Below are 57,671 nucleotides of genomic sequence, written 5' to 3'. Positions count from 1 at the left end.
GCTTGCCTGCGAGCACTTTGGATAGCTTGTTTGGCTTGTGTGAGCGCCAGGCAGATATTCAGATTGAAGTTGACTTAGCAGAGCAGCAACTGCGCAGTGAATACTTTGCCCCGATTGCATTTGATGTTCGCTCGGACATTAAAGCGCGACTTCTCAGTGGACTGGACTTTATCGGTGAGACCGAGCAATTAAACGTCCAAATAGATGCGTTTGAACAACAGCTTCAGGTTGCACGTCCGTGGCAGTAGCTGTTTGATCACCGCATTTAATTGGCAAAGGCCGCTAAGTGGATTACGCTGCGGCCTTTATTATTTTTTAGGAACATTGATATGAAACTTGTTTATGCAGCTGCTTTGCTGGTCAGTGGCACAGTCATGGCACGTCCGGCGCCTTTAGTCTCTATCCCAACGCATGATGCGTTCTTTGCTCAAATCAAACAACATTGTGGTAAAGCGTATGAAGGTAAGGTGACAGTTGACAATCAAGGGCCCAGTGCGTTCAGTGATGCTCGCCTGATCATGCATGTGCGTCGTTGTAACGATCAAGAGCTGCAAATTCCGTTTCATGTAGGACAAAATGCTTCGCGCACCTGGATCATTACCAAGACAGGTAGTGGTCTGAGCCTGAAGCACGACCACCGTCATAAGGATGGCAGTGATGATGAGTCGACTATGTACGGCGGCCATACAGTCGACGCGGGCTACAACAATGTGCAATCTTTTCCTGCGGATCAGTACTCCAAAGAGTTATTTGTAAAGCGTGGTATTCCACAGTCAGTGGGTAACACCTGGCAAATGTACATTTACGATGAGCGCTTTACCTATCGTCTGGTCAGAGAGGGGCGTGAATTTAGAGTTGATTTCGATTTGACTAAACCTGTTCAGGCACCGAAAGCGCCTTGGGGTTATCAGGATTAACATAGGTACCTTGCTGGCTCAGTGCAAGGCACTGAGCTGAGCGAGTGGCATCACAACGGGTTTTTCACACAGCGCACTTCGACTTGCAAGTCAGGCTCATATGGCCTGGGATTAGTGGGCAGTCGCTCAAAGCTCTGAACGCCCGCAATCAGCACTAATTGTGGTACCTGACCCTGACACAAACGTTGGCTGTGCCTCAGTAAAAACACACTTTGTTGCAAAAAGTGCTGATAGCTATCTGATTTTATCTGTAAATAGTAATGGTCGTCATTATACTTAATTTGTTCGTAGTGCACTTTGTGATCGAAGTCGTAAAGCTTTTCGACTACGCCATTGGGCGGAGGTGTGTAGCTACTACAGGCACTGACAAGTAAAGAGAGTACGGCCAGAAGGGGTAACCGCCATTGTTGTTTGATTGCCTGAAAAAAGAAATGTGGCATACAAAAACCTGCTAATCCATTATCGTCTTGCTAGAAGTGTAACATATTTAGGAGGTGCACTTGTTTGCGCAACTGAGAAAGTTCATAAATACCCTGGCTGAGCAACCCGATTCAGATCAGGCGCCTGATTTTACCACCGCATTGGCGGCGCTGATGGTTGAGATTATGCGTGCAGACGGTGAAGTACATGCTGATGAGTGCCATATGATAGCTCGGCTGCTGACTCAGCACAGTGGGATTTCAACACAGGCCAGTGAGCTGATCCGCGATCAGGCGATTGACATGGTCAATGAAGCCATAGATTTACATCGCTTTGTACGGGTCGTAAATGACCATACCGGTGAACTTGAGCGCATAGAAGTGATAGAGCTGCTGTGGCTGGTTGCTTTTGCCGATGGCCGCCTGGACCCGCATGAAGAGCATATGGTCAGGAAGATAGCAGGTCTACTCTATGTAGCACATGCTGATTTTATCTCGGCAAAACTCACCGCTCGTCAGCAGCTCAAACTTGTTGATTAGTGGGTAAGCTGCGCCGTCCCCAACTCGGTTTTGCAAGACTGAATAGCCTCTTTAATCAGAAAGTTAACTAGGGTTGGGGAAATACAATACATTTGAGCAATTTCTTTTTGTTTTAATCGGCCATCTCGATAAAAGCTCACCACATTTTGGTGACGTGTTGAGAGCTTAGCAATCGTGTGGTTTACCTTCTCTGACATTTGCTCATCAATGAAGCGTGTTTCAATGTTGGAATCTTCATCATCAAAGTGCTCGCCATGCACGGACTCCATATCAACCAGACTTTCCCGACTCTGCTTACGCAGCATATCGATAGCAATGTTGCGGGCAACCTGATAGCAAAAACTCTTGGAGTTTTTAACCTGGCAGTTTTGACAGGCTGACATGCCAGACAGGCGAATAAAGGTATCTTGTAACGCATCCTCAGCGAGATAGGGGCAACGCAGAATATTATTCAGATAAGCAAGTAGCTTGGCTTCGTTTTCTGCAATGACATTTGACCACTTTTCTTGCGACTGCGGCACGGTAATTTCTCCTGATGTATTTGATTTAGATCCGTTATAACGAATGATAATAGTTATCAGTTGCGCATTATTTATATTTTGTATTCACAAGTCAAGTGTGTTTCTGGTTGTTGTAGCAAATATTGCGAAAGTGTGTTCGGCAGGGGGCTGGCGGGTTGGGTGCTCAGTGGATTGATTAGGAGATAGTGAGTTCGTTTGTGTTTGAATTTTAAATAATTGCCATGGCAATGAGCATTGGGTCTAACACTATTTGGTTGCCAGCCCTGTTTTTTTTAATCTTTTATGACGTCTACAAGGAGGGCCTGCGACGAGATTTATCGTCATAGGCTGCTGTGTAATTTGTAACCAAAAGGATTAATATGAACTTTTTTAAGTTGAGTATGGCTGGTTTATCAATCTGCATGGGGAGCGCGGTTGCTGCTCAACAAGCAGCCTCCACACCAGCACATTTTAACGCCCAGGAATCTGTTAGGATCACTCGCACGCATCTGGGTATTGCACACGTAAAAGCAGATACTTTGTACGGACTTGGATATGGTAATGCCTTTGCGCAGGCGCAGGATCATGCCTGCATACTGGCCGACGGTTATCTGCGTCAGCGAGGGGAGCGCGCCAAATACCTGGGGGCGCACCGCCGGGGCCAGGATAATTACTATTTATACTCAGATATTGGGTATCGGATCCTGGATTTGCCTGGGCGCGTCGCACAGCATTACGATCAGATGTCGGACAACAGTAAAGCGCTGGCGGAAGGGTTTGCGGCTGGGTATAACCACTTTCTGAGCGAAGTCGCAGCAGGTCGAGAAACACTGGATCAGGCATGTCGAGACCAGTCCTGGGTTAAGCCCATCACCGCACATGATGTTGTCTCTAGTCTAATGCTGATGAGCGTACAAGGCAGCTTAGGGCGCATGTTGCCTATGCTGATCCAGGCTGCGCCACCTCAGTCTGATAGTCTGAGCGGAGTCGATGTGGTGTCAGAGTCTGTTGGTGATATCACTCAAGGTTCCAATGGATGGGCACTGGGTCAGTCGGTCACAGCCAACGGACGAGGTATGGTGCTGGCCAACCCGCATTTCCCGTTTAATGGTAACTCTCGTTTTTGGACGCATCATGCAACGATCCCGGGAGAGTTGGATGTTATGGGCGCGTCCGTTGTTGGTGTGCCCGGCGTCGTGAATATTGGCTTCAATCGCAATTTAGCCTGGACGCACACTTTTTCCAGTGCTTTGCACCATGTGTTTTACCGCCTGACGATGGACCCGAATAACCCGCTTCGTTATCGGTACGAAGGACAGTGGCGCGATCTACAAACCCGTCAAATCCAAATCCCGGTTAAAACTGCTGGCGGGATCGAGACACATGAGCACACCGCTTACACAACCCATTTTGGTTTTCTACTGGAAGATGCACAAAACTTTCCCTGGCAAGGGAGCGTTGCTTTTGCCGTTCGTGATGTCAACCTGGAGAACTTTGAGGCCATAGATCATTGGCTCGCTTACAATAAGGCTGCTTCAATAGATGAATTAGCAGCAGCATCAGCACGTTATAATGGATTATCCTTTAACAATACACTCGCCGCTGACAGGCTGGGAGAGACGTTTTATACCGATGACTCTAACGTGCCAGACTTGTCACCTGTGGCATTAGAGTGGCTGCGCACCGATCCATTTACAGCCGCAGTGTTTGCGTCGACGGGCCAGGTTGTATTGCCTGGTGATCGCAGTGATATGATATTTAATGGCGCCATCGATTTAGATAAGTCTCCCTCTCTCAGGCGCCGTGATTATGTGCAAAACTCCAATGACTCATTCTGGTTAACCAATCCGGAGCAACCCATCCGGGAGGTGTCTCCCTTATTTGGCAAGGTAGATGCAAAACAATCGGAGCGCAGCCGGTACGCACATGAGTTGCTTAATACGCAGCGTGGCCGGGATGGCCGTTTCGACTTGTCTGAGTTAGAAAAAGTCATACTGGGCAATGGCAGTTATTATGCCGATCAACGAGCGGTGGTTGCAGGCCTGTGTCAACACTATGGCGGTCAGACCCTGGTGTTAAGCGAGCAAGTCAGCGCTCAGGTGGACCCTATCTGTGCGGCATTTGCACAATGGGATGGCCAATTTAACCTGGATTCTAAAGCCGCCCACCTTGCCCGAGAGTTTTTTAGAGCGCTGGATACGAGCCAGGATTTCGTTGTACCGTTTGACGCAACTCAGCCAACCACCACGCCACACACCCTGAAAAGTGAGCGCACTATTCTTGAGAAGCTGCTGAGTGCTGGTGTCAATTTACAACATTATGGATTCGCACTGGATGCACCTTACGGCGAGATCCAATACCTGCGTAAAGGAAGCGAGCGTATGGCTTGGCCTGGTCCGGATCACAGCAGCGGTGGATTTAACATGTTTGCCCCGGCCAATGGCATGGATCTCACCAGCTTTGCCAAGCCCGCTCCCACGCCACTGACCAGCATAGTTGACGGTCAGCCGTTGTGGTCTGAATTAACCCGTGACGGTTATGAGGTTAACTATGGCTCCAGCTGGATGATGGTGGTGGGCTTTGATTACTGGGGACCTGTGGCCAAAGGCTTGTTACTTCATTCTCAAAGCGCTAACCGTAACTCAGTGCACTTCAGTGACAGTAGCCGGCGCTATGCCCAGCAAGGCGGTCTGATCACCTTGCCATTTTACCCCTGGCAAATTGCGCTCAGTGCCATCAGCAGTACCAAACTGATTGTGAAAAAAGACTAAAAAACCCAGGCTGTCGCGCGTCACTATGCCGACAGTCTGATTTTTGGAGAATATGATGAGCTTTGACAATGAAAATGGCACCTTCAAGGTATTGGTCAACCACGAAGAGCAATATTCACTCTGGCCCAGCTATAAAAGCGTTCCGGGTGGCTGGAAAGACGTGGGTGTGGAAGGTGATAAAGAGACCTGTCTGGCCTACATCAATGAACACTGGACCGATATGCGTCCACTCAGCCTTCGCCAGGCAATGGAACAGTAACTCTTCTTTCGCGTATTGTGATGGGTATTGAGGTACTCATAGTGATGCGCACCTGGCTAATACAGGGGATTGTATGCCCCTGCCTCCCTGTCTGTATGTTTTACGGAGTATCCCATGACCGCCACGACGATAATGGATCAGCTTGCCCGCCATGCTGAGCAAAAACCTCAGCAAACAGCATTAGTTTGTGTGGATAAAAAAGCCCATACCCGCTGGAGCTATCTGGCTCTTTATGAGCAGAGTGTATGGCTTGCGGGCCACCTTCAGGCGCATGTAAATGCAGGTGACAGAGCACTGATCTTAATGGACACAGGTATCGAGTATGTCACCAGTTTTCTTGCCTGCCAGTATCTGGGTGTGACTGCCATTCCGAGTTTTCCACCCGAGTCGACCAAAGCACAGCATATTGCCCGGACAGTGGGTATTGCAGAAGATGCCAGTGCAACACTGGTCCTGACGACCAGCCGTTTCGCTGACACGGTTTCGGCTATGTGTGAGTCCCTGAGTGAAGTGGTGGTCCAGGTGGTTGATGAGTTGACGGGGGATACGCCACCAGCGCCGCGCCACCCGGCATCTAGCGATGAAATTGCGTTTTTACAATACACCTCAGGCTCAACAGCTAAGCCCAAAGGGGTAATGGTCAGTCATGGCAACTTGTTAGCCAATGAAATTGCCATTGCCGAACGCATGCAAACCAGCGAGCAAGATGTTTTGGTGAGCTGGCTTCCGCTCTTTCATGACATGGGGCTAATCGGTGGGTTATTACAACCTATCTATACCGGTTACCTCCTTGTGTTGTGCTCGCCACGCTATTTTATGGAACGCCCGGCCCGTTGGTTGCAGCTGATCAGCGAGTATGGAGGTACTATCTCCGGGGGGCCAGACTTCTCATATCGTCTTTGTCTTGAGCGTGTGCGTGAAAAACAGCTGGAAGGGCTCGACTTAAGCAGCTGGCGTGTCGCTTTCTCCGGCGCTGAGCCGATCCGCCATGATACCTTACTGGATTTTGCTGAGCGCTTTGCACCTCAGGGCGTGAAAGCGTCAGCCATTTACCCGTGTTATGGGTTGGCTGAGGGCACCTTGATGGTAACCGGTACAGAGGCCGGCGGCGGTGCGGTTATCCGTGCTTTCGATAATCAGGGGCTGGCAGAGGGGCAAGCTAACCAGGTTGAGGCCAAAGACCTCCGCGATACCGACGCATATAGTCATCAGGTGGGCTGTGGTAAGCCCGCCAGAGAACATACTGTGCGGATCACTTGCCCGCAATCGCAGCGTGCACTGGCAGACGGAGAAATTGGTGAAATTTGGGCCGCGGGGCCGAGCATTGCCTTGGGGTACTGGCAAAATGAGCAAGCGACGCAGGAAACGTTTGTTGAGTGCGAAGGTAAGCGCTGGTTGAGAACCGGTGATGTCGGCTATGTTTTTGACGGTCAGCTTTATATTTCTGGCCGACAAAAAGATTTGATCATCATGAATGGTCATAACGTCTATCCTCAGGATATCGAACGGGCCATCGAAGCCGAGCTAAGCTTTGTTCGCAAGGGGCGTGTTTCAGCCTTCCCGGTGCCCAGCAAAGAAAGTGGCGAAGGGATTGGCCTGGCGATTGAAACCAGTAATAGCTATCGCAATGACACACCAGCTGAGCAAACGGCATTGATTGTTCGCGACTTTATTACCGAGCAGTTCGGTGCCTGTCCGGAGCTGATCTTGTTGTTAGATCAGGGCGGCTTGCCTAAAACGTCCAGTGGCAAGCTGCAGCGTAGCGCCTGCCTGAAATTGCGCAATGCAGGTGAACTGGCCAGTTATGGTGATTTTACTCTCACTCAGTTGCAATCACTCAACACCGCCTCGTCAGGTGCGGATATGTCGCACTGGGATGCGCTAACGCAGCAATTGGCTCAGCACTGGCAAAGTGTATTACGTTATCCGGTAAATCATGATGATGCCGATTTCTTCGCGCTTGGTGGCAGTTCAATTAAAGCCGCTCAACTACTGGCCTTGATCCAAAATGAACTGGACTGTCAGCTTGAACCCACTAGCCTGTTCGCAGCGCACCGTTTTGCAGATTTCTGTCAGCTGGTCAGAGAAGCTAAAGCGTCACCAGGTATTCAGCTTGTGGCATCACAGTTGGCTGATTATCCGCTGAGTACCCAGCAACAAAGGCAGTTGTTCTTATGGCAACTGGAACCGCAAAGCAGTGCCTATCATATTGGTGCTACTTTGGCGTTGCAGGGGAGTATTGAGCCTGAGCTGCTTAAACAGGCCTGTGCCAAAGTGCTTGAATCACAACCGGCTCTGCGTCAGGCGTACTTCAAAAATGCAACGGGTCAGTGGCGCCAGCGCACCACTGCGCAGCCATTGCAGTGGCAAGAGCACGATGTTAGCGATGCCGCCAATCCCACTGCGCAAGCTCAGACAATACAACAACAAATTTCGCAGCAACCTTTCGCACTGGACAAGGGGGAAAACTTCCGCGCAGCTTTGATCTCGCACTCTGAGCAGCATCATAGGTTTGTGCTGGTTATGCACCATATTGCCAGCGATGCCTGGAGCTTTGATTTGATCCTGGCGGAGGTCACGCGGCAGTACAATGCATTGTGTGCCAACACACCGAATGCGTCGACTCACAATGATGCCATTCACTATGGTGATTTTGCCCTGTGGCAAGGTGAATGGCTGGGATCTGAGCAGGCTGCTGCGCAGCTGGCTTATTGGCAGCAAAGGTTGGATGGTCAGGGAGATGAAGAGTTGTTCGCGCCAGAGCGAGCGCGAGGCGCAGATCTGACTGCGCCACTGGGTGTAATGCAATTTACATTGGATCACAAACACACCGATAAGCTGCAACAACTGGCACATGGCAACAATGCCAGCCTGTTTATGCTATTGCTGAGCAGCTTGCAGGTACTGTTTTACCGTGTCAGTGGCAAACGCCAGCCGCAGATCGGCGTTGCCGTGGCAAACCGAAATCTGGCTCAGCTACATAATTTGGTTGGCTTTTTTATCAATACCCAGGTGATCCGTGGCGCAGTAGCGCCGGAGCAAAGTTTTGTTCAGCTGCTCACAGAGTGCAAGACTGCGGCACTTGAGGCGCAGCGTCATCAGGACTACCCGTTTGAAAAGCTGGTGGAAATACTCAATCCGCACAGAGCTTTAGGGCAGACGCCTTTATTCCAGGTAATGTATAACCACCTGGAGCAGGACGTGACAGATGCGTTGACCTTAGCGGGCACGACAACGAGTAGCGCGCAGTCTTTACAGCAGCAGACCCAGTTTGACCTCAGCATTGATTCCCGACTGGATGGTCAGGGACAGCTGACTATTGAACTACAATATAATCAGGCATTGTATCAGACATCGACCATTGCCCGATTGTGTGATGCATATCAGCAGTTACTCAACCAGTTGCCACAGCAGGCAGAGCAGGCCATCGGAAACTGGTCATTGCAGGCCGAGTCGATGACACTGTCGGATGCCGCAGTGGGGCCACAGGTGGTTGCACAGGCCGGAAACTGGCTGAGTGCAATCAGTGAATATGCCAAGCAAAACCCCGATGACACCGCGGTGATCTTTGAAGATCAGCACTACAGTTATACATGGCTGGAGCAGACCGCGAACCGACTGGCCCATGGTCTTGTTGGCAAAGGCCTTTCAGGTGAAGTGGTTGGTATCATGCAGGCACGTAAGCCGCTGATGCTGGCCTCGGTGCTGGCCTGCCTCAAAGCCAACGCCGCTTACTTACCACTCGACCCGAATTTCCCGCAAGCCAAACTCACCCATATGATAGACGACAGTGGCTGTGCTGCTGTACTGGGTGACAGCACGCCCTTTGCGCTATCTGTACCGGTGATTTCACCGGTTACTTTATTGAGCGAATACCACGAGCACAATCAGTCGCCAGAGTGGTCTCATCATTCACATTCACTGGCGTATTTAAATTACACTTCAGGCTCGACCGGCCAGGCCAAAGGCGTGGCGATTGAGCATCAGGCGCTGGCGAGCTATATCGGCTCGGCGATTGATTTTATCAATTTAGCGTCTGATGACGTTGTGTTGCAGTTTGCCACCATTAATTTTGATGCCTTTGTAGAGCAAGTGTTCCCAAGCTGGACGGTGGGTGCAACTGTGGTGCTGCGAGGTGATAGTTTGTGGGATGCAGAGACTTTGTATCAGCAAGCTCAGCGTCACGGTATCTCGGTCATGGACTTGAGTGCGGCCTATTGGCGCAGCATTGCCGCCAGTTGGGCGCGTATTGCTGCAACAACCCCATTGTCACTGCCGCGGCTGCGACAGGTTCACTCCGGTGGCGAGGCCATGTCTGAACAGGGGATATCGGACTGGCGACAAGCCGGTCTGGGTGGCGTCCGCTTACTCAATACCTATGGGCCCACAGAAATTGTTGTTGAAGCGGCGATTTATGACTGCCGGCCACTGACTCCCGGAGAGTCGGTACCACTGGGGCATGCACTGGGCGGACGCCGTTTGTACGTACTGGATCATAACCTGCAGCCCGTAGCGAACGGGCAAGTCGGCGAACTGTATATAGGCGGCGAGATGTTGGCGCGTGGATATTGGCAACGTGCCGCTCAGACCGCGACGCGCTTTATTGCCGATCCGTTTACCAATGACGGAGGGCGCATGTATGCAAGTGGCGATCTGGTTAGCTGGCAAGCAGGTGCACTGCACTACCATGGGCGTAGCGACCATCAAGTAAAAATCCGGGGTTTCAGAGTTGAATTAGGTGAGATTGAAACGCGTCTGACGCAGTTACCCGATGTAAGTGCCGCCGTTGTGATCACTCAGCAGCAAACGCAGGCGCTGAGCCTGATCGCCTATGTGCAAAGTGAACGTCACAATGACGCAGAGTACGCGGCTAAACTGAAGCGTGCTTTAGCTGAGCAATTGCCAGAATACATGGTGCCTTCACATATTGTGGTACTGCCACAGCTGCCTATTAATGCCAGCGGTAAACTAGAGCGACAACAGCTGCCTAAGGTTCAGGCTTCCCCCATTATTGTCTCGAATACGGCCAGTAGTGACATTGAGCAGGCACTGGAAACGGTGTGGCGCAAACATCTGGCAACGGAACAGCTTGATCTGAATGCCAATTTCTTCGACCTGGGTGGCCACTCGCTATTACTGATGGCTGTGTATGATGACTTAAAACCTCAGTTTAGCCAGCTGCAGCTGACCGATTTATTCGCCTATCCCAGTATTGCCAGCCTGGCAGCCTACCTGGAACAGTCCGGGACGGTTGCGTCACAAACAAGCAGCACCCAAAGTGGTGCCAAACAGCGTCGCGGCATGGGTGCCGTCGCCGCTCGCAAACGAAAAGCAAGAGAATCATAAACATGTCAGAACATGAGTATAGTGAACTGGATATTGCCATCGTCGGGATGGCGGGACGTTTCCCCGATGCGGATAACGTCGATGCCTTATGGCACAACATTCGCGCCGGGCAGTGCGCGGTACAAAATTATGACGACGAGGCATTGCGTCGTGCCGGGGTGAGCGAATCCGACCTTACGGACCCGGATTATGTCAAGCGTGGTGTCCCGTTTGAGCGACTCGCGCAGTTCGATGCCGAATTCTTTGGATATACACCGAAAGAGGCTGAGCAACTGGATCCACAACAACGCCACTTTCTGCAAACTTGCTGGCATGCAATGGCTCATGCCGGGTTGCCACTGGGAGAACAAACGGGTGTATATGCCGGGTGTGGTGTGCCTGCCTATCTGATGCAAAATTTATTACAGGGTCAGTCACGTGATATCACCAGTTTACTGGCGCTGACCAATGGTAACGACAAAGACTCACTAGCCACCCGGGTCAGTTATGAACTGGATCTGAAAGGGCCAGCTGTCACAGTGCAAACAGCTTGCTCTACGTCTTTGGTTGCTGTTCATATGGCTTGCCGTGCCCTGCAGAATTTTGAGTGTGACTCTGCCCTGGCCGGGGGAGTATGGCTGAATTTGGCGCAGGATCAGGGTTATCATGCGCCAGCGGGTGGCAGCTTGTCACCGTCGGGTCAGTTGAGTGCGTTTGGCGAGCAGGCTGACGGTATTCTGATAGGCAGCGGCAGCGCGGCCGTGGTCCTCAAGCGTTTGGCGGAAGCTCAGCAAGAGGGCGATCACATTCTGGCTGTGATCAAAGGCTCAGCAATCAACAACGACGGTCGTGATAAAGTGGGTTACACCGCCCCCAGTGTGACTGGGCAGGCCAACGCCATCATGGCGGCCTTGGAGTTTGCAGGCATTGAACCGCACAGCGTTGGTTATATCGAAGCACATGGCACGGGCACTGAGTTGGGCGACCCGATTGAAATCGCTGCACTGAGCCAGGCATACGCCAGCGATACAAAACAGCACTGCGCCATTGGCTCTGTCAAAACCAATCTGGGCCATCTTGATGCGGCGGCAGGTATCACAGGCCTTATCAAAGCAGTTCAGGCCCTGCGTCATCAGGAGTTGCCGCCAAGTTTGCACAGTCAGCCGCTGAACAGCAAAATTGACTTTGCGAACAGTCCATTTTACGTCAACGATACACTCAAGCCCTGGCCAAGTAATGGACCACGGCGTGCAGCGGTCAGCTCATTGGGCATGGGTGGCACCAATGCCCATGTGATTTTGCAGGAGTATACGCACCAGCAGACAAGTGAAGTAAGCGCATCAATGCCGTGGCAAGTGTTACCGCTGAGTGCCAGCAGTCAGGCCGCCTTGATGCGTCAGACGCAAGCGCTGGCCGATGCGCTGCAGCGTACCCCAGAGCAATTTGCCCAGCTTGCGGCTCAGCTGCAACACAAGCGCAGTGCTCTGGCTGTACGCTATGCATGTGTGGCTGACAGTGCTGAGCAGGCAATTGCTCAGTTACTACGTGAACCGCAAGGTGACAAAGCGACGGCGCCGCGAGTGGCTCTCATGTTTTCAGGGCAGGGGTCTCAGTATGTCACTATGGCTCAGCCTTTGTTGCGTGATGTGCCTGCATTTAAGGCGGCATTTGACGAGGTGATTACATACTTCCCGGACGCGCTGAGCGCCGAGCTGAACAGTGTATTTAGCCCAGCAGACAACGAGATCCTGACGGCCAATCAACTGCTCAATCAAACTCGGATCACTCAGCCTGCTTTGTTTGTGGTGGCTTATGCGACTGCGAAAGCTTATCAAGCACACGGTGTTCGCATCACGGCGATGCTGGGACACAGCATTGGGGAATATGCTGCGGCCTGCCTGGCGGGTGTGATGACCCTGGAGGTGGCAACGCACCTGGTGGCTGCGCGTGGAGAGGTATTGCAGAACATGGTTCCTGGCAGCATGTTGTCGGTCATGGCTGATGGCAAGGCGGTTGCGCCTTACCTGAATGAGGAGCTGGATATTGCGGCGCTGAATAGCCCGACCAATACGGTTGTCGCTGGTACCCGCGAGGCAATAAAATCACTCCAGGGCGAGCTCAAAGCGGCGGATATTGCGACCACCCGCCTTCACGTCTCTCATGCCTTCCACAGCCATCTGACTGAAGCTGTATTGCCTGAGTTTGCGGATACATTAGAACAGGTGTTGAGCACCTCATCACTTCAGGCGCCACACACGCCGTTTGTGTCGAATGTGACTGGCACCTGGATCACAGCAGAGCAGGCTTGCTCGGCTCAGTACTGGTTAGATCATATCCGCCAGCCCGTTAATTTTGTGAGCGGTGTCAGTGCGCTGGCTGAGCGATGTGATGTGCTCATCGAAGCCGGACCTGGCGATACCTTGCAAAAGCTTGCCAGACAAACTTTGGGCGACAGTGTGGTTGCACTGCATTCGGTGTCTCATGCGCGCGACCTCAAAGCGCCGTTACCACCATTTGCTAAAACCCTTGGTAAGCTTTGGCAGTTGGGGTGTGCCATCGACTGGTCACAGGTAACAGCGCGTCCGCACGGTCAGGCGAATATTTTGCCTGAATATGTGTTTGCAGATAGCGAATTTTGGGTTGAGTCTAAGCCATTCGAAACAGTCGCATTCTCAGCAGACAATGCACTGAATACCGAGCCTCAGCTGTATGTACCACAATGGCAACAAGCGGTTGAGTTTGCACAAACCAACCGTGCTTTGCAGGATAAACATCTGCTGCTGATCGCGGCGGACACGCCACTGGTCAGTCAGCTGAGTGAAGCTTTGCATCAGGCTGGGGTAAAGGTCACTCAGGTTTGGCCGGGGGAGACCTTTAGCCGCATTAACGAACAAGCTTACCGACTTGATTTGGGGTCGACCGAGCAGTTGGCGCAACTTGGTGAGGCCATTGGGTCGTTCGAACAGGTAATTGATACACGTCTGACTTCAGCACTTTCGCCAGATACACTGGGATACAACTTACTTCTGCCTGTGTTGCAGTGGCTGCTGTCTCTGGGCGGACGTCCACTCAGTGTCTTGGCAAGCGATCTTTTTAACGTGTTAGGTGATGATACCGTCAATCCGGCCAAGGCCTCAGTACTTGGGTTAACACGTGTGGCACCGCTGGAAGAGGCACAGCAAGGTTGTCAGGTGTTGGCACTCACCGAGGCGATGGTGGCCAGTCCGACTCCTGCACTGATAGCCGCAATCCAGGAAGATTTAGTCCATGCCCGTGGTGAAATCGCTTATCGTGGCACACAACGATTTACCCAGTCTCAGTGCGCTGTGCGTAACCAAACAGGCACAGTGAAAGAGACGACAAAGCCGCAACGTACCTTAATCACCGGTGGGTTAGGTGGCGTAGGTCTGGCACTGGCAAAACATCTGGCGCAACAGGGCCATAGTTTAGTCTTACAGACTCGTCAGTCCTTAGCTGATAGTGCACAGTGGGCGCAGTTGGCGGAAGATGAGCAGCAAACCCCACAGCAACGTGCGCGTTTTCAGCAACTACTCGATATTCAAGCCCGATGCCCACAGCTGCAAGTACTCAGTGCCGATGTGACTGATTTAGCGGCTATGCGTGCGGCGCTCGACGCGGCATCAATGCCACTTTCTTCTATATCTCAGGTGGTACATGCTGCTGGTCTGCCAGGCGGTGGGCTGGTTACTCAGCTAAGCGCAGAGCAAGTCCTGCAGAGTACGGCGGCGAAAGTACAGGGAACGCAAAACCTGCTGACCTTGTTCGCAGAGTCTGAGCTGGACACTATGGTGTTGTGCTCTTCTTTGGCTTCCGTACTCGGTGCCATGGCTCAGAGTGATTATTGTGCAGCAAACAGTTATTTGGACGCCGTCGCGCAGCAGTCACATCCTTTTGCAGTGAAAGTACTGAACTGGGATGCGTGGCAAAGTACCGGTATGGCTGCCAATATTGAGTTGGCGGACGGGCTGGGTCTGACGCCAGATGCAGCTTGTCAGTTGTTCGATAAAGCCATCGGTGTTGCACAGCCGCAGGTGTACTGCGCCAGCACTGAGTGGACACAACTTGTCAGTGCAACACGCGCCACCGAGCAGGCTATTCTCACGCGCTTAAACAAGCCAAAAGGTCATGCTCGCCCGGAGCTGGCGGTCGAATTCGAAGCACCGGAAAGTGAACTGGAACATAAACTGGCTGCGTTGTGGGCTGAGTATCTGGGTTTTGACGAAATCGGTATTTTTGACAGCCTGCTGGAGTTGGGGGGAGATTCTCTGGTGGCCATTCAGATGCTGGCGAAGGCTAAGCAAATGTTCAGTGTTGAACTGGAACCTGCCGCCTTTTTTGAAGATCCGACCATAGATAACCTGGCATATATGATTGAAGAACAGCTGGTGGCTCAGCTACAGCAATAATTCAGTTTAGTCAGATCTCAGATAACGGTCTCCTGGTGAGGCCGTTTTTGCGTTAAAAAAACACCGATAGCGAGCGTCTTACAAGTGCACTGTGCAGCAGATGTACAGCGCGAAGATAAATAATAATCTGGATAAATGATGAAAACATTGAACTTGATATATATCTGCTCGCTACGCAATGCGGCGGCCGATCAGGCTGGACGTATGGTTGAGTACAAAGGGGAGCAGCGCTACATGATGTCTCCGCTTGAGCATCTGGTGGAGCAACTTAATACAACCTCTTTGGGTAAGCAGTACGCTCTGAAAGCTGTAATTTTCGATGATGATCTGAGTCATGGACCTGATCAGCGCAAGCTGCAAGACTATGGCCTGGAGCGAGGAACCTCCAAAGGTCCCTGGATCTACCCGGAGTCACTTAACATTCAGGGGCAGCCAGTGGATGAGCTACTGCAGAATATTCCATCGAGCTATCGCAAAACACCGCTGAATTCACCTGAGCGGGTGGCTGGCAAAAAAGAGTTTGAGGCACAACTGGAAGCGCAGCTGGATGCACTTGAGGCCGATGTTGTTTTGCTGGATGGGCTCATCCTTATCCTGGACGACTTAGCCAGTGCGCACAGCAAATACCACAATAAAATAGTGAATATTCATCCAGGGATCACGCGAGCAGATTCACCTTATCAGCGCCGCGGTGCGACCGCGACTTTGGATGCGCTTTACGGGGCACGTGGCCAGAAAGTCACTAATTGGGCGACGAGAGAAACCGTAAGCGTTCCGGTGATAGATAAGACAGGCGCTTCCTTTCACTACATTGATCAGGGAATAGATTCAGGGCCGGTGATCACCGATGTGATGAATACCCACATTAATCCGGACGACACTATTATCGAGATGCGCTGGAACAACTTCCAGCAGAGCCTATTCCCCGCCATGATCAACGGCCTGAAGTTGCTGGCAGAACAACGCTTACCCAAGCCTGTAGCAGTTGACGCCGAGCCTGCATGATAATAATACCAATTTCACTTAATACCTGTTCAATTTGAAGGAGCAAATATGACGCTAACGGTGTTAAAAATTTCTCATTTAGAACAACTGAATAGCAAAATTTTTGCCTCGTTATCGACCCTATTTTCTCGCCTCAAAATAGAACACTTAATTAAACAAATTGGTATAACAAGGTAGTGGGGTATTGCCCGTTACCTTTCCTCTCCCTGAAATTTGTCTGAAAAACACACTTTACAGAGTTCGGCTCTTGCGTTTGGTTTTGTGATATTATAACATCCCCGTATTGTTACAGTATAACGTATTAACCATAGAGTAGTATTGATGATTTTCAGAGCAAAAGTATTGGCTGCAGCCGTATCTGCAATCTTGTTGTCGGCATGTGGTGGTACAGACCATCAGGTATCTAAAACGCAACAGGCAGTGTCTTCTGATGAATCGGTAACGGAAGGCGAAAATAAAGCGGGTGAGGAGACGCACGACCATGACGAAGAAATCAAAGATGTCGCGGGTCGCTTGCTGGTCACCAGTAGCGAGAGCAACGTTGTCAATATTTACTCAGCAGCAGAGCAAAGCCTGATCGGATCTGTGGGCCTGACGTATGCGCCACAATATGCCTATGGGTCTGAAAATCATCGCTATGCTATTTTGGTCCAGCGTGAACAGGGCATAGTGGAGTTTGTTGACAGCGGCCTCTACAAAGAAGCCCATGGTGACCATTTTCACAATCATGAAGACGCTCCTGGTAATGTGTCTTTGCAGCTGACATCAACTAAGCCGACTCATGTTACTGTGAATGAAGGCGGGATTGCCGTCTTCTCTGATGGCGATGCAGACACTCAGAAAACAGCATCTGTCGCTATGTTTGGCGAAGCGCAGATCAGCGGTGAGCGCAGCCAAGTTGTTAAGCTGAATTACAGCACGCACATGCATGGTGCAGCTCAGGCAAGAGGCGAGTATCTGATCAGCACGTTACGTGATAGCGAGAGCGATTCGACCTTGCCGTCACAAATTGCTTTATACCATGCACATGATGACCATTTCGATCAGGATAAGGTGTTTGATGTGACTTGTCCTGCGCTGCACGGCAGTGCGCAAAACGACACCACCATTGCATTTGGGTGTGGTGATGGTGTTGCCATTATCACGCAACAGGGTGAGTCGTTTAGTGCTGCTAAAGTGGCTAATCCAGGCAGCTTCACAGAGGGTATGCGTGTTGGCGCATTAAAAGGACATCACGCGCAGGAGCAGTTCATCGCAAGCGCGAGCAATCAGTTGTTTATGGTGCACCCCGAAGATGGGGAGCTGGAAGCGCTGGAGTGGCAGGTCACTGATAATCATCGCCTGAGCTATTTTGGCTTTAGCCATGATGGTGAGCATATAGTGACACTCGACAGTGCGGGTAAGCTGAGCATTCTGTCAGGGCACGAGCATGAAGCAGAACAAAGCAGTGAACACCAGGGTGAACATCATTGGGAAGTGGCGCATGAAGTGGTGGTAACGGCTGCCGATTTAAAAGATATGCCTAAAGATCATAGCTTTTCACTGGCGCTCTCCTATGCCGAAGAGGCTGTGTTTGTAACTGACCCGATAGCGAAACAAATTAAAAAGTACGATCTGGAGACAGGTGAACTGGTACAGACCATCGAACTGGATGTGATACCGAATAAACTTGTGTGGCTTGGCATCGCCAAGAGTGAAGAGGGGCACAATCACGACCACTAAGCGAAGTACAGATCGAGCCTAACCATTTTTGTAGTGTTAGTAAGCCATCTCGGGTAAAACCAGGTGGCTTTTTTCTTATTCAGATTCGGTCTCGCTGTGCCGCACCTTTGCATCCTGTTCCCTGATTGTGAGACAGTAGAGCGTCATTTTTAATTAACACCAACAGGTACTTTGATGCAGATACGAGTTGCTACTCCCGAAGATATTCCACGCCTTGAACAACTGGAACAAGCCGTCATTGAGGCTGAGCGTCCTTTCAACGCTGCCATTAAAGCAGACAATGCACACTACTATGATTTACCAGCCCTACTGAATGATGAGCATAGTTACCTTATTGTTGGCACAATTGATGGAAGCATCATCGCAACAGGCTATGCCCAAATCCGCCAGTCCAAGGCGCAACTTGACCATGCACAACATGGCTATCTGGGCTTTATGTACGTGCACCCCCAGCATCGTGGCAAAGGGCTCAATCAGCAGATCATGACAAAGCTGATGGATTGGTGTAATCAGCAGTCAGTATGTGATTTTTATTTAGACGTATATAGCGACAATGTAGCCGCTATTCGTGCTTATGAAAAAGCGGGATTCACACCTTGTTTACTGGAGATGAAATTGCACCAACCCGTGCCTCAAAAGTAAACAGTTGAGTAGCAAATTTACCAACAAATACAGCTTAAGTTATCTTTTTGATAATTATTATAATTCGTACTAAATTTGTGCGGGGGGAGTTCGTCTGGGTGTCATAAATACAACTAGGATGAAACAATGAACCCACTCAAATACAGCTTACTACCGCTCGCACTCGCCGTTTCCAATGCCGTTATGGCAGACGATAGTAAAGAAGACCTGAAGTCGATTGAACAGATAGTCGTGTATGGTGAAAACACCCAACGTTCACTAAAAGACACCACGTCATCCATTGCCGTTATTGATCAAGAGCAACTGAAAAGTGGTCAGGTTAACTCCTTGCTGGATGCCTTATCAGGTATTGCAAACGTTGTATTTACGGATAGCTTGCCGACGATCCGTGGCTTGCAAGGTGAAGGTGTATCGCAAGGCTTTAGTTCTTTTTCATCAGGCGCTAAGCCACGTGTATCTGTTATGCGTGACGGTGTTTCAGACCCGTTTGTTGCCAAGCTAAGCGGTGATTTTGGCCTGTGGGACGTTGAGCAAATCGAAGTACTGCGTGGTCCACAATCGTCAAACAGTGGCCGCAACAGCATCGGTGGTATTGTTTACATCAAGACCAAAGAGCCCTCACTGACTGACTTTGAAGCCGCAACCCGTATTGGCTATTCAGACCTGAACGAAAACACGGAACTGTCGGGTATGGTCTCTGTGCCACTGCTGGAAGATCAGCTTGCACTGCGCGCCACCGTTCAGCGTAACGAAGGTGAGTCGTACATGGATTATAAAGGCACCTCTCCTCTGGTGGTGTATCCATTTAATCCAAAAGAGCTTGAAGATACCCGCATGGACATCAAGCTAAAATGGCAACCCGCTGCACTCAGTGGTCTGGATATGCTGCTGCATTATTCGCGCAGTGAAGAAACCGGTGAGCGTCATTGGGGCTTCCAGGGACCGGTATTAAATGGCAATGATCCGGAAAATACCAAAATTGGTCCGCAGTTATCAGACCGTGTTGTGTCTTATCAGGTGGTACCAACACCCGCGGGTCCAGTCGCAGGCTCGTATGCGCGTGATAAAGACACAGAATATGACCGTTGGTCGTTACGCACCCGCTATGAGATAAATGATGCGATTAACCTTGAAATCATGTTGTCAGATACCGACTACCGTTATGAGTTCAGACAGTATCCTGAGCCCTGGTATGTCATCATGAATGACAGTGGCAAAACCTATGATGCGAAGGTGAGCTTTGCGGGTAATGAGACTGTCAGTGGTTATCTGGGTTTGTACATGAATGATCGCGACCAGACTTTCTTCCGTGAAGGTTACTACAAAGGGACTGATGACAGTGAAAACCAGGCAATCTATGGTGAGGCAACCATCAAGGTGAGCAATCAGGGCCGTGTGGTCCTTGGTGGTCGAATCGAGGATGAAGAGCAGTATCGATTCTTCGATGGCGCTGAAATGGCGAAGCGATTTGGTATGCCTAATATTGAATTTGTCACCGATGTTGATAATCGCATTTACCTGCCAAAACTGGCCTATCTGCACGATTTAAACGATAACATCACAGTCAACGCCAGCTTCCGCAAAGGGTACAGCTCGGGCGGCGGTGACTTCCACTGGTTTAGCATGAGCAATTACACTTTTGAGCCAGAGTATGTCGATACTTTCGAAGTCGGCTTGCGCTCTACGCTTATGGACGGTGATTTAAACTTCGCGGTAAACGTGTTTTACAATGACTTCGAGGATTACCAGTATTACGGTACCGGCCCAACGGGTAACCCGAATGACTTTAGCATTATTAACCTGGCGAAAGTAAAAAGCGCCGGCTTTGAAACTGAAGCACGCTATGCCATCAACCCAGATCTGACCTTGTCAGCAAGCTTTGGCTGGATGGACAGCACGGTTGACGAAGCGAATGCTGAAAACCCAACAGTACGTGACAAAGCGCTGCCAATGGCGGCCGATATCACGGCTGGATTAGGGCTGGAATTCTGGGCCACAGATAAGTTCCAACTAACGGCGCGTAGCAACTATGTGGGTGAGTATTACAGCAAGCTGGGTGAAAAAGCTGAGCACCTGGCAGGCGACTACGCCGAGTTTCATTTCTCTGCCGCCTATGTTGAGGAAAACTGGCGTATCGATGCTTATGTAAATAATGCCTTCGATCATGACAGCTTGATCAGTGCAGGTCGGGTAACCGGCTCAGACGTATTTATCTACGGTGACTACACGGACCCAAGAAGCATGGGTATCTCGTTCAGCTATACCTTTTAATTCGTAAACCTATCATGCCCGCGTAAGCGGGCATTTTTCTCTCCCTGTACAGCCCACTCAGGTACCTAGCTCAAAGTCACATTTTTTACCCGCTAAGCTGGATTTTTGCCGTGTTCATTCGTCTAGCAGTCATATTTTGAAATCAGAATCAAACTGACTGCAGTGGAGCCAGAATGTCACAGCAAAGACGTACCAGAAGAAATCGCGCTATCTCCTCCCTATCAACCGAAGACCAACAACGCTTAAAAGCACGTATTGACCAGGCCCAGAGCAATGCCGGCCAGCTCCAGGTTGAGTTGACAGCAGGTGAGCGAGTGCCGCTGACACCCGCACAAAAGATCCTCTGGTATGCCTGGAAGCTGGACCCGCAGGATGTCTCCTACAATTTGGCCGGGGCACTGCATTTTCAGGGTGAATTAAACACCGCTCAGGTCAGGCAGGCATTTGAGACCTTGCTGGCAAAACACTCCGGGTTGCGGATCCAGTTCGTTGAGGAACAAGAGCAGGTCTGGCAGTGCGATGGCGGATATCAGTCTTTGCCAGTTCATGAGCTGGAACTTGCGCATCTTAGCGATCAGGCAAGTATTCGTCGTTTCGTTGAGCAACCATTTGCGCTGTGCAGTGAGCCCTTATTGCGTATTGCCATTGCCCGCTGCGAGGGGCGAACCAGCCTGATCATGACCTTGCATCATATCATCACCGACGGCACGTCAATGCAACAGTTGTTAGATGAGTTTATTGCACTTTATGCTGGCAAAGAGATTGCCTCGCCAGCGTCGGGCTATCTGGAGTTTGCGAAATGGGACAATGAGCAGGACCATCAGCCACACTATGATACCCAGTTGACGGTATGGCGGCAGCAGCTGACAGACTGTGAAGAGACCTTGCGTTTGCCGGCCAAAAATCAGCACAGACACGACCTCAATTATCAGGTTGCAACGCAGACACAGACATTGCCAGCGGCGCTGTGGCAGCGCATTGGCGCGCTTGCCAGTCAGTATCAGGTTACGCCCTATTTAGTCTTATTAACGGCCTGGCAGGCTCTGCTGGCGCGCCTCAGTGACAGCCAGAATATTCGTGTCGGGGTGCCGATTGCCAATCGTCATCGCAGCGAAACTCAGAATCTTGTCGGCTTTTTCGTTAACACTCAGGTGATGCCGCTGCAGCTTGAAGATACCGACAGTTTTGTACAGTTATTAGAAAAAAACACGGCAATGAGCCGACTGGCACAGAACAATCAGGATTTACCATTTGAGCAGCTGGTGAACGCACTCAAGCCGGCGCGCCAAAGCGGCGTTCACCCTATCTTTCAGGTGATGTTTAACTACCTGCGTCGAGATAAGCGCAACCTAAGCCAGCTGGAGTCAGTTTCGTTGTTGGACACCGAAATGTACCGTTTCGGTATGCCGTTTGATCTGCAGCTGGATGTGATTGAAGACCTCAGTGAAGGAACGAGTCTAAACCTTATCTATGCCCGTGAGCTGTATGATGCTGAGTTTGCTCAGGCTTGTCTGGCGCAATTGCAGATGATGCTGGATAGCTGTCTGAGTGACCCAGGTGCTGAGGTCAATAATGTTCCTCTGCTAAGTGCTCAACAGGTATCCGACCTGATCACCACAGGGACCGGTGCTGAGGTGTTTGACTATTCACAGCCCGTTACAACCCTGATCAGCCAGCAAAGTGCCAGCACACCAGATGCGATTGCAGTGCGTTTTGCGTCGCACAGCCTCACTTATCGGGAGCTGGAGCAGCGTACAAACCAACTGGCGCATTATCTGAACGCGCAAGGTATTGGCGCGGAAGACAAGGTGGCGCTGGTGTTCGAGCGCAGCATCGAGATGGTGGTCAGTATTCTGGCGGTGGTGAAGGCGGGGGCAGCCTATGTGCCACTGGAGCCTTCTTTACCGGCGGATCGCATTGCTTACATCGCCAATAGCAGTGGCCTGAGCCTGTTCTTGGGTGACCATTCACTGACACGCTTGGACAGCCTGGCAGATCTGGCGCCCCGTGTTGAACTTTCGACACTGGCACTTGAGCACTATCCGCATAGTTTGCCGACGCATGAGATCCCGGCAACCCAACTGGCTTATGTGATTTACACGTCAGGGTCCACCGGCAAGCCCAAAGGCGTCGGTAACCAGCACAGTGCTATATACAACCGCATTGCCTGGCAACAGTCGGCTTATCCCATTGATGCCGGTGACAAAGTATTGCAAAAAACCCCGTTTGGCTTTGATGTTTCGGTGTGGGAATTCTTCTGGCCACTAATGTATGGTGCTGAGCTGATAGTGGCCCCGCCTGGTGCACACAAAGACAGTGCGCAACTGATCGACACGATCAATCACTTTGGCGTGACAACACTGCACTTTGTACCGTCAATGTTACAGGCGTTTTTAGGTCATGAAGCCGTTGCTACGGCCACCAGCATTCGACAGATCTTATGTAGTGGTGAAGCGTTGCCTAGCGAAGTACAGGCGCAGGCAATGCGTAAGTTACCAGGCATTGCAATTTACAATCTGTATGGCCCGACAGAAGCGGCTGTGGATGTCAGTCACTTCACCTGCCATGGTCGTGCTGATCTGCCAGTGCCAATTGGTGCACCGATTGCGGGGATCCGGTTATATGTGTTGGATCGCGCTTTGAACCTCTGTCCGCAAGGCATTGCCGGAGAACTCTATATTGCGGGTGCAGGTCTGGCACGCGGTTATGTGAGTCGCCCTGATTTGAGCGCCGAGCGGTTTGTTGCCGACCCCATTGCGGCGGATGGCAGCCGCATGTATCGCAGTGGTGATTTGGTAAGCTGGAATGCTCAGGGTCAGCTGGATTATCTCGGTCGTATCGACCATCAGGTTAAGATCCGTGGCTTCCGGATAGAATTAGGTGAAATTGAAGCTGCGTTGTATGCAGCATCTGGGGTACGCGAAGCGGTTGTTGTGGCCGACGACAGCGGCGCTTCGACACGCCTGGTTGCGTATGTTTCAGCCGTCGCTGAGCAGACTCTGGATAGCGAACAACTAAAAGCATCACTGGCTGAAGCCCTGCCTGAATATATGGTGCCAGCGGTGATAGTGGTGCTGGAAACGCTGCCGTTAAGCAGTAACGGTAAAATTGACCGTAAAGCCCTGCCAAAGGTAAGCAACATTTCTTCGGTGCCATTTGAAGCGCCACAAGGTGCGCGGGAAGAGGCGCTGGCAAGTGTCTGGCAACACGTGTTGGGCCAGCCGAAAATTGGCCGACTGGATAACTTCTTCGAACTCGGTGGCGATTCTATCCTGAGTTTGCAGATTGTTACCGGATTGCGTAAACACGGCTATGTGGTGACACCAAAACAGATTTTTGAACTGCATAGCATTGCCCGTTTGGCGCCTCAGTTAAGCGAACTGAGCCAGGCTGAGGCGATAGCTCAGCAGGTGGAAGGTGAGGTGGATCTGTTACCGATTCAAAAACAGTTCCTGACCACCAAGCTGGACAACAAAAACCATTACAATCAGGCGCTGTTACTGACACTGGACACTCCGCTGGACGAGGCTCTGATCCAGCAGGCCTGGTCTGCATTAATCGCACACCATGATGCATTGCGTCTGCGCTTTGTTAAAGATGCGTCGCAGCAGTGGCAGCAGCACTATACGGAATTTGATGCCACGCAGGCTGCTGCCAGCTGTTGGTCGCGTCGTATTGAGGCGACTCAAATAACGGCGCTTGCCGAAGAAGCACAGCGTAGCCTGAATATTACCGAAGCTGAGGTGACCCGGCTGGTGCATATGACGCTGGACGATGGCAGTGCCCGTTTGCTGCTGGTGATCCATCACCTGGTGGTGGATGGCGTGTCATGGCGTATTTTGCTCGACGACTTAGCGCGGGTTTATGGCCAGTTACAACAGCAAGTTAGCCCGTCGCTTGCCAGCAAGAGCCACAGCTATCAGTACTGGGCACAACAGCTCAGTGGTTATGCACATACTCACAGTGATGAACTGAGCTACTGGCAACAGCAGCAGGCTCCCGAGTTGACTTTGCCTGACTTCAACCATGAGGGCAGCCGGAAGCTTGCCCACAGTGCCAGTGTGCAGGTCACACTGGATACACAGCAAACTCAGACCTTGCTGCACGACGCTGGTAAAAGCTACCGGACTCAGGTCAATGAGTTATTACTGAGCGCGCTGAGCGAAGCCTTGTATCAATGGAGCGGACAGGCTGAGTGTTTGATCAACCTGGAAGGACATGGCCGTGAACCCTGGGATCTGGACACAGATTTAAGTCGCACGGTAGGCTGGTTCACCAGCTTGTATCCGGTTCAGCTGACCCGCCACGCCACCCTGAGCGACACCCTGAAACATAACAAGGAGCAGCTCAGAACCGTGCCAAACAAAGGCATTGGCTATGGGGCACTGAAATACTATGGTGATGAGCAAGCCCAGTCCTGTCTGGCAGCCCAACCTCTGGGACAAATTGAGTTTAACTATCTTGGTCAGCTGGATAATACACTGACTCAGTCAGAGGCCCCTGGCGTCTGGCCAGTGAGCACAGCGGTGCCGCTTTCAGCCCGGACTTTGAGCCACACAGTGAGATCAGTATCAATGGTCAGGTGAGTGATGGCCGCCTGCAACTGGTGATTAGCTATGGTGCACAGCGACTCAGCGACGTGACAATGACGGCCTTTGCCAGGCATCTGGAGGCGGCCTTAATTGCTGTGATCGGCCATTGTACAGAGGTGGCGGGCTGCCTCACCCCAGTGATGTGCCACTGGCCGCACTGAGCCAGTCGCAACTGGATACCTTAGCGATTAACGGTGCTGAGTTGCAGGACCTGTATCCGCTGTCGCCGATGCAGCAGGGCATGCTGTTTCACAGTCTTTACGAGCCGGGCGAAGCCTATATCAACCAGACCAGTCTGGACATCACCGGGCTCGATGCTACGCGCTTCAAAGCCGCATGGCAGACGGTGATAGATCGTCATGATGTACTGCGCAGTGGCTTCTTAAGTCTGGATCCACAACCGCTGCAGTTTGTTGTTAAAACCCTGGCTGCTCAGTGGCAGACACTGGACTGGCAGCACCTGAGTGCAGATGAGCAACAGCTGAAATTGCATGAGCTGGCTCAGCAACAGCGTAGCCAGGGCTTTGAGCTCGATGGCACGCCAGGCTTACAACGTTTTGTATTAGTACAGCTGGCACCTGAACGTCATGTCTTCATCTGGACCATACATCATATTCTGACCGATGGCTGGAGCTGCTCGGCGCTGATGGGAGAAGTGTTGCGCCTGTATGAAGGTCACAATTTGCCTCCGGCAGAGGCCCAATATCGTGACTATATCGCCTATCTGGCGCAACAAGATCAGTCCGCTAATCTGGCTTACTGGCAGGCGCAAACCGATTTATTGTTGGAGCCGTGCTATCTGAGTTCGGCCTTTACCACGCCTTCGCAGGGCAGTTACAGCGCGTTCGATTTACTGCTAACGGAGCAAGAAGATGCCGCGCTGGGCGAGTTTGTCAAAGCCCAGCACCTGACGCCAAACACCCTGATGCAGGGAGTATGGGCACTCTTGCTGAGTCGCCATCTTGGTCGTGAAGCAGTGTGCTTTGGTGCCACGACATCAGGGCGTCCGAGCGATTTGGCAGGGGCAGAGCGGATCCAGGGGATGTTCATCAACACTATGCCGGTCATGGTTGAAGTGCGCCCTGAGTTGTCTTTGAGTCACTGGCTGCAGGCGCTGCAATCGGCCAACCTGGCCGGTCGGGAACACGAATTTACGCCTTTATACGATATTCAAAAGCAGGCGACACATCTGGCAATGGACAAGCACGGCTTGTTCGATACCCTACTGGTGTTTGAAAACTATCCGCTTGCGGAAGCACTTGAAACCCGTGCTGAACAACAGACCAAATTTACTGTCGGTGAGGCCAAAGAAGAAACCAACTTCCCGCTTACGGTGAGCTTTATTCAGGAAGAGACGCTGCGGTTACATTTCAGTTATCAGGGCAGTGAGCTTGCCGGCGCCGATGTTCAGGCACTGGCAGAGCAATTCAGACGCCTGCTGCTGAATATCATAGCGTCACCGCAAAGCCGTTTGTCGGCGCTTACGCTGATCAATGAATCACAGCAGCGGACACTGCAAAAGCTGGGCTTTGGTGAATCCATCACGCCACTGCACTCGGGTGCAGTGGAGCCCATCTATATCCCGGGGGGTCAACTGCCGCAGTTGGCGGCCACGCAATATCAGGATGTGGTGTCGACGCTGAACCAGCTGGCCGAGCAAACACCGGATGCACAGGCCCTGACATGCGAGGGTCACAGCTATACATTCAAAGAATTGTTCGAGAAATCAAACCAGCTGGCCTTCTACCTGCGTGAGCAAGGGGTTGTGCCCGAGCAGCGCGTTGGGGTAGCGCTGCAACGGGGGATCGATTTGCCACTGGCTTTCCTGGCGGTACTTAAGGCTGGTGCGGTTTATGTGCCAATGGACTTGAGCTATCCGCAGGAACGTCTGGCGTATATGATCAACGACAGTCAGATGGCGCATATTCTGGTCAGTGACAACAGTCTGGATGAGATTGCCGGTGAGGCAACTTTGCATTGTCTGGCGGATATTGTACTAACCGAGCAGTGGCAGCAGCCTCAGGTATACCCAATGCAGGGGGCGTATGTCATTTATACTTCGGGTTCGACAGGTAACCCCAAAGGCGTCCTGGTCAGCCGTGGCTCAATTGCAGCGCACTGCCGGGGCATTGGGCGTCGGTATGAGCTGAGCGCCGCGGATCGCGAAATGATCTTCATGTCTTTTTGTTTCGATGGTGCCCATGAGCGCTGGCTGTCAGCAGTAACCCATGGCGGCACGGTGGTGATCCGTCCTGAGCGTCAATGGGATCTGCAGGAAACCTATCAAAACCTGCATAAGCAAGGCGTAACCACAGTGGTATTTCCACCGGTATTTTTGCGTGAACTGTCGGCATATGTGGAGCAGGTAGGTAATCCGCCGCCGGTGCGGGTTTACTGCTTTGGTGGTGACGCGATGCCTCAGGCATCCTTTGAGCTGGCGCAGCGCGTGCTCAAACCCAGTTTCTTCATCAACGGTTATGGTCCGACAGAAACTGTGGTCACGCCACTGACCTGGAAGGCCATGCCTGGCAGTTCATTTGAGGCGGTTTACGCGCCCATTGGTGAAGTGTTGGGGCAGCGTCAGGCCTGGGTGTTGGATAGCCAACTTAACCTGGTGTTACCTGGACAGATCGGTGAGCTATATATGGCACAAGAGATAGGTCTTGCACGGGGCTACCTGAACCGGCCTGATCTCACTGCCGAGCGCTTTGTGGCTAACCCGTTCGCCAATGATGGCAGCCGCTTATATCGCACCGGTGATTTGGTGCGCTGGAATGAACAAGGCCTGATGGAATATCTGGGCCGGACTGACCACCAGGTTAAGATCCGTGGTTTCCGCATCGAACTGGGTGAAATTGAAACCTTATTGCGTAAACAAGACACAGTGCGTCAGGCGGTGGTTGTTGCCGACGATACACCAGCAGGAAAACGTCTGGTGGCGTATGTCAGCGGACATGATGATGCATTGCCTGACGAAGCAGAATTAAAGGCCATGCTGGCGGCGAACCTGCCGGATTATATGGTACCTGCAGTGATCATGGCGTTGCCGGATCTGCCGGTGAACAGCAATGGTAAAATAGACCGCAAAGCCTTACCCAAAGCTGAGCTGCAAAGCGATGTCAGCTATGTGGCGCCAGAGGGTGACATTGAGCAAACGATGGCTGCCATCTGGCAGGATGTGCTGGGTGTTGAGCGGGTTGGTCGTTTGGACAACTTCTTCGCACTGGGGGGGATTCTATCAGCAGCCTGCGTGTGATTGCCCAAGCCAAACACAAGGAGATTGCCCTCGACATTCAGACACTCTTTGGTGCCGAGACACTTCAGGCGTTGGTTGCCAGCCTCAATACGGGCAGTGCGATAGCAGAGATCCCGCGTCAGCAAAGCGAGTATCGTGGCCTGTCTTATGCGCAGGAGCGCCAATGGTTCCTGTGGAAGCTTGACCCGCAGAGCATCGCTTATCACTTACCCAGCGCATTGCACTTAACCGGCGAGCTGGACCGCAGCGCATTGCAGTCGGCTTTTGATCACCTGGTGAACAAGCATGCTGCGCTGCGCACGGTATTTGTTGAAGATCAGCAAGGCACCGTCTCGACACAGACGCTGCAAGCCAGCCCTTGTCAGATCGCTTACCTGGAGCTTGGTGCAACACAGGCACAACGCAGTGACTTTAAACAGACACTGATCACCACACCATTTGATTTAACCCAGGGACCGTTGGTCCGGGTCGGTGTGATCTGTGATGCACCACAGCAGCATGAGCTGGTGGTGGTCATGCATCATATTGTCTCCGATGGATGGTCATTGAAGCTGATTGTTGCGGACTTTGTGCGTGGTTATGAAGCGGCCCGCAACGGTGAAACACTGGATGTGGCAGCAGACGCCTTACGGTATAGTGATTTTGCTAAGTGGCAGCGTGATTACCTGGCCGATGGTGCAGAGCAGCAGCAACTGGCCTACTGGCAGGCCCAGTTGGGGGATGAGCATCCAACGCTTGCTTTGCCCAGCGATCTGGAGGGGGATGATATTCAGCTTCACAGCAACACCCTCACTCATGACTTGAGCCAGGAGCAGACCAAAACATTGCAGGCGTTGGCATCGACACAAGGTGTCACACTGTTTAGCCTGCTCATGAGCGCATGGCAGATCTTATTACACAAGTACAGTGGCCAGCGCGAGATCAGGGTAGGCATGCCGGTGGCCAACCGTCATCATAGCGGCACTCAGGCCATGGTCGGTTTCTTTGTTAATACTCAGGTGATCAACAGTCAGATCCAAGGCAGTGATTCACTGGAGCGTGTCTTGCTTCGCATAAATCAGGCGCTGCGTGGTGCTCAGGCCAACCAGGATCTGCCGTTCGAAAAGTTGCTGGATAGCTTGGATCTGGAACGCAACCTGGCAGCATCCCCGTTGTTCCAGGTGTTGTATAACCATCAACGCGTGGAAGAAAACGCCCTGACTGAGTTCGGCGGTCTGCAAGCTCAGGAGGGCCAGGCTGATACCCAGGTTGCGCAGTTTGATCTGGTATTGAACTCTTTGGAGCGCGAAGACGGCTCACTGACCTTGTCACTGGACTATGTCAGCGCGAAATTCAGCGCTCAGCGTGCTGAGGCATTGTTTTATGGCCTGACAACTATCCTGACTGCGATGCAGCGCGATCTGACTCAGCCTGTAGGCACCCTCAACGTGCTGCCACATTCTGAGCAACAAAGGTTGCTGCCTGAGCATACTCCTTATCTGGCCGGTGCCGATCAAGCTGACAATCTGGTTACCCAACTGCAGCGCCAGGCGACATTAACGCCGGATGCCGTGGCACTGAGCCTGGCTGACCAGACGCTGAGCTATGCACAGCTGGAGGCACGTGCCCAGCAGTTCGCACACTACCTCATCGAGCAGGGCGTTCGCAGCGAAGACAAAGTAGCGGTGGTGTTCAGACGTGATATTGATACCGTGGTGAGTTTCCTGGCTATTTTGCAAAGTGGCGCCTGTTATGTGCCCGTTGATGCCGAGCTACCTGCTGCCCGTGTCGCGACTATTACAGCGCAGTGTCAGTGGGTGGTCACTGTGAATACTGACTATCAGAGCGAAGCGCAAACGCTGATCCGGTATCGCCCTGAGTTGTGTGCCAATGACGAGCTCAAGCGAGCAGCGCCGCTTATCCACCCTCAACAACTGGCTTATGTGATTTATACGTCTGGCTCCACCGGGACTCCTAAGGGAGTGGCAGTTAGTCATCAGGCCTTGCAGGGTCACTGCAACGCCGTACAGTCGCTTTATCAATATCAGGCACAGGACCGCTGTGCGATATCTGTTTCCTTTGGCTTCGATGCCTCAATTGAGCAGTTATGGGGGCCGTTGCTGGCTGGGGCATGTGTGGTGCTGGATGAGTTCAAGCTGCTGTCTCAACCCGAGCTTGAGCAGTTTGCAAGGGACAAGCAACTTTCCGTTATGGGCTTTACACCGGCGTATTTGCAGCAATTTAAGTCTCTGCCTGCACCGCTTCGCTTATGTATTGTCGGCGGGGAAGCCTGGTCTGCACAGCACTGTGCCAGCCTCTTAGAGCATGCGCCAGACACTCGCTTTATCAATGCCTATGGTCCATCGGAGACGGTGATCACACCGCTGGCCTGGACGCAGCAACAAGGTGCTGCACTTGGCAGTAACTATGTGCCCATTGGTCAGCCAATCGGTGGTCGCGCACTTTATATTCTTGATGAAAGCCTGCAATTACTGCCGTATGGCATGACGGGTGAACTTTATATCAGCGGTGCTGAAATGGCGCGGGGCTATCTTGAACAACCTGGACTCACAGCAGAGCGTTTTATCGCGAATCCGTTCGACAACGATGGCAGTCGTCTGTACCGCACGGGAGATCTGGTACGCTGGGATCAGCAGGGTCAGCTGGAATATGTCGGGCGTTGTGATCAGCAGCTTAAAATCCGCGGTTATCGGGTTGAAGCCGGCGAAATTGAAGCAAAACTACTGGCCTTCCCCGGAGTAGAGCACGCCGTGGTCGTGGCTGACCAGGGAACTGGCTCAACCCGCCTGATCGCGTATGTCAGCGCGGCTGCGGGCATTGAACTGGACAGTCAGCAAGTGAACGCGTCACTGGCGGCTCAGCTGCCGGATTACATGGTACCCAGCCTGCTCATGGTACTGCCACAGATGCCATTGACCCATAATGGCAAGGTCGACCGCAAAGCACTGCCTGCGCCACAGGCTGAGGCTGATAAAGTCTATCAGGCACCACAAGGGGCGCAGGAAATGCTGCTTGCTGAGATATGGCAGCAGTTACTGCGACTTGAGCAGGTGGGCAGGGACGATAACTTCTTTACACTCGGTGGCGACTCGATCCTGAGCCTGCAGATCATCGCTAAACTGCGTCAGGCAGGGTTTGTTCTGAGCGCCAAGCAGATCTTTGAACACCAAACGGTTGCCAATCTGGCCCCTCTGATGACCCCGTTAAGCGAAGATGCCATACCGCAACAAGAGGTGACTGGCGCGGTGAGTTTGCTGCCAATACAGCATGCCTTCTTCGAGCGTGATATGGTCAATCGTACTCACTGGAACCAGGCGGTCATGCTGCACCTGGCTGAGCCAATGGCGGCGCAGCTGTTGACGCAACTTATTTCTGCCCTGCTCGAACGCCATGATGCATTGCGACTGCGTTATCTGCAAAATGAGACGGGACAGTGGCAGCAGGCCTATGCGGCGTTTGACGCACACATGGCCGAGCAAAGCATCTGGTATCGGGATACTCATTCTACGCAAATCACAGCGCTGGCGGAGCAGGCTCAGCAAAGTCTGAGCCTGAGCGAAGGTCCATTGTTACGCGCCGTACACATGACGGTGGAAGACGGCAATGCACGACTATTACTGGTGGTGCACCACCTCGCGGTCGATGGCGTGTCATGGCGGATTTTGTTGGAAGATTTAACGCGGTTGTGGCAACAACCTGATGCCGAGCTGGGCACTAAGAGCCACAGCTATCAGTTCTGGGCACAACAAATTCAGCAATACCCGGTACAGCATGAAAACGAATTTACCTACTGGCAGAGTATGGCCGGAGTCAACAGTGTCTTGCCTGAGCTAAACGATACAGGCAGCCGCTACTATCGAGACTCAGAGGTGGCTGAGGTGACGCTGGATGCGATTCAAACTGAGGCCTTGCTGACGCGTGCGGGTCAGGCCTATCGCACTCAGGTTAACGACTTATTGCTCAGTGCCCTGAGTGATGCACTGTACCGCTGGACCGGACAGGCGAGCCATAAGATTAACCTTGAAGGACATGGCCGGGAGGCCTGGACAGACACGGTTGACCTGAGCCGCACGGTTGGCTGGTTTACTAGCCTCTTCCCGGTGGTACTGACGCGCCATGAGCAACTTGCTCAGACCATCAAGTTCAACAAAGAACAGCTGCGCGACATACCCAATAAAGGGATAGGGTATGGGGCATTCCGCTATTATGGCAGTGAAGCACAGCAGGCTGAGCTGGCCGCTCAGGGTGGCGCTGCCATTGAATTTAACTATCTGGGTCAGCTGGATAACAGCACAGCGGATACACAAAACTGGCGCCCGGCGGACGAACACACAGGCACGGCATTGGATCCGCAGTTTGCCATGGACAGTGAGCTGACGATCACCGGCCAGGTTATCTCGGGTCAGTTACAGTTGAGTATTCGTTATGGCAAAGAGAGACTGGCGCGCCAGAGCGTGGCTGCATTGGCTGCACATTTAGAGGATGCACTGGCTGAGTTGATTGCGCACTGTGAGCAGGCTCCGGCGACCTTTACTCCCTCGGATCTGCCGCTGGCTGATTTGTCTCAGGCGCAAATCGATGCCCTGTCGCTGCCGCTGGATCAGATCAGTACCATTTATCCATTGTCACCCATGCAAGAAGGCATGCTGTTCCACAGCCTGTTTGAGCAAAGCGAAGCCTACATCAGCCAGAGCTGCTTTATGATCACCCGCCTGGACAGTGCGCGATTTAAAGACGCCTGGACACAGGTGGTGCAGCGTCACGATGCGCTGCGTACCGGGTTTATTACTCAGGACGGCCTGTCCTTGCAGTATGTGAATCGCGATGCTGTACTGGACTGGCAGGAGCTGGACTGGCAAACGCTGACGCCAGAGCAGCAGCAAACACGATTACGTGAGCTGGCACATCATGAATCTCGTCGCGGTTTCGACCTGACCACTGAGCCCGGATTAAACCGCGTTATTCTGATCACACTGGGCGAGCAGCAACATGCGCTGATCTGGACCATGCATCACATTCTGACCGACGGCTGGAGTCGCTCAGCGATGATGGGCGAAGTATTGACAGCATATGAAGGTCAGTCACTTGCTCCGGTACGTGGCCAATATGGTGACTACATTGCGTATCTGGCAGCGCAGGACGAAGCACAGAATCTGGCATTCTGGCAGGGGCAGCTGGCTGAGCTGGAGGAGCCAAGCTACCTGAGCCGCGCCTTTGTTCAGCCACAGAGCGGACAGTTCGGTGGCCTGGATGTACTGCTCAGTGAGCGTGAGTATGCGCAGCTGACTGCTTTCTGTCAGCAGCACAGGATCACCCAGAATACTTTGGTACAGGGCGCCTGGGCGGTGTTGCTGAGCCGTTATCTTGACAGAGATACCGTGTGCTTTGGTGCGACGACTGCGGGTCGCCCGAACGACCTGCCAGGTCACGAGGCCATTCAGGGGATGTTTATCAATACCGTCCCTATGGTGGCGAGCGTAGATCCGGCCCAGTCACTGACGCACTGGTTGCAGGCGCAACAAAGTACGGCACTGGCAGTGCGTGAGCACGAATTTACGCCTCTGTATGAAATCCAAAAACTGGCGGCACAATCGCTGGAGCTTAGTCGTGATGGTCTGTTCGATACCTTACTGGTATTTGAAAACTATCCTATCGATCAGGCACTGATGCAAGAAGGTGAGCGCCAGACGCATTTTGAGATCCTCGAAGATCGTGATGAAACGAACTTCCCGCTGACAGTGTTATTTATTCAGGAAGAGACGTTGCGTCTGCGCTTCAATTATCAGGGCAGTGTTTTGGCTGAAGCCGATGTCCGTGCGCTGGCCACTCAGTTTAAAGACTTGCTGCTGGCGATGACACAGGGCGACCAGTGTCAGCTTGCGTCTTTATTGCCATTGCAGGATGAGCAACAGCTCAGCACCCTAATAGAGATGGGGACAGGTACGCCAGCGCATGCATATCAGCGTCCGATCACGACTCTGATCAGCGAACAAAGTGCCCGCACCAGCGATGCTGTGGCGTTGCGATTTGGCCAGCAGAGTATGACCTATGGTGAGCTTGAACGTGCCTCGAATCAGCTGGCCCACTATCTAAATGCCCGTGGGATCGGTGCAGAAGACAAAGTTGCACTGGTCTTTGAACGCAGCCTGGAGATGGTTGTCAGCATTCTGGCGGTGGTTAAGGCGGGTGCAGCCTATGTGCCACTGGAGCCGTCACTGCCGTTAGAGCGCATTGCCTATATCGCCGAGCACAGCGACTTGTCGCTGTTTATCGGGGATGATTCACTAGAGCGACTGGCGAGCCTGTCCCAGCTTGCACAGTGTGTGCCTTATCGCAGTGTGCCGTTAGAGGATTATCCACAGCAGCTGCCACAACACCACATAGCCCCGACCCAGCTGGCCTACGTGATTTATACCTCGGGCTCAACGGGTAAACCGAAAGGGGTTGGCAATCAGCACAGCGCGATATACAACCGTATTGCCTGGCAGCAGTCGGCGTATCCGATTGGGGGCGATGACAAAGTGCTGCAAAAAACGCCGTTTGGTTTTGATGTGTCGGTGTGGGAGTTCTTCTGGCCGCTGATGTATGGCGCTGAGTTAGTGATAGCGCAACCGGGTGCACACAAAGACAGTACTCAGCTGCTCGACACTATTAACACCTTTGGCGTGACGACCCTGCACTTTGTGCCGTCTATGTTACAGGCGTTTATTAGTCATGAACAGGTCCACACGGCGACCAGTATTCGTCGCATTCTGTGCAGTGGTGAAGCGCTGCCCAGTGAAGTCCAGGCACAGGCGTTGAGTAAACTGCCAGAAGCCAGATTGTACAACCTTTATGGTCCAACGGAAGCGGCGGTTGATGTCAGTCACTTTACCTGTCATGGCGATGCGGCGTTACCTGTGCCAATTGGGGCGCCCATTGCGGGGATCCGTCTCTATGTGCTCGACAGAGCGTTGAACTTGTGTCCGCCGGGGGTTGCCGGTGAACTGTACATTGCCGGGGTCGGGTTGGCTCGTGGCTATGTGAATCGCGCCGATCTCAGTGCTGAGCGCTTTGTGGCAGACCCCTTTGTGGCGGACGGCAGCCGCATGTATCGCAGTGGCGACTTAGTATGCTGGAACAGTGCAGGGCAGCTGGAATATCTGGGCCGTACCGATCATCAGGTGAAAATCCGTGGCTTCCGTATTGAACTGGGTGAGATTGAAGCGGCGTTGTACGCACTTGAAGGTGTACGCGAGGCTGTGGTGGTCGCAGGCGAAGGCCCATCGGGCAAACGACTGGTTGCCTATGTCAGTGGCCATGAGGCGGTGACAGTAGACAGTGGCGAATTGCAGGCTGAGCTGGCTTCAGTATTGCCCGACTACATGGTGCCGGCGGTGATCATGGTGCTGGCCGATCTGCCAGTGAACAGCAATGGTAAAATTGACCGTAAGGCCCTGCCGAAGGTAGAGCAGCAAAGCCAGGTTAGCTACGAAGCGCCACAAGGTGAGGTGGAGCAGACGATGGCGTCTATCTGGCAAACGCTGTTAGGCATTGAGCAGGTTGGCCGACTGGACAACTTCTTCGTGCTGGGCGGAGATTCAATCAGCAGTATGAAGCTGATCTCTCAGGCGCAATCGCGCGGTATGAACTTATCTCTGGCCGATATTTTTGCGGCTCCTGAGCTGCACAGTCTGGCGCAACGGGTCGGATCCGCGCAGAGCAGCATACCTGAACTTGTGCGCAGCGCCCCTGAGCAGGCTTACCAGGGATTATCCTATGCGCAGGCACGTCAGTGGTTCTTGTGGAAACTGGCGCCGCAAAGCGATGCTTATCACATCGCAGGTGGCCTCAACCTCAATGGTGTTCTGAATTGGGATGCGCTTCAGCAGGCATTTGATTTTGTGCTGCGTAAGCACAGTGTGCTCAGAACCCGCTTTGTTGAGCATGCTGACGGTAAGATCAGTCAGTACGTGGATGATAAATGTGACTGCGAGATTGCCCGCAGCTCGGCGACCAGTGCACATGAGCAGCAGGCGTTCAAGGCGAAACTGGTTAATACACCGTTTGATCTGACCCGTGACCCCTTGTTGCGGGTTGGTGTGATTGCACATCATGGCACCCGACACGAGCTGATCGTTGTGATGCACCACATTGTGTCGGATGGCTGGTCAATGAAGCTGATTGTGCGTGATTTTGTTGCGGCATATCAGAGCGCAGTTACAGGAGACACTTTGCACATTGACGCAGCCCAGCCAGAGTACCGCGATTACGCATTGTGGCAACGCAACTGGCTGGCCGGTGGGGAAGAGCAACGTCAGCTTGCTTACTGGCAGGCGCTGTTAGGGATGAACATCCACACCTGACTCTGCCAACGGATCGCAGCAGCGATCTGTATGAAAACAATGGCGCCGCACAGCAGGTGGTGGTGGATGATGCACTGAAACAGGCACTGGAGCGCTTTGCCCAAGCGCAAAACAGCACCTTGTTTGGTGTGCTGATGGCGGCATGGCACGTGCTGTTACATCACTACAGTGGCCAGTCTCTGATCCGCGTTGGCATGCCGATTTCTAATCGTCAACATAGCCATAGCCAGGATATTGTGGGCTTCTTTGCCAATACTCAGGTCCTGCAATCGACACTCAGTGGTGAGCTGAGCTTGCAACAGGTGGTGGCGCAAGTTGCAACCCGTTTGCAGGAGGCTCAGGCCAATCAGGATTTACCGTTTGAAAAGCTGGTGGACAGTTTGTCGCTGGAGCGTACCGTCGGACAGCAGCCGCTGTTTCAGGTGGTCATGAGTCACCAGCGTCAGGATGACAATGAGTTGGTCAATCTGCCGGAACTGACTATAGCACCCAGTGAACTGCCTAAAACCAAGGCGCAGTTCGATCTGGTACTCAATACCAGCGAGAGCTTTAGCGGTGAACTGACCCTGAAGCTGGACTATGCACAGGAGCTGTTCAGTGAGCAGCGGATCGCAACTTTGATGGCGGGCTTACAGCAGATCCTCAGCGCCTTTGTAACTCAGCCAACATTGAACCTGTCGGATCTGGATATTATGCCACTGGATATTCAGCAAGCACTGCAACAGCAGGGCTTTGGTGAGGCAATCACGCCGTTGCACAGTGGCGCCGTTGAGCCGATTTACTTACTGACGGGTCAGCCGCCACAATTGGCCGCAACCCAGTATCAGGATGTGGTGTCGACGTTAAACCAGCTGGCCGAGCAAACACCTGATGCTGAAGCCCTGACCTGTGAGGGCAACAGTTACAGCTATAAAGAACTGTACGAAAAGTCTAACCAGCTGGCCTATTATCTGCGTGAGCAGGGGGTGGGTCCAGAGCAGCGGGTTGGGGTGGCACTGACCCGTGGCATCGACTTACCTTTGGCTTTCCTTGCGGTACTTAAGGCCGGCGCGGTCTATGTACCTATGGACCTGAGTTATCCAAAAGAGCGTCTGGCATACATGATCAACGACAGTCAGATGCAGCACATCCTGGTCAGCGATCATAGTCTTAATGAGATTGCCGGGGAGGCCCGCTTGCATCGAATGGCAGATATTCCGTTGAACCAGCAATGGCAGCAACCACAGGTGTATCCGGCTCAGGGAGCATATGTGATCTACACCTCAGGCTCAACGGGCAATCCAAAAGGCGTGTTAGTGAGTCGGGGTTCAATTGCCGCACACTGTCGCGGCATTGGTCGCCGCTACGAGTTGACGTCGGCAGATCGCGAATTGATCTTTATGTCCTTCTGTTTCGACGGCGCCCATGAACGCTGGTTGTCTGCGGTAACCCATGGCGGCACTGTGGTGATCCGTCCACAGCAGCAGTGGGATTTACAGCAAACCTATCAGAATCTGCATCAGCAAGGGGTTACGACCGTGGTGTTCCCGCCCGTGTTCCTGCGCGAGTTGTCTGCCTATGTTGAGCAGGTGGGTAACCCACCGCCAGTGCGAGTGTACTGTTTTGGCGGGGATGCCATGCCACAGGCCTCGTTTGAACTGGCGCAGCGAGTACTGAAGCCGGACTTCTTCATCAATGGATATGGTCCGACCGAGACAGTTGTGACGCCTTTGACCTGGAAGGCGATGCCGGGCAGCTCGTTTGATGCGGTGTACGCGCCCATCGGTGAAGTGCTGGGACAACGTCAGGCCTGGGTGCTGGACAGTCAGTTAAAGCGGGTGTTACCGGGACAGATAGGTGAGCTGTATATGGCCGAAGAAATCGGTCTGGCACGGGGTTATCTGAACCGTCCGGACCTGACGGCGGAGCGCTTTGTGGCGAACCCATTTGCCGATGATGGCAGCCGCTTGTATCGCACCGGTGATTTGGTGCGCTGGAACGAGCAGGGGCTGATGGAATACCTGGGCCGGACCGACCATCAGGTGAAGATCCGTGGCTTCCGCATTGAATTAGGGGAAATTGAAACCCTGCTGCGTAAGCACAATACCGTGCGTCAGGCAGTGGTTGTTGCAGATGATACGCCAGCTGGTAAACGCCTGGTGGCTTATGTGAGTGGTCACGATGGGAGTGTACCAGACGAGGTCGAGCTGAAAGCCAACCTGGCGGCGAACCTGCCTGATTATATGGTCCCTGCGGCTATCATGGCGTTGACGGATCTGCCAGTAAACAGCAATGGTAAAATTGACCGTAAAGCCCTGCCAAAGGCTGAGTTACAAAGTGATGCCAGTTTTGTGGCACCCCAGGGGGAAGTTGAACAGGCGATGGCCGCTATCTGGCAAACCGTGTTGGGTGTAGAGCAGGTTGGCCGTCTTGATAACTTCTTTGCGCTGGGTGGAGACTCTATCAATGGTCTGAAAGTGATCAGTATGTGGCAGCAACACAATGCCCTGCCGCTGGCTGTCAGACAGTTGTGGCAAGCCCCGGATCTGGCGAGCCTGGTGGCTGAGATGACGCACCAGAGCGAGCTTATTCTGCATCCGCTCAATGATGCCGTGACAGGCGCGGATAACCTCTTCTGCCTGCATGAAGGCAGTGGCTTAACGGTGGCCTATCGTCCGCTGGCAGAGAAGCTGGCGGGTAAGGTTAATTGTATCGGTGTGGCGGCTGCAAAACAGCTCGCCCAGTTCAGTACGCTGACCGATTTGGCGCAACATTATGCTAAGGCACTGGATGAGGCTCAGCCGAATGGCACCATCAAACTGCTGGGCTGGTCTTTGGGCGGCGCGTTGGCGGCACTGGTTGCTAATGCACTGACTGCGCGAGGCAGAACGGTGAGTCACCTGTATCTGGTAGACAGCTGGAACCCTCACGGTGAAGCGGCCCAAACCAGCCTGGACTGGCGTAGCTGGGCGTTGTCGTGGATCGGCGGCTACAGTCTGGCACCTGACAGTGCATTGCATCACGCTCTAGTGACGCAATTGCAGCAGGGGCTGGATGATACTGTCCGGGACCCAGCCACTCTGGCTCAGTGGCTGATCACGCATCAGGCGCAATTTGCTGACCTCTTTGAGCATACGCTCAGTCAGCTGCCTGAAGCGGAATTAACGGCTTTACTGGCGGCGGGTTATGAACTGCAACGCCTGGCCAGAGCGCCGCAGCAGTATGCTCAGGAAGCCTCGGCAAAAGCGCATGCCTGGTGGTCAAATCAGGCAGATCAGGCAGCGATGGATGCCTATCTTGCAGAGCTGGACGCTGAGTTTGATGTGACGCATCTGGATTATGATCATCGTCAGATCATTGCTGCCGAAGAGGTACTCACCTCTGTTTACGACAGTTTGCTGTGCACTGATTAAGCACGTCAGAGTCGAAGGTAAAAAAGCCGTGCGAATGCACGGCTTTTTTGTGTCAGCAGACCGACTGGGTGCGCACAGGCTGGTGTAATCAAGTGTGATAGAAAAAGCCCCATGCCTGCGTTTAAATACAAATCTTAGGTGTAAAAAATAGAGGTAATTAACAATGGATCACACACAGGCGATTGAAATCGTTAACGTAAACCGAGACAAAGTCGCGCAGCATATTGAGTTATGCAACAAGGGGGAGCATATTTGTGACCTCAATGGGTGGTGTTTAGAGATAGCATCATCAGCTCAGACGTTTACATTTGGCCCAGATACTATCTTGCGGCCGGAGGAGGAGCTCAGTGTCTACATTGACAGGGGAGGCAAATTTAGCTTTAACGTGGCCAATGCTTTAAACCTTCGGGGTGACAGGGTGTTGTTGTTTGATGCGCATCGTGAGCTGCGTTATCAGTTTGTATATGGCCAGTCAGCCCACAACCTTGTGATCATCAGCGATGTGCACAGCGACAGCCTGGGGGGCAGAGATTTCAGTGATGAATATGTTGAGCTATTTAATATGTCAGATTGCCGTGTGGACATCAGTGGCTGGCAAATTCGCGCCGTAAAGGGTGATGCGCAATTTATTTTCCCAAAGGGGGCCCAGCTGGCGCCTCAGGCACCTATTCGGGTCTATTCCAACTATACAGATCCGCAGACTGGCAGCTACAGCATCAACAGCCCGCGAGCGCTCTGGCGCACCAGCAATGAAAGTTGTCAGCTGCTGGACGACGCCGAGCGTGAAGTATCCCGCTATTCTTTCTGAGCGGTGGGGCTGGGGAGCGACTGAATGTCCTCCCCAGCACATTTGATTACAGGTCGAGCGCTTCGACGATCTCTGCTGAGCGTACCGCCAACACTGACAGTAAAGAGTCACTGATGCCATGGGTTTGCTCATTGACGCCCTGGGTAAACACTTTAGGCATAAAGTTGTCGGCTGTTTCAATTTGATAATAGCGACTGATATCTGGCTTCAGCCATTCTGCCAATTGCTCAAGGAGCGGTGAGCGGCTGGGGTATTGGTAGCCAGTCGCCAGAATTAAATGGTCGTACTGTTGCATCCCGCGGCTTTGCACATCCTCCAGCTCCAGATTGATCTTACCTTCGCTATCAATCGCAGCGCTATTGACGGAGGTGCGGTGACGAATGGCCAGGCGATCGCCTCCTTTGAGCTTCTGATCATACAGGCTGGCATAAATACTGTTAATCAGTGGCTCATCGACGACAGAGTAGTTGGTGCTTCTGAATTCGTTAAAGTAGCGGTCTTTTTGCTCTGGCGACTTGTCGAACACCACATCGGTGAATGCAGGGTCAAAGATCTCGTTTACAAATGGGCTTGAATCAGCTGGCTTCATCGCGCCGGCACGCATGATTAAGTCAACCTGTGGTTGCTCCGTCATGTTTTCCAGATCAGCAAAAATCTCAGCACCACTTTGCCCCGCACCGATAATCGCAACGCGATCTCCCGCTTTGACTTTATGTTTGTTGTGCAAATACTGTGACGAGTGCCAAACATGATTGCTGTCTTTCAGTGCGTCAAATGGGGCAGGGATTTTCGCCGAGCCGCCAACGCTCACAACCAGGTTTTTGGTCAGACGTACGCTTTGATTGCCCTCGGCATCCCGGCTGGTGACTTTGAGGTGATCAACTTTACCTTCGACAACAATTGGCTCAACGTCATTGACCTGCTCGCCAAAGTGACAGTGATCACGAAAATGGCTGGCTGACCAGCGCAGGTAGTCATTGAACTCATGACGAGAAGGATAGAAGGTCTTCAGGTTGATGAAACTGTCCAGGCGGTTTTGATTATGTAAATAATTAATGAAGCTGAAATGACTGGTTGGGTTGCGTAATGAAACCAGATCTTTGAGGAAAGAGATCTGCATATCGGTGTTGTCCAGCAGCATCCCACCGTGCCACAAAAAGTCCGGCTGTTTCTCGATAAAACACACTCGATCGCTCAGTTTGTTTTGCTCTTTCAGGGCGATAGCCAGTGCCAGGTTGGCCGGGCCAAACCCGATCCCAATCACGTCATATAGTTTCATTTTTCTGCCTTTGATTACCTTAAATCGCACGCACGGGGGCGTGAAATAATATTGATTGTCATAAAGACGAAAGATGTGCGGGTTTCTTTAGGGGTCGTCAGGTGCAATCAGCGCAAAAAGTAAGGGAAAAATAATTACCATGCGCGAGCGCAATAAATTCTCATAAAGTGTGAATTTTTTTGTCAATAACTCGTCTAGCTAGTTCACCGTGGCTACGTTGCTAAATGCCGTTGCCCAATATGTTCTTTGCGCTAAAATGAGTGAGTGAAACCAATATGTTAGTTGCCGACTTTGCCTTGGAAAAATGCCAGTCATTAAGTGAAAATGCCATTGCATTGACCCAGAAGCTGGTACGTTATAAATCCATCACACCTGAAGATGCTGGCAGCATGTGTTTCCTGATCCGTAAGCTTCAGTCACTCGGATTTGATTGTCATGAAGTCACTCGTCAGGGGGTCAGGAACCTGGTGGCGAAAAGAGTATTTGGACCCGGCGAAACCCTGGCGTTTGCCGGTCACCTGGACGTTGTGCCGCCCGGGCCGGTCGAGCTGTGGCAATGTCCGCCTTTTGCTGCAGAGATCCAGGACGGCCGCTTATATGGTCGTGGGGTAGCCGATATGAAAGGGGCAATAGCCTGCTTTATTGCAGCGGTTGAGTCTCTGCTCGAACAATGCAGCCGTGGTAGTCTGATGTTTTTGATTACCTGTGACGAAGAAGGGGAGGCGGAACACGGCACCGCCGTGCTCATGAGCCATTTGAAACAACAAGGCGTAGATCACCTGCCGCATTATTGCTTGGTGGGAGAGCCGTCGAGCCGTAAGACGCTGGGTGATGTGCTTAAGATAGGTCGTCGCGGCTCCTTGTCTGCCCATATTCGGGTTTATGGCCGTCAGGGTCATGTGGCCTATCCGCATAACTGTGATAACGCCACGCATCATACCTCACGCCTGTTGCAGCGTTTACTGGCGCTGGAATGGGACGAGGGCAGTGCGCAAATGCCGGGTACCACATTTCAGGTGACGCAGCTCAACAGTGGAGAGTTTGTCGATAATGTGGTCCCGGGTGCCTGCGATGTGTGCTTTAACATTCGCTACAGTAGTCGCTTCAACGAAACGGAGCTGAAACGACTGATCGACGATATATTGCTGGATTTAGACCTCAATTATGACATCGAATGGCAGCGCCCTTGTGCGCCTTATTTCAATCAGGCGGATGAGTTTGTTGCTCTTATCTGCGGTGCGATAGAGAGTGTGGTGGGTCAGGTCCCCATGCTGACCACAGATGGTGGTACATCGGATGGCCGCTTTATCGCCTCTAATCATACTCAGGTCATTGAGTTCGGATTGAAAAACGACAATATTCACCAAATCAATGAATCTGCACAGATACAGGACATTGCCGATCTGGCGCATATTTATCAGCTTGTGATCCAGGCTTTTTGTGTTGAGGAAACACAAATCGCACAGCGTCAGGCGCAGCAACTGGCGGCATTAACATAAATTGTAGGAAGAGCCCAAAAACGGGCTCTTTCGATTGTGCAGAAAAACTTAGAAAGTCGCGCCACCATCGATGGTGATAGTTTGCAAGGTGGTGTGAGATGAAAGCTTTGACGCCAGAAATACCACGCTATCGGCAATCTCCTGTGCCGTGGCCAGCTTTTTAAGCGGGATCCCTAATTTATACTGGGGTGCAAAGCCTTCTATGACGCGCTGTGCACCTTGCTCGTCCTGCCACATTCCGGTTTGCATTGGCGTCAGTGTTGAACCCGGAGCCACCACATTACAACGCACACCAAAATTCGCCAGTTCCAGTCCCGCACTCAGTGTAAGCTGAGTGACGGCGGCTTTTGAAGCGCAATAGGCTGCCATCTGTTGACGAGGGGTGTGTGCGGCATTGGAGCCAACCGTCACAATGGCCCCTGCCTGTTGTTGTTTAAGATGAGGCGTACAGGCGCGAATAAAGGTAAACACGGCACCCGCATTGACATTCAGACAGTGCTGCCATTGTGCCAGTGATAACTGCTCTACCTCACCCAGCTCTAAGACCCCGGCGATGTTGATCAGGTTATATGGCGCCAGACCCTGAGCCAGCAGCTCATCCAAAGTGGCTTCGAGTTGCGCCAAATCTGCCAGATCACACTGCACAGCACGCTCGAGTATGTCGGTGTCACTGAACTGGCGATCAAAGCCAATCACTTTCGCCCCCAGGGCGGCAAAGCGCTGGGCTGTTGCCAGTCCGATGCCCTGACCGACACCACTGATCCAGACAATCTGATCCTGATACTCCTGCTGTAGTCGCGCATCATAAGACATGGTCATAGACTCCGTTTAATGCTGTAACCACGCTGCCCAGTGTTTGGGTGGGATGTTGAGACCAGTAGTGAGCGGCCCGGAATATGGCAGCTTGCACCTGCTGTTGCTGCTGATCTGAATAACGCGCCACATTGGCATCGACATCCAGTTTGGCAGGTTGATCCTGCAACAGATGCCACTGCAACATGATGTCGTCGGTCGTACCGGCACTGAGTATATGGGAGTGGCTGGCAATTCCACCATATTTTGGACTGCTGGTGAAAGGCAGCAGGTTAACGGTCGGGCCAAATATGTTTGTACCTTTACCTTGCTGCTGACGAGTTCGCTTGAGATCTTCAACCCGATAAGTTTGTAGTGCTTTGAGCGCTTTAATGCCCTGATTGATGACCCGGCAACACTGGCTGAGTGTCATGTCTGTCGACAGCTCCAGTGGCAGCGGCATGACATTGCTCTGTACACAAGGCGTGCTGAGTTCATGCTGGTGCTGGCGGTTCATCATGATAAGGCCCAGCGTTATGTGGTATTGCGCAGTCTTGGCAACCAGCGCCGCGCTGACTGCCGCAAGCAGGACTTCGGCATGACCCGCCTGACATAAAGAGGCGGCAGACATCACGGTATGCCAGTCGGTGTGGGTAAAGGCCTGACTCAGACGTCTGTTTGGTTCTGTTACATCTTCTTTTTGGCTACTAAAGCTCAGTGGGGCAGGCACACCGTCTAACCAGTTGTTGAGTGTGGCGCGGGCGACTTGTTGGCGTGCCAGATAGGCTTCACTATTGTGTAAAGTGAGCAAGTCTTGTTGCTGGCCAAATGGCAACTTGGGCAGTGGCTTACCTTTTTGCAGCGCGTTATAACAACGGTTAAGTGCCTGGATAAATAAACCAAACCCATAGCCATCGAGCAATAAATGATGGCCAACCAGAAACAGTAAATCCTGCTCGGGAGCGCGCACCAGTGTCAGTTTCAGCAGGGCATCTTGTTCTAAAACAAAGGCCCTGGCCATTGCCGGTGTCACAAACTGTTCGGCAAAGGCGGGAATATCCTCTGGCTGAGCATCCAGCTGGATGATATCCAGGGTTGGCACCTCGGCATACGGCTTTAATTGCGGAGTAAAAGCATTGTCATGAACAAAACGACAACTCAGGCAGTTACTGCTTTGCCAGACGTGCGCAAAAGCCTGCTGCAACATAGTTGCTGAAATTTTACCTTTAAACTCAATACACTCGGCCACATTGAACAGCGCACCACGGCCGCTGATGGTATGCAGCAACCACATAGCTTGTTGTGAGTCCGTTAACGGCAATGCCTGTGACATTAGTCTTCCTTACGCTCTTCCAGCAAGTCAACCCAGGCAGCCAGGGTTGGGATCTGCGCCAGTTCAATGAAGTTTGTTTCAATACCCTGTTGCTGCCACAACGCGATGAGATTCATCACCTGCACGGAATCCAGGCCATAATCGATGAGGCTTTCATGCTCGTCAAATTCATCGGCTTCACAGTCGATCAGCGGCAGGATATGCGCTTTAAGACCCTCAAGTGTGGTGATGTCCTGAGTTTCTTCACCGAGAATGTCGGCCACAGTAGCCACTTTACCGCAGCGTCCCGCCACAAAATTCAGCGCCATCAGGTGTTCATCGCGGCTGAAATCGGCGATTGCATCGGCAATTACAAACGGCTGAATGTCACGCATAAAGGCATCTACTGCGGTGGTCATGACCCCGATGTGGCCATAGATACCGACTATCATGAGCTGGTCACGACCGCGCTCTTGTAGTTGTACTTCAAAGTCGCACTTCTGAAAGGCACTGTAACGCCACTTGGTTAGCACGACATCTTGCTCGCCAGGTGCCAGCGCATCGACAATCGGCTGTTGCGCCGGGTCTTGCAGGCCCGGGCCCCACATATCGCTCAGTAACCCGCGTTCATGCTGGCCCTGTTTGATTGGTTGCGCGGTGTAAAACACCGGAATATCCTGCTCGTAACAGAACTGTTTAAGGCGCTGAATATGATTGATCATGGTTTCAATCAGGGGATTATTGTCACCGTAGTAACCCACAAAGTAATGCTGTACATCGTGGATCAGTAAGGCGGCACGACTGGCATCCAGCTGCCAGTCAACGCGGTTTTCAGGTAACTCCGCAGCGCGGGGTAACGGGTAATGGGATAACTTAGGAATACTCATTGTCTTTTTTGCTTCTTCTGTTAATCAGGCCTGTCCGTCGAAGGTGGCACGCAGGGCTTTTTTATCGACTTTGCCGACCGCAGTCAGGGGTAAGTCGGTTACAAATTGGAATTTGTCGGGCACTTTGAAATCGGCGATCCCCAGCTGGCGCAGGTATTTTCGTAGCTGCAAAGGGGTGAGTTTTTCGGCTGCCACCACGAAGGCACAGCTTTTCTCGCCCAAAGTGGCATCGGGCATAGACACTATGGCGACTTGCTCGATATGTGGATGGCCAAGTAAATGGTTTTCTACTTCTTCTGCCGCAATTTTTTCGCCGCCGCGGTTGATCTGATCTTTATCACGGCCAACCACAATCAGATGGCCGGAGGGCAGTTGCCTGACCAGATCGCCGGAGGCATAAAAGCCGTCAGCATCAAATGCACTGGCATTATGCTGAGGTGACTTGTAATAACCGCGAAAGGTATAGGGGCCACGGGTCAGGAGTCTGCCGGCTTCACCAGATGCGACGGGCAGGCCATGTTCATCCACCACTTTGATCTCATCGTCGGGACTAATCGGGCGGCCCTGAGTGGTCAGTACCAGCTCGTCATCATCGTCGTGACGGGTGTAGTTCACCAGGCCTTCTGCCATGCCAAATACTTGTTGTAATTGGGCTCCCAGCACCGGCCTGACCTGTTCGGCTACAGTGCGGCTGAGTTTAGCGCCGCCAACCTGGATCAGCGTCAGGCTGCTCAGGTCATGATTGCTGTGTGCGGCGTGTTGTAGCCACAGCTGTAGTGCCGGCGGCACCAGCGCGGTGTGGGTGATGGCAAAGCGTTCGATTAAAGGAAAACAGTGGCTGGGGCTGGGATCTGAGGCCAGGACCACCGAGCCGCCGGCTGCGAATACGCCCAGTGCGCCTGGCGAACTGAGCGGGAAGTTATGCGGTGCCGGTAGTGCGCACAAATAGCGGGTATCCCCGTGCAGCTGGCAAATATCCCGACTGGCAACCACAGAGTAAAGGTAATCGTTGTGGGTGCGAGGGATCAATTTAGGGGTGCCGGTGCTGCCACCGGACAGCTGAAAGAAGGCCACGTCTTCTGGATTGAGCTCAGGCGCACGGAAGGCGCGTGCGTGCAAATACGCCTGTTTCAGTTCGCTATTGCCTTTACTGTGATCCACCATAATGTGGCTGATGCAGGCAAAGCGGTTAAACAACTCCTGAGAAAAGGATTCATCTGCAAACAGCGGCTGAGCAGAAGAAACCAGCAGCAGCTTAGGCTGCAGAATTTCACAATAGCTTTGCAACTCAGTGCGCTGATGATTAAACAGGGCACACACCGGCGCTACGCCAAGTTTAAGCAGCGCAAAGTAACTGATATAAAACTCCACACAGTTGGGCAGCTGAATAAGCGCAGTATCACCTTGTTGCAGTCCCTGACTGGCCAGATGGGCCGCCAGGTTGCTGCTGTACTCATCGAGCTGCTGATAGCTCAGTTGTCGATTGGCATCGGCGACGGCAATGCCTTGTCCGTTGTGCACCAGTTGTTCGCTCAAAATGCTGGTGAGTGGTTTATCCTGCCAGTAGCCCTGGGCGCGATAGTGGGCGGCCAGCTCTTCAGGCCAAGGGGTATATTCAATACTCATAGTGTGTGTTTCGTTGCTAAGTGATAGGCATGCCGTACGTCCAGCGCATTCAGCATAGTGTTTAATTTGGCTTCGGTTTCCAGCCATTCGGAGCTGGGGTCGGAGGCGGCCACAATACCGGCGCCGGCAAACAAGGTTGCCAGGTTGGCTTGCAGGTAACCGCAGCGGATCACCACCACCCATTCACCATTACCCTGATTGTCACACCAGCCAACGATCCCAGAGAACAGGCCACGGCCATGGCCCTCCAGTGCATCAATATGTTGATATGCCAGTTCTGTGGGTTTGCCACACAGTGCGGGCGTTGGGTGGAGGCGATTGGCCAGTGCAATGGCAGGCTGACGGGGGTCTGTGAGTGTTCCTTCAATAACAGTCGATAAATGCCACATGGTGGCCGTGCTGAGCAGATCAGGTTGCTCCGGTATGTGTAATTTGGAGCACAGTGGGCCAAGGATCTGTGCCATATCTTGTAGCACAACGGCATGTTCATAGCGGTCTTTTTTCGATGCGAACAGAGTTGAGCGGCGTTGTGCTTCGACGCTGGGGCACGGATCGCGAGGAATTGACCCGGCCAGCGGATTACTGAAGATCTGTCCGTCAGATTTGCGCAGCAACAACTCCGGGCTCACCCCCATGAGTACGCCGGCATCGCACTGCGCATGGGCATCGTGTAACTGGCTGGGGATAGAAAAATGATAGCCGCTGGGACTTTGTGCCAGCAGTTGTGAAAGCACGCCCACCTGATCCAGTGGCTGCTCAAACTGTAATTCAACCTGCTTACTGAGTACGATTTTATCCAGTTCACCGTCGGCAAACAGGGTTTTGGCATCGCGCACTGTTTGCTCAAAATGGGCTCTGTCTTGCTTGTAGTGCACTGACTGTAAGCGATTGGGCGTTTGAGCACATGTATGCTGTGCACTCAGGCACTGAGCAAACAGGTGCTTATCAAGCGTACTGACCTGCTCGGGGATGATAAACTGTGCCTGCTGTTGCTTGCAAAAAGGTACCACCCCGAAAGCAATGGCCTGACTCTGGCTGGTCTGTGCAGCGTTGTTCAAGGCTTGCTGTAACTGGTTAGCCAAATTATCAGTATCACTGATAGGCAGCGTAAAACGCCTAGCCACGCCACGGCTAACCAGGCAGTTTTGCCCGGAAACAAACAAACAGTCTTGCTCAGGCCGGAACTCTCCCAATTCTAGGGCCTGGGGGACATCGGATAGGTGACCAGCATGCATGCGATTTCTTCCTCGTATTCATCAAATCGTGTCAGTGAGAAACAATTTGCCACTGATTGAATGTGTTCAAGACGTATTATTGCGATAAAGATTTAGCAACTGATGCGCGCATGTTCATATGCTCAGGTCGTTTTGGGCAATCATCACAGTAGCCCTTAACCGGATGTTCGTGCATCAGGCAGCAATCGCCCCGTACACGTATGGCACCCACATCAAAGCCTTTCTGATGGGCTTTAAACAAGGGGTTGCGCTTACCACGCCATTGCTGAGTGTGTAACAGCCAGTGCACATCCTGATTTAACTGGGCCGGGTTGGGCAGGTGCTCAGCAATCGTTTTACTGAGATGGTTCAGGCGATACACCAGGCTGCTCCACAGTACGCGCTCCGCAATACCAAACTGTTCGTTCAGATAGTGGTGTAGAGGCGCAAAGTGCTCGAATATCAGCGCATGGTATCTGCTATCAGTATCGCCTGAGAGTGGACTGATTTCTCCGCAATGCGCCAGCATGAGTCGCTGGCTTGTCAGGCACAGTCTTACTGAGTGGGTACTCAGCGGTAAAGGGCGCATCAGCAGACTATGACTCAGTAACACAGATGGCATCACTCTGATGGTATACAACATATGCCAGATAGACGCCTGTGCCCGTCCAGCGGCTATTCCCTGCGAGTGTGCCCAGCCAGTGATTACTGTTGCCAGCAGTCCGCGCTCGTCTAAACACTGTGCCAGCGTCGGCTCGGACTGAGACTGAGACAGTGCCATCGCATCGCCATATTCGCTAAAGGGCCCCTGAAAAAATGGCTGCAGTGTCGGTAGCAAAAGAACCTCGATTTCACTTACTTTTTAAAAGACTTAGTTAAGACGTTTGAAGGGTGAATTTTTTTACTTCCAGATCGTCAAGCCATATAAGTAAATTCGCGTTAGCAAATGAGAGAGTCACAGTGCTTGCAAAATTGATCCAAAATACCTGGTGGCGATTCATCGCGACCGCCTTCAGTAGTATTCTGTTTGGTGTAATAAGCGTGTCTTTGGTCGCGCTTATCAACGAAATCATCAATGGCACCCAAGAGTCCCGGGCTGAGCAGTTCACCCTGTTTGCAATCCTTGCCTGTCTGGGCGTCGTGTTACAGCTGGTATCTCGTATACTGGCAGAGCAGCTCAGTGAACTCAGTCAGGCGACGGTACGTCAGCAGGTGGCGGAGCACGTTATAGGTGCCCGCTTCAGTCATGTTGAAGCACAAGGTGCCGGTAAAATAAAGTCGTGTCTGACCGAGCATAGTCTTCGGGTTGCGGAGTTTTTTCAGGGGCTGCCCAATATCCTGAGTAACGGTATGATTGTACTTGGGAGCTTTGTCTATATGGCCTGGCTGGATTGGCAGGTATTTGTTTTTGCGATGTTAACTCTGATCTTAGGCTCTGTGGGTTACAGTCTGGCGAACGCCACCGCATTCAGAAAGGTCTCTGAAGCCGCCAGTATTCAGGATGCGCTGTATGAGCAATTTGATGCGATCTATGCCGGTGCCAAAGAACTTAAACTGCATCGCGAAAAGCGTATCACCTTTTTAAATCAGGTGATTGGAGACACCATTACCCTGTTGCAAAAACGTCGGGTACAGGGCGCGAGTATTTACCATTATGCTGCATCCTGGGGTGGATTCAGTGTGTTTGCTTTCATCGGTGGCGCACTCTTTTATTTGTCAGGACAAGCCGAAGACACCGGCAAAGTGATGTCTGGTTTTGCGTTGCTTTTCTTATATATGCTCACGCCACTGGAAGTGATGCTCGGGGCTATTCCTAAAGCCGCGGCAGCAAAAGCATCGGCCAATACGATTGCCACACTGACAGAAGAAATGGCCCTGATGCCACACAGCGATCACGCCATGACCACCTTTGAGCAACTGACTCTCAAGGACATTAGCCACGGTTATTATCACGAACAAAGTGACGAAGTTTTTGCCCTTACGCCTATTAATCTGACCCTGCGCAAAGGCGAGCTGGTTTATCTGGTGGGTGGTAATGGCAGCGGTAAGACGACTTTTGCCAAGCTGCTGTGTGGCTTATATGAAGCTCAGGAAGGTCAAATCCAGGTCGACGATCAGGTACTTGAGAGTCAGCAATTTGATGATTATCGTCAGCTGTTCAGCACCGTGTTTAGTGACTTTTATCTCTTTGATCGGGTTTTGGGTTGCCAGGGCCAGGATTTAGAAGATAAAGGCAATGCCCTGATCCGCAAGCTTAATCTGCATCACAAAGTGGCGATTAAGGATGGGGCCTTTACCACCCAAAAGCTATCGCAAGGCCAGCGTAAACGTCTGGCGCTGGTCGTGGCATATATGGAAGACAGACCCTTCTATATCTTTGATGAGTGGGCCGCTGATCAGGATCCGGTCTTTAAAGAGGTATTCTATCGTGAGTTGCTGCCGGAGCTCAGCGCTCAGGGCAAAACCGTACTGGTGATCACCCATGATGACAAGTATTTTGCTCTGGCTGATCGGTTACTTAAAATGGACAACGGGTGTCTCAGTGAAGCGGTTCAGGTGGCGCCCGAGACGCCAGCAAAGCACACTGAGCCGGCTTAAACGTCAGCGCGCAAACAGCATTCGGTCAGCACCAGTTCATCATTGTATTGGAAATACACGCTGACCCGAGTGCCTTGCGGCAGAGTTTCATGCAGCGTTTCTGTGAGTGTAAAGAATAACTGATTATCGCTGTATTCCATCAGGCATGCCGCTTCAAACCCAAAAAAGCGTTGTACCACCGGGTAGAGCGCTTTATAGATGCTTTCTTTGGCGGAGAAAATCAGGGTCAACGGACAGGTATGCGCCTGGCCCAGCCGTTCGAATGCCGGTTGCTCTGCTTTTGCCAGGATCTGTGTCTGGAGCTCCTGCTCCTGCTTGAGTGACATCTTTCTTTCCAGATCAATTCCCAATCCCAGTATTGCAGGATCGTCACAGACCATGGCCATCGCCAGCTCCCGGGTGTGAGTGATGGTACCCTGAATGCCCACAGGCCAAATCGGCGCGCGACTTTCTGCGCTGGCTATGATGGTATGTGGCAGTCCCAATGCTTTTAGTGCCTGACTGGCACAGTGTCGCCCGGCCAGATATTCGGCCTTGCGTTTGGCTACGGCGCGGCTGAGCTTAGCGGGCAGTGGTTGTGCGAAAGTCGCAAAATCGCTGTCCTGATAGTCTCCAATGCGAAAAGCACAGCTGTGGCTGGTAAATGGCAGCTGGGGTGTAAATAGCTCGGTTGATGTTAACGACATACGACTCCCTCAATTAGTGGCAGTCATATTACCGATATAGGGAAAGGTTGCAAGCAGCTGCAGGCTACAAAGTATACCCGATGTTATTAGCGTTGAGGCTGCTGTGGATTGATCACGCAGGGCACAGCAGACAACACCTGATACTTTTTCGTTCTGGGATAATACAAGACACACTGCTCAGCACGTTTTTGCAGCTCGAAGCCGGTCACAGCGCCTTCTTTGCTCCCCAATATCGGTTGCCCAGAAGGATCCAGACTGTTGCCTCTTTCCAGCAACAGCGTTGATTGCTGCATAAAGACATTATGCGCCAGTCGGGGCGCGGTGCCGCCCTTAAGGGCGACAATGGCGTCTTGAATTTCACGGATCATGGCCGGTGTGGTTTGTTCAATTAACGCCGCATACACAGGGGCTGCTTTTGAGTATTGGCAGCCACACAGTAGTGCTGTGAGTAAGGTTACAAACCACCCCGAACATTTCATGATCACTGACCTCGCAACGTTGCGTGAATGGCACCGTCACGCAATGGCTTAAATGGCAGAGTGACAGCATGACTGGTGTCGGCATCTCCCGGTCTCGCTGAAGCGCCTTGCGGGGCGTCGTTAAATAAGCAGCTTCCGGTTGCACTGTGATGTAAAGCCGTGGCTAGCAGACGTTCATTTTTGTCACCCAGGGCGTTGCTAAAATCATCATTAACGCGACAGCCCGGTACCCTGGCATCCAGTCCTGCCTCACCGCTTATCTGGCTTGCTGGCGTTGGAGTAAAGCCATCTGCATAGTCTCCAAAGCCTTTTTCATTGGCAGACTTGGACTGAATGGTGTAATACACCATGCCACAGTTAGGCGCAGGTAAGAAGCCGTAGGGTTTACCGCGCGTCGTGGTACCTATCTGAATGACCTCTACATCTATACCACGCAGGCCATTGATGACCATTTCACTGGCTGATGCGGTATCATCGGTAGTGAGTACATACACTCTGGAAAGATTCAGAGTAGGTAAAGTCGTGTCGTTGAGAAATATCTCCTGGGTCCAGTCTATCTGGCGGGGCTCAAAGGTATAGATACGATTATTGCCCTGGCGCTTAGCATTGTAGGTGGTCACACCGAAATTTCGGTCCAGCGAGCTATCGCCTGCAATCATATAGCCCAGCTGCGCGGCACTGTGGATCAAGCCCCCGCCATTATAGCGCATATCCAGCACCAACTCGCTAACCCCGTCTGTGATAAAGTCATTGAAAGCCTTGATCAGAGCACCCTGAGCACTGGCAATAAACTGATTAAACTGTACATAGCCGACTCGTTTTCCACCGTGATCAATGTACTTCGCATTTTGTACCGGGGAAAGTGCAAAATCGATGGCGGTCATTTCGGCTGATTTCTCATCGCCCTGAACAGAACGAAAGACAAACGTGTGGGCTTTCGTTTCTGTGGGAAACAGAGCCTCATTGAGTTGTGCCACTTCGTCGCTGTTGATGAAATCAAGGCCATCAATACTCAGCAGGCTATCACCGCGTACGAGTCCGCTTTGCGCTGCCGGTGAATTGGGTTCAACGTAGGCAATGGTAAAATTACGTGGTGGTGCAGTTTCTATTGCAGCCCAGCGGATCCCATAACTGGTGGTTACACCTGACTGACTTTCTTTTGATAGCTTTCGTAGGTTTCTGAGTAGTGAAACTGATCCTTTAACGACCCATCAGGATTACGTTGTGTGGTTTTGAGTTGTACGAAGTACTCAGCAACGGTGTTAAAGTCCTGCGGGTTATTGTCGGGCAGCTCGTCATACCAAAGATAGGTTTCATGGCTGAATGAGCGCAACCACATTTTTTCGTGCATCACAGTGCCAGCTTTGTCAGGGTAAGGCTGATCATTATTGTATTTATCGGTCCCCGAGCGCGGATTGGCACAGAAGTTAATGAAGTTACTGGCTGGTGCAAATACACCTGCCTGCCAACTCGGTGCTGTGCTGCCGTCTGTGCTATTACCGCCATTACTATTGGTGTCAGTGGGGGTTGTTACGTTACCGGTATTGTTGCCAGCCCCGCTTTCGGTACCGCCACCACCGCACCCTGAAAGTGCGCCAGTGGTCAAAGCCAATCCGATGGCAAGGTATAAGCTACTGAATTGCTTCATGGTTCTATCCTGTTTAGTCATTGCACTAAAAACTATCAATACTGTTTCTACAATACAATATAAAGACCGGATTGATTGTTAATTAATGTCAACGGCAGCACAATTCATAAGTGTAGGACAGCGACATCAAAATAAAAGTTCAACCTCGCGAACGACGGCGCCGCCAGGGCGGGGATTGCAACAGTAACAGCATGCCGCTGAGACAAAAAAACACGCTAGTGACTGCAAACGTAATCAGTAGTGGGTTGTTGAAGTCATCACGCTCGTCGTAATCCATAATGTGTAGCATCCAGAAAAAGTCAAAAATACGCCACAGCGTACTTCTTACGGTGATCACTTGGCCGCTGTTGGCATCCAGATACAGGGTGGTACTCAGGGTGTCGGCAAAGATGACCTGCCAGACTTGTGGTCGATACTGAACTTCTCGTGGTCCCCGGGCAAGTTGCTGTGCAGATTCAATTGCGCTGTCGCCCAGATAATGGGCGCGGGCATTGGCACGGATCTGGGTTTCGGTTGGATTGGGAAAGGGGGCGCCAGTGGCGGTGAAGTAGGTATTTTCTGCACCAGTGACAATGATCATAGGCTGCTCCAAAAAATGACTCAAGGTCAGTGTCTTGAATTGATCAACCCGGTGTGCCAGTTGGTCTAAATCGGCCGGATAGTCGGCGAGCGTGAAAGGGTTATCCAGATTACGCTTGGCGAGGTGTTTACCATGTACCATTTCCAAAGGGATCGCGCTCATCACCAGGCCACCGAGCAGCCAGGCAAAAAGCTGTAATGCCAGCAGATAGCCGGCCAGCTTGTGAAATTGTCGGATGGGTTTAAAGCTGGATTTATTCATAGTGCTGTTTTTTCGTCAAAATTGCTGATAGCTTATGAGAATTCGCGTAAAATCCATAGTGACATATTGTCGCACCTGCCAATCGTTTGTGTTCTGGCGCTTGAACATGGCTCAGGTCTGGCAGCGAACTACTCAAAAAGAAACAAGGTAAATGCCCCGTCATGTCTGAAATCCAGTTTTTAAATGTCGACTTAGAGTTAGAATCCAAGCAGGATATTTCTGCCCTGGTTGCAGATCTTAAGAAGAACGCGGTGGTACTGCACTATGATCAGGACGAGTATCGCCAACTGGCGAGAATAGAAGCCAGTGCCCAGGTGACGAGCCCGGATAAAGCCATCAATCACCTGTGCGAATTAATAGAGTCATGCTCTAAGGCTGCGCTAAAGCAGTGGCTGGGGTGTTCTAAGCGGACCTTTGACATCGGTTTTAGCTGCGGCGAACAGCCTAAATGTTACTCTCAGGCACTGCATGTCGATACGCTATTACGCATCTCGGCTATTGGTGCCGGAATGGAGATCACCCTATATCCAGCCGAGAAGTAATCACTTCTATTGAGCCTCTCACTGCTCATTGAGTGGATCAGCGCGGTAAATCGCACTGATCCATGCTGATGTTGCTACCTCGCCATTATTCCCTAACCCATTATTTCCTAACCTATTATTTCCTAACCCATAATAGTGACTGAATCCAAATAGAGTCATCACTCTTGTTACCAACTAGATCTAATAAGTGTTCTTTTTTTAACATAAAAAGCTTATGTAAAACAAATGTTTGTGTATTTTTGTTAAATAATTTGTGTAAATTTTATATTAATTTGTTGATAATTTGATTTTCGTGTTTTATCTTGATTTGGCACACGAGAGGTGGCTTCCCATGGTTTAGGTGAGGCCAGAACAGGATTATTTCTGGAGAATTATAACAATGAAACGCATATCTCAGATGACCTTATCTGCACTGGCCCTGAGCCTGAGTGCAGCAGCAAGCGCAACCGCAGCCCCGCTTGATACCGTGAATAACCTGGCAGCACCGCTGGCACAAATTGACCGCTTTAATCCACAGGCCTTTCAGGTAAGTGACATTAAGAAAGTGATGGCGAAATCTCTGGCCCAAGAGTTGTCAAGCCAGGGGTCGCGTTGGCAGTCAACATTGGCAAGCCAGTCACGCCTGACTGTACAGGACATGCAGGTATCGCAACAGGCGCAGTCACTGATCGGCCAGGCCAGCACACAGACCCGGGTACTGAAAGGATTGCCGCAAAGTGATAGTAACTTGTATCAACTGCGCCTGGCTTCTGCTGACATGCTGAGCCAATGGCAGGAAGGCGAAGAGCCGCTGATCGCGTTTGCTCCTAAAGGGGATGATAAAACCTGGATCCACGTAGAGGCTTATGACAGTGAAGGCCAATTGCATCTGCTGGATGCACAGCAAATGCCGCAGCGTCCTGTGCTTGTTTTGGAGCTTGATCAGCAGCAGGTACGTCGCGAAGGTCTGGCCGTGATGCAAGACATCTTTAGCAGCGCCAGACAGACACAAGGCGCTGAACGCTTATCTCGCGATATGCTGCAAACGAACCAGATGAATATACAGTCTGAGGCCATTTCGACCAGCGTTTTGAAACG

The 57,671-nt window shown here is 52.0% G+C and carries 34 protein-coding genes and 1 pseudogene (2 of these 35 only partly in view); 20 read left to right on the top strand and 15 right to left on the bottom strand.

The window, feature by feature from the left end; all coding sequences use genetic code 11:
* Both leuD and ELR70_RS23470 read left to right on the top strand, forming a co-directional pair.
* On the top strand, window positions 1-248 hold the final stretch of the coding sequence (gene leuD / locus ELR70_RS23475; RefSeq protein ID WP_054014968.1) for a 3-isopropylmalate dehydratase small subunit. Its footprint begins 352 nt before the window's first position; the window shows 248 of its 600 coding nt (coding positions 353-600); the start codon falls outside the window, past its left edge; it ends in the stop codon at window positions 246-248.
* A gap of 81 nt (window positions 249-329) precedes the next feature.
* Complete coding sequence (locus tag ELR70_RS23470; RefSeq protein ID WP_054014967.1) at window positions 330-917, top strand: hypothetical protein; 588 nt, start codon at window positions 330-332, stop codon at window positions 915-917.
* Between the two features lie 50 nt (window positions 918-967).
* Here ELR70_RS23470 and ELR70_RS23465 read toward each other — a convergent pair whose 3' ends face one another.
* Window positions 968-1,357, bottom strand: a complete 390-nt coding sequence (locus ELR70_RS23465) for a hypothetical protein (protein ID WP_054014966.1) — start codon at window positions 1,355-1,357, stop codon at window positions 968-970.
* Window positions 1,358-1,411: 54 nt separating this feature from the next.
* Between ELR70_RS23465 and ELR70_RS23460 the strand changes: the two genes are divergently transcribed.
* Window positions 1,412-1,876, top strand: coding sequence for a TerB family tellurite resistance protein (locus ELR70_RS23460; protein WP_235577075.1), 465 nt, complete (start codon window positions 1,412-1,414; stop codon window positions 1,874-1,876).
* On the opposite strand, the gene ELR70_RS23455 is transcribed toward ELR70_RS23460, so the two are convergent.
* Window positions 1,873-2,397, bottom strand: coding sequence for a sigma-70 family RNA polymerase sigma factor (locus ELR70_RS23455; RefSeq protein ID WP_054014964.1), 525 nt, complete (start codon window positions 2,395-2,397; stop codon window positions 1,873-1,875). The genes ELR70_RS23460 and ELR70_RS23455 overlap by 4 nt on opposite strands.
* Window positions 2,398-2,756: 359 nt before the next feature.
* On the opposite strand from ELR70_RS23455, the gene ELR70_RS23450 reads away from it, so the two are divergent.
* The 13 genes from ELR70_RS23450 to ELR70_RS23390 all read left to right on the top strand — a co-directional run bounded on the left by ELR70_RS23450 (window position 2,757) and on the right by ELR70_RS23390 (window position 41,191).
* A complete protein-coding gene (locus ELR70_RS23450; RefSeq protein ID WP_054014963.1) occupies window positions 2,757-5,147 on the top strand; it encodes a penicillin acylase family protein in 2,391 nt (796 codons plus the stop codon).
* A 52-nt stretch (window positions 5,148-5,199) separates the two neighbouring features.
* A complete protein-coding gene (locus ELR70_RS23445; RefSeq protein WP_269465264.1) occupies window positions 5,200-5,406 on the top strand; it encodes an MbtH family protein in 207 nt (68 codons plus the stop codon).
* Window positions 5,407-5,520: 114 nt separating this feature from the next.
* On the top strand, window positions 5,521-10,752 hold the full coding sequence (locus ELR70_RS23440; protein ID WP_054014961.1) for a non-ribosomal peptide synthetase: 5,232 nt from the start codon (window positions 5,521-5,523) through the stop codon (window positions 10,750-10,752).
* A 2-nt stretch (window positions 10,753-10,754) separates the two neighbouring features.
* On the top strand, window positions 10,755-15,158 hold the full coding sequence (locus tag ELR70_RS23435) for a type I polyketide synthase (RefSeq protein ID WP_054014960.1): 4,404 nt from the start codon (window positions 10,755-10,757) through the stop codon (window positions 15,156-15,158).
* A gap of 135 nt (window positions 15,159-15,293) precedes the next feature.
* Window positions 15,294-16,163: a formyltransferase family protein gene (locus ELR70_RS23430; protein ID WP_128064740.1), complete on the top strand. Its 870-nt coding sequence runs from the start codon at window positions 15,294-15,296 to the stop codon at window positions 16,161-16,163.
* A gap of 321 nt (window positions 16,164-16,484) precedes the next feature.
* Window positions 16,485-17,885, top strand: a complete 1,401-nt coding sequence (locus tag ELR70_RS23425) for a hypothetical protein (RefSeq protein ID WP_054014958.1) — start codon at window positions 16,485-16,487, stop codon at window positions 17,883-17,885.
* Window positions 17,886-18,059: 174 nt separating this feature from the next.
* Window positions 18,060-18,527 carry a GNAT family N-acetyltransferase gene (locus tag ELR70_RS23420; RefSeq protein ID WP_054014957.1) on the top strand — a complete coding sequence of 156 codons (468 nt, stop codon included), beginning with the start codon at window positions 18,060-18,062 and terminating at the stop codon, window positions 18,525-18,527.
* Between the two features lie 126 nt (window positions 18,528-18,653).
* Complete coding sequence (locus ELR70_RS23415; RefSeq protein WP_054014956.1) at window positions 18,654-20,798, top strand: TonB-dependent receptor; 2,145 nt, start codon at window positions 18,654-18,656, stop codon at window positions 20,796-20,798.
* A 173-nt stretch (window positions 20,799-20,971) separates the two neighbouring features.
* The gene (locus ELR70_RS23410; RefSeq protein WP_128064739.1) at window positions 20,972-25,384 is read left to right on the top strand and encodes a non-ribosomal peptide synthetase; all 4,413 of its coding nucleotides are present in this window, start codon (window positions 20,972-20,974) and stop codon (window positions 25,382-25,384) included.
* 112 nt (window positions 25,385-25,496) lie between these two features.
* Window positions 25,497-28,646, top strand: coding sequence for an amino acid adenylation domain-containing protein (locus ELR70_RS23405; protein ID WP_128064738.1), 3,150 nt, complete (start codon window positions 25,497-25,499; stop codon window positions 28,644-28,646).
* Window positions 28,643-36,991, top strand: a complete 8,349-nt coding sequence (locus ELR70_RS23400; protein WP_128064737.1) for a non-ribosomal peptide synthetase — start codon at window positions 28,643-28,645, stop codon at window positions 36,989-36,991. Before ELR70_RS23405 ends, ELR70_RS23400 begins: the two co-directional genes overlap by 4 nt.
* Window positions 36,904-40,383, top strand: a complete 3,480-nt coding sequence (locus ELR70_RS23395; RefSeq protein WP_128064736.1) for a non-ribosomal peptide synthetase — start codon at window positions 36,904-36,906, stop codon at window positions 40,381-40,383. Before ELR70_RS23400 ends, ELR70_RS23395 begins: the two co-directional genes overlap by 88 nt.
* Window positions 40,384-40,546: 163 nt before the next feature.
* Window positions 40,547-41,191 (top strand): lamin tail domain-containing protein, encoded by a 645-nt coding sequence (locus ELR70_RS23390; protein ID WP_054014954.1) that lies wholly within the window; start codon window positions 40,547-40,549, stop codon window positions 41,189-41,191.
* A 46-nt stretch (window positions 41,192-41,237) separates the two neighbouring features.
* On the opposite strand, the gene ELR70_RS23385 is transcribed toward ELR70_RS23390, so the two are convergent.
* Complete coding sequence (locus ELR70_RS23385) at window positions 41,238-42,470, bottom strand: lysine N(6)-hydroxylase/L-ornithine N(5)-oxygenase family protein (RefSeq protein WP_054014953.1); 1,233 nt, start codon at window positions 42,468-42,470, stop codon at window positions 41,238-41,240.
* 275 nt (window positions 42,471-42,745) lie between these two features.
* Here ELR70_RS23385 and dapE point away from each other — a divergent pair, with 275 nt between their 5' ends.
* A complete protein-coding gene (gene dapE, locus ELR70_RS23380) occupies window positions 42,746-43,969 on the top strand; it encodes a succinyl-diaminopimelate desuccinylase (protein WP_054014952.1) in 1,224 nt (407 codons plus the stop codon).
* A gap of 48 nt (window positions 43,970-44,017) precedes the next feature.
* Here the strand turns inward: dapE and dhbA are convergent, their stop codons facing one another.
* The 6 genes from dhbA to fhuF form a co-directional block, all read right to left on the bottom strand.
* Entirely contained in the window at window positions 44,018-44,782 is a 765-nt protein-coding gene (gene dhbA, locus ELR70_RS23375; protein WP_054014951.1) for a 2,3-dihydro-2,3-dihydroxybenzoate dehydrogenase, read from the bottom strand.
* Window positions 44,772-46,094 carry a condensation domain-containing protein gene (locus ELR70_RS23370; protein WP_054014950.1) on the bottom strand — a complete coding sequence of 441 codons (1,323 nt, stop codon included), beginning with the start codon at window positions 46,092-46,094 and terminating at the stop codon, window positions 44,772-44,774. Before ELR70_RS23370 ends, dhbA begins: the two co-directional genes overlap by 11 nt.
* Entirely contained in the window at window positions 46,094-46,960 is an 867-nt protein-coding gene (locus ELR70_RS23365) for an isochorismatase family protein (protein WP_054014949.1), read from the bottom strand. The genes ELR70_RS23370 and ELR70_RS23365 overlap by 1 nt, the downstream gene beginning before the upstream one ends.
* A 24-nt stretch (window positions 46,961-46,984) precedes the next feature.
* Window positions 46,985-48,586 (bottom strand): (2,3-dihydroxybenzoyl)adenylate synthase, encoded by a 1,602-nt coding sequence (locus ELR70_RS23360; RefSeq protein ID WP_054014948.1) that lies wholly within the window; start codon window positions 48,584-48,586, stop codon window positions 46,985-46,987.
* Window positions 48,583-49,821, bottom strand: coding sequence for an isochorismate synthase (locus ELR70_RS23355; protein ID WP_054014947.1), 1,239 nt, complete (start codon window positions 49,819-49,821; stop codon window positions 48,583-48,585). Before ELR70_RS23355 ends, ELR70_RS23360 begins: the two co-directional genes overlap by 4 nt.
* A 76-nt stretch (window positions 49,822-49,897) precedes the next feature.
* Window positions 49,898-50,638: a siderophore-iron reductase FhuF gene (fhuF, locus tag ELR70_RS23350; RefSeq protein ID WP_128064735.1), complete on the bottom strand. Its 741-nt coding sequence runs from the start codon at window positions 50,636-50,638 to the stop codon at window positions 49,898-49,900.
* A gap of 122 nt (window positions 50,639-50,760) precedes the next feature.
* On the opposite strand from fhuF, the gene ELR70_RS23345 reads away from it, so the two are divergent.
* Window positions 50,761-52,398: a cyclic peptide export ABC transporter gene (locus tag ELR70_RS23345; protein ID WP_054014945.1), complete on the top strand. Its 1,638-nt coding sequence runs from the start codon at window positions 50,761-50,763 to the stop codon at window positions 52,396-52,398.
* Here ELR70_RS23345 and ELR70_RS23340 read toward each other — a convergent pair.
* From ELR70_RS23340 to ELR70_RS23325, 6 genes and pseudogenes are all read right to left on the bottom strand, one after another.
* The gene (locus ELR70_RS23340; RefSeq protein ID WP_054014944.1) at window positions 52,395-53,084 is read right to left on the bottom strand and encodes a 4'-phosphopantetheinyl transferase superfamily protein; all 690 of its coding nucleotides are present in this window, start codon (window positions 53,082-53,084) and stop codon (window positions 52,395-52,397) included. The two genes, ELR70_RS23345 and ELR70_RS23340, sit on opposite strands and share 4 nt — an antisense overlap.
* 86 nt (window positions 53,085-53,170) lie before the next feature.
* Window positions 53,171-53,563: a hypothetical protein gene (locus tag ELR70_RS23335; protein ID WP_054014943.1), complete on the bottom strand. Its 393-nt coding sequence runs from the start codon at window positions 53,561-53,563 to the stop codon at window positions 53,171-53,173.
* Between the two features lie 2 nt (window positions 53,564-53,565).
* On the bottom strand, window positions 53,566-54,540 hold the full coding sequence (locus ELR70_RS25615) for a S41 family peptidase (RefSeq protein WP_241566352.1): 975 nt from the start codon (window positions 54,538-54,540) through the stop codon (window positions 53,566-53,568).
* Window positions 54,541-54,582: 42 nt separating this feature from the next.
* Window positions 54,583-54,642 (bottom strand): annotated as a pseudogene (locus ELR70_RS25610) (hypothetical protein); the annotation flags it as partial.
* 59 nt (window positions 54,643-54,701) lie between these two features.
* Entirely contained in the window at window positions 54,702-55,211 is a 510-nt protein-coding gene (locus tag ELR70_RS25605) for a hypothetical protein (protein ID WP_241566351.1), read from the bottom strand.
* 139 nt (window positions 55,212-55,350) lie between these two features.
* Complete coding sequence (locus tag ELR70_RS23325; RefSeq protein ID WP_054014941.1) at window positions 55,351-56,052, bottom strand: hypothetical protein; 702 nt, start codon at window positions 56,050-56,052, stop codon at window positions 55,351-55,353.
* 161 nt (window positions 56,053-56,213) lie between these two features.
* Here ELR70_RS23325 and ELR70_RS23320 point away from each other — a divergent pair, with 161 nt between their 5' ends.
* On the top strand, window positions 56,214-56,594 hold the full coding sequence (locus tag ELR70_RS23320; RefSeq protein ID WP_054014940.1) for a hypothetical protein: 381 nt from the start codon (window positions 56,214-56,216) through the stop codon (window positions 56,592-56,594).
* A gap of 379 nt (window positions 56,595-56,973) precedes the next feature.
* Window positions 56,974-57,671, top strand: partial view of a DUF3103 family protein gene (locus ELR70_RS23315; protein WP_054014939.1) — the 5' portion only. The gene runs 496 nt beyond the window's last position; the window shows 698 of its 1,194 coding nt (coding positions 1-698); it begins with the start codon at window positions 56,974-56,976; the stop codon falls past the right edge of the window.

The organism is Pseudoalteromonas sp. R3 (genome assembly GCF_004014715.1).
Taxonomy (GTDB): Bacteria; Pseudomonadota; Gammaproteobacteria; order Enterobacterales; family Alteromonadaceae; genus Pseudoalteromonas.
Note: the sequence above shows the minus strand (reverse complement) of the source record. Positions and strands in the feature narration are given on the sequence as shown.

Excerpts from the sequence above, each read along its gene's own strand:
- ELR70_RS23470 (WP_054014967.1), top strand. The coding sequence starts at position 330 with ATGAAACTTGTTTATGCAGCTGCTTTGCTGGTCAGTGGCACAGTCATG.
- ELR70_RS23465 (WP_054014966.1), bottom strand. The coding sequence starts at position 1,357 with ATGCCACATTTCTTTTTTCAGGCAATCAAACAACAATGGCGGTTACCC.
- ELR70_RS23450 (WP_054014963.1), top strand. The coding sequence starts at position 2,757 with ATGAACTTTTTTAAGTTGAGTATGGCTGGTTTATCAATCTGCATGGGG.
- ELR70_RS23445 (WP_269465264.1), top strand. The coding sequence starts at position 5,200 with ATGATGAGCTTTGACAATGAAAATGGCACCTTCAAGGTATTGGTCAAC.
- ELR70_RS23440 (WP_054014961.1), top strand. The coding sequence starts at position 5,521 with ATGACCGCCACGACGATAATGGATCAGCTTGCCCGCCATGCTGAGCAA.
- ELR70_RS23435 (WP_054014960.1), top strand. The coding sequence starts at position 10,755 with ATGTCAGAACATGAGTATAGTGAACTGGATATTGCCATCGTCGGGATG.
- ELR70_RS23430 (WP_128064740.1), top strand. The coding sequence starts at position 15,294 with ATGATGAAAACATTGAACTTGATATATATCTGCTCGCTACGCAATGCG.
- ELR70_RS23425 (WP_054014958.1), top strand. The coding sequence starts at position 16,485 with ATGATTTTCAGAGCAAAAGTATTGGCTGCAGCCGTATCTGCAATCTTG.
- ELR70_RS23420 (WP_054014957.1), top strand. The coding sequence starts at position 18,060 with ATGCAGATACGAGTTGCTACTCCCGAAGATATTCCACGCCTTGAACAA.
- ELR70_RS23415 (WP_054014956.1), top strand. The coding sequence starts at position 18,654 with ATGAACCCACTCAAATACAGCTTACTACCGCTCGCACTCGCCGTTTCC.
- ELR70_RS23410 (WP_128064739.1), top strand. The coding sequence starts at position 20,972 with ATGTCACAGCAAAGACGTACCAGAAGAAATCGCGCTATCTCCTCCCTA.
- ELR70_RS23390 (WP_054014954.1), top strand. The coding sequence starts at position 40,547 with ATGGATCACACACAGGCGATTGAAATCGTTAACGTAAACCGAGACAAA.
- ELR70_RS23385 (WP_054014953.1), bottom strand. The coding sequence starts at position 42,470 with ATGAAACTATATGACGTGATTGGGATCGGGTTTGGCCCGGCCAACCTG.
- dapE (WP_054014952.1), top strand. The coding sequence starts at position 42,746 with ATGTTAGTTGCCGACTTTGCCTTGGAAAAATGCCAGTCATTAAGTGAA.
- dhbA (WP_054014951.1), bottom strand. The coding sequence starts at position 44,782 with ATGTCTTATGATGCGCGACTACAGCAGGAGTATCAGGATCAGATTGTC.
- ELR70_RS23370 (WP_054014950.1), bottom strand. The coding sequence starts at position 46,094 with ATGTCACAGGCATTGCCGTTAACGGACTCACAACAAGCTATGTGGTTG.
- ELR70_RS23365 (WP_054014949.1), bottom strand. The coding sequence starts at position 46,960 with ATGAGTATTCCTAAGTTATCCCATTACCCGTTACCCCGCGCTGCGGAG.
- ELR70_RS23360 (WP_054014948.1), bottom strand. The coding sequence starts at position 48,586 with ATGAGTATTGAATATACCCCTTGGCCTGAAGAGCTGGCCGCCCACTAT.
- ELR70_RS23355 (WP_054014947.1), bottom strand. The coding sequence starts at position 49,821 with ATGCATGCTGGTCACCTATCCGATGTCCCCCAGGCCCTAGAATTGGGA.
- ELR70_RS23340 (WP_054014944.1), bottom strand. The coding sequence starts at position 53,084 with ATGTCGTTAACATCAACCGAGCTATTTACACCCCAGCTGCCATTTACC.
- ELR70_RS23335 (WP_054014943.1), bottom strand. The coding sequence starts at position 53,563 with ATGAAATGTTCGGGGTGGTTTGTAACCTTACTCACAGCACTACTGTGT.
- ELR70_RS25605 (WP_241566351.1), bottom strand. The coding sequence starts at position 55,211 with ATGAAGCAATTCAGTAGCTTATACCTTGCCATCGGATTGGCTTTGACC.
- ELR70_RS23325 (WP_054014941.1), bottom strand. The coding sequence starts at position 56,052 with ATGAATAAATCCAGCTTTAAACCCATCCGACAATTTCACAAGCTGGCC.
- ELR70_RS23320 (WP_054014940.1), top strand. The coding sequence starts at position 56,214 with ATGTCTGAAATCCAGTTTTTAAATGTCGACTTAGAGTTAGAATCCAAG.